The 56026-nt window shown below is 73.0% G+C and carries 52 protein-coding genes and 1 pseudogene (2 of these 53 running past the window's edge); 28 read left to right on the top strand and 25 right to left on the bottom strand.

The annotated features are described in order from the left end of the window. On the top strand, nt 1-430 hold the 3' portion of the coding sequence (locus tag ACZ5XZ_RS20850) for an esterase/lipase family protein (RefSeq protein ID WP_468980065.1). The gene continues 419 nt to the left of window position 1, outside the view; only the last 430 of its 849 coding nucleotides appear in the window; its start codon lies off the left edge, out of view; the stop codon is at nt 428-430. 68 nt (nt 431-498) lie between these two features. Here the strand turns inward: ACZ5XZ_RS20850 and ACZ5XZ_RS20845 are convergent, their stop codons facing one another. Continuing rightward, nucleotides 499-1083 (bottom strand): TetR/AcrR family transcriptional regulator, encoded by a 585-nt coding sequence (locus tag ACZ5XZ_RS20845; protein ID WP_468980064.1) that lies wholly within the window; start codon nt 1081-1083, stop codon nt 499-501. A 145-nt stretch (nt 1084-1228) separates the two neighbouring features. Here ACZ5XZ_RS20845 and ACZ5XZ_RS20840 point away from each other — a divergent pair, with 145 nt between their 5' ends. Beyond that, nucleotides 1229-1711 (top strand): SRPBCC family protein, encoded by a 483-nt coding sequence (locus ACZ5XZ_RS20840; protein WP_468980063.1) that lies wholly within the window; start codon nt 1229-1231, stop codon nt 1709-1711. Nucleotides 1712-1820: 109 nt separating this feature from the next. Here the strand turns inward: ACZ5XZ_RS20840 and ACZ5XZ_RS20835 are convergent, their stop codons facing one another. Further along, nucleotides 1821-3104: an APC family permease gene (locus ACZ5XZ_RS20835; RefSeq protein ID WP_468980062.1), complete on the bottom strand. Its 1284-nt coding sequence runs from the start codon at nt 3102-3104 to the stop codon at nt 1821-1823. 80 nt (nt 3105-3184) lie between these two features. On the opposite strand from ACZ5XZ_RS20835, the gene ACZ5XZ_RS20830 reads away from it, so the two are divergent. Then, nucleotides 3185-3640 carry an Lrp/AsnC family transcriptional regulator gene (locus tag ACZ5XZ_RS20830; RefSeq protein ID WP_384435860.1) on the top strand — a complete coding sequence of 152 codons (456 nt, stop codon included), beginning with the start codon at nt 3185-3187 and terminating at the stop codon, nt 3638-3640. 89 nt (nt 3641-3729) lie between these two features. On the opposite strand, the gene ACZ5XZ_RS20825 is transcribed toward ACZ5XZ_RS20830, so the two are convergent. Together ACZ5XZ_RS20825 and ACZ5XZ_RS20820 are read right to left on the bottom strand one after the other, a co-directional pair. Beyond that, the gene (locus ACZ5XZ_RS20825) at nt 3730-4752 is read right to left on the bottom strand and encodes a lytic polysaccharide monooxygenase auxiliary activity family 9 protein (RefSeq protein ID WP_468980059.1); all 1023 of its coding nucleotides are present in this window, start codon (nt 4750-4752) and stop codon (nt 3730-3732) included. A 331-nt stretch (nt 4753-5083) separates the two neighbouring features. Continuing rightward, a complete protein-coding gene (locus ACZ5XZ_RS20820) occupies nt 5084-6025 on the bottom strand; it encodes a GNAT family N-acetyltransferase (RefSeq protein WP_468980058.1) in 942 nt (313 codons plus the stop codon). Between the two features lie 223 nt (nt 6026-6248). Here ACZ5XZ_RS20820 and asnB point away from each other — a divergent pair, with 223 nt between their 5' ends. The 7 genes from asnB to yczE all read left to right on the top strand — a co-directional run bounded on the left by asnB (nt 6249) and on the right by yczE (nt 14179). Next, on the top strand, nt 6249-8099 hold the full coding sequence (asnB, locus tag ACZ5XZ_RS20815; RefSeq protein WP_468980057.1) for an asparagine synthase (glutamine-hydrolyzing): 1851 nt from the start codon (nt 6249-6251) through the stop codon (nt 8097-8099). Nucleotides 8100-8309: 210 nt separating this feature from the next. Then, nucleotides 8310-8705, top strand: coding sequence for a GntR family transcriptional regulator (locus tag ACZ5XZ_RS20810; protein WP_468980055.1), 396 nt, complete (start codon nt 8310-8312; stop codon nt 8703-8705). A gap of 71 nt (nt 8706-8776) precedes the next feature. Continuing rightward, complete coding sequence (ddaH, locus tag ACZ5XZ_RS20805; protein ID WP_468980054.1) at nt 8777-9553, top strand: dimethylargininase; 777 nt, start codon at nt 8777-8779, stop codon at nt 9551-9553. 70 nt (nt 9554-9623) lie between these two features. Further along, the gene (locus ACZ5XZ_RS20800) at nt 9624-10586 is read left to right on the top strand and encodes a pirin family protein (RefSeq protein WP_468980051.1); all 963 of its coding nucleotides are present in this window, start codon (nt 9624-9626) and stop codon (nt 10584-10586) included. A gap of 341 nt (nt 10587-10927) precedes the next feature. Next, nucleotides 10928-11641: a hypothetical protein gene (locus ACZ5XZ_RS20795; RefSeq protein ID WP_468980049.1), complete on the top strand. Its 714-nt coding sequence runs from the start codon at nt 10928-10930 to the stop codon at nt 11639-11641. A gap of 117 nt (nt 11642-11758) precedes the next feature. Further along, entirely contained in the window at nt 11759-13414 is a 1656-nt protein-coding gene (locus ACZ5XZ_RS20790; protein ID WP_468980047.1) for an L-aspartate oxidase, read from the top strand. A gap of 87 nt (nt 13415-13501) precedes the next feature. Continuing rightward, nucleotides 13502-14179, top strand: coding sequence for a membrane protein YczE (yczE, locus tag ACZ5XZ_RS20785; RefSeq protein ID WP_468980046.1), 678 nt, complete (start codon nt 13502-13504; stop codon nt 14177-14179). 58 nt (nt 14180-14237) lie between these two features. On the opposite strand, the gene ACZ5XZ_RS20780 is transcribed toward yczE, so the two are convergent. From ACZ5XZ_RS20780 to ACZ5XZ_RS20770, 3 genes are all read right to left on the bottom strand, one after another. Next, on the bottom strand, nt 14238-14978 hold the full coding sequence (locus ACZ5XZ_RS20780) for a helix-turn-helix domain-containing protein (protein WP_468980043.1): 741 nt from the start codon (nt 14976-14978) through the stop codon (nt 14238-14240). Nucleotides 14979-15271: 293 nt separating this feature from the next. Further along, a complete protein-coding gene (locus ACZ5XZ_RS20775) occupies nt 15272-16639 on the bottom strand; it encodes a cytochrome P450 (protein ID WP_468980041.1) in 1368 nt (455 codons plus the stop codon). Beyond that, nucleotides 16636-17442 (bottom strand): alpha/beta fold hydrolase, encoded by an 807-nt coding sequence (locus tag ACZ5XZ_RS20770; protein WP_468980038.1) that lies wholly within the window; start codon nt 17440-17442, stop codon nt 16636-16638. Before ACZ5XZ_RS20770 ends, ACZ5XZ_RS20775 begins: the two co-directional genes overlap by 4 nt. Nucleotides 17443-17612: 170 nt before the next feature. On the opposite strand from ACZ5XZ_RS20770, the gene ACZ5XZ_RS20765 reads away from it, so the two are divergent. Both ACZ5XZ_RS20765 and ACZ5XZ_RS20760 read left to right on the top strand, forming a co-directional pair. Further along, nucleotides 17613-18386 carry a DUF72 domain-containing protein gene (locus tag ACZ5XZ_RS20765; RefSeq protein WP_468980036.1) on the top strand — a complete coding sequence of 258 codons (774 nt, stop codon included), beginning with the start codon at nt 17613-17615 and terminating at the stop codon, nt 18384-18386. A gap of 60 nt (nt 18387-18446) precedes the next feature. Further along, nucleotides 18447-18731 (top strand): acylphosphatase, encoded by a 285-nt coding sequence (locus ACZ5XZ_RS20760; RefSeq protein WP_468980035.1) that lies wholly within the window; start codon nt 18447-18449, stop codon nt 18729-18731. A gap of 134 nt (nt 18732-18865) precedes the next feature. Here the strand turns inward: ACZ5XZ_RS20760 and ACZ5XZ_RS20755 are convergent, their stop codons facing one another. Continuing rightward, nucleotides 18866-19978, bottom strand: a complete 1113-nt coding sequence (locus ACZ5XZ_RS20755) for a DUF5925 domain-containing protein (protein ID WP_468980032.1) — start codon at nt 19976-19978, stop codon at nt 18866-18868. Nucleotides 19979-20106: 128 nt separating this feature from the next. Between ACZ5XZ_RS20755 and ACZ5XZ_RS20750 the strand changes: the two genes are divergently transcribed. After that, nucleotides 20107-21477 carry a xylan 1,4-beta-xylosidase gene (locus tag ACZ5XZ_RS20750; protein ID WP_468980031.1) on the top strand — a complete coding sequence of 457 codons (1371 nt, stop codon included), beginning with the start codon at nt 20107-20109 and terminating at the stop codon, nt 21475-21477. A 55-nt stretch (nt 21478-21532) separates the two neighbouring features. Here ACZ5XZ_RS20750 and ACZ5XZ_RS20745 read toward each other — a convergent pair whose 3' ends face one another. The 6 genes from ACZ5XZ_RS20745 to ACZ5XZ_RS20720 all read right to left on the bottom strand — a co-directional run bounded on the left by ACZ5XZ_RS20745 (nt 21533) and on the right by ACZ5XZ_RS20720 (nt 29768). After that, entirely contained in the window at nt 21533-25027 is a 3495-nt protein-coding gene (locus ACZ5XZ_RS20745; RefSeq protein WP_468980030.1) for a lipopolysaccharide biosynthesis protein, read from the bottom strand. Between the two features lie 51 nt (nt 25028-25078). After that, nucleotides 25079-25882 carry a polysaccharide deacetylase family protein gene (locus ACZ5XZ_RS20740; RefSeq protein WP_468980027.1) on the bottom strand — a complete coding sequence of 268 codons (804 nt, stop codon included), beginning with the start codon at nt 25880-25882 and terminating at the stop codon, nt 25079-25081. Continuing rightward, complete coding sequence (locus tag ACZ5XZ_RS20735; protein WP_468980026.1) at nt 25879-26964, bottom strand: glycosyltransferase family 2 protein; 1086 nt, start codon at nt 26962-26964, stop codon at nt 25879-25881. The genes ACZ5XZ_RS20740 and ACZ5XZ_RS20735 overlap by 4 nt, the downstream gene beginning before the upstream one ends. Next, the gene (locus ACZ5XZ_RS20730) at nt 26961-27776 is read right to left on the bottom strand and encodes a glycosyltransferase family 2 protein (protein WP_468980024.1); all 816 of its coding nucleotides are present in this window, start codon (nt 27774-27776) and stop codon (nt 26961-26963) included. The genes ACZ5XZ_RS20735 and ACZ5XZ_RS20730 overlap by 4 nt, the downstream gene beginning before the upstream one ends. Before the next feature lie 470 nt (nt 27777-28246). Next, nucleotides 28247-29341: a GNAT family N-acetyltransferase gene (locus ACZ5XZ_RS20725; RefSeq protein ID WP_468980022.1), complete on the bottom strand. Its 1095-nt coding sequence runs from the start codon at nt 29339-29341 to the stop codon at nt 28247-28249. 1 nt (nt 29342) lies between these two features. Continuing rightward, a complete protein-coding gene (locus tag ACZ5XZ_RS20720; protein WP_468980020.1) occupies nt 29343-29768 on the bottom strand; it encodes a hypothetical protein in 426 nt (141 codons plus the stop codon). A gap of 261 nt (nt 29769-30029) precedes the next feature. Here ACZ5XZ_RS20720 and ACZ5XZ_RS20715 point away from each other — a divergent pair, with 261 nt between their 5' ends. Next, complete coding sequence (locus ACZ5XZ_RS20715; RefSeq protein WP_468980018.1) at nt 30030-30734, top strand: YoaK family protein; 705 nt, start codon at nt 30030-30032, stop codon at nt 30732-30734. A 97-nt stretch (nt 30735-30831) separates the two neighbouring features. Here the strand turns inward: ACZ5XZ_RS20715 and ACZ5XZ_RS20710 are convergent, their stop codons facing one another. Then, nucleotides 30832-32073 carry a S8 family peptidase gene (locus ACZ5XZ_RS20710; protein WP_468980016.1) on the bottom strand — a complete coding sequence of 414 codons (1242 nt, stop codon included), beginning with the start codon at nt 32071-32073 and terminating at the stop codon, nt 30832-30834. Nucleotides 32074-32399: 326 nt separating this feature from the next. Between ACZ5XZ_RS20710 and ACZ5XZ_RS20705 the strand changes: the two genes are divergently transcribed. The 3 genes from ACZ5XZ_RS20705 (at nt 32400) to ACZ5XZ_RS20695 (ending at nt 34637) form a co-directional block, all read left to right on the top strand. Further along, the gene (locus ACZ5XZ_RS20705; protein WP_468980014.1) at nt 32400-33206 is read left to right on the top strand and encodes an SGNH/GDSL hydrolase family protein; all 807 of its coding nucleotides are present in this window, start codon (nt 32400-32402) and stop codon (nt 33204-33206) included. A 273-nt stretch (nt 33207-33479) separates the two neighbouring features. Beyond that, nucleotides 33480-33743, top strand: coding sequence for a hypothetical protein (locus ACZ5XZ_RS20700; protein WP_468980012.1), 264 nt, complete (start codon nt 33480-33482; stop codon nt 33741-33743). Between the two features lie 156 nt (nt 33744-33899). Then, entirely contained in the window at nt 33900-34637 is a 738-nt protein-coding gene (locus ACZ5XZ_RS20695; RefSeq protein WP_468980010.1) for a TetR/AcrR family transcriptional regulator, read from the top strand. 70 nt (nt 34638-34707) lie between these two features. Here the strand turns inward: ACZ5XZ_RS20695 and ACZ5XZ_RS20690 are convergent, their stop codons facing one another. Further along, the gene (locus ACZ5XZ_RS20690) at nt 34708-35967 is read right to left on the bottom strand and encodes a type ISP restriction/modification enzyme (RefSeq protein WP_468980007.1); all 1260 of its coding nucleotides are present in this window, start codon (nt 35965-35967) and stop codon (nt 34708-34710) included. Between the two features lie 160 nt (nt 35968-36127). Between ACZ5XZ_RS20690 and ACZ5XZ_RS20685 the strand changes: the two genes are divergently transcribed. Then, nucleotides 36128-37519 (top strand): MFS transporter, encoded by a 1392-nt coding sequence (locus tag ACZ5XZ_RS20685; RefSeq protein WP_468980006.1) that lies wholly within the window; start codon nt 36128-36130, stop codon nt 37517-37519. A gap of 12 nt (nt 37520-37531) precedes the next feature. On the opposite strand, the gene ACZ5XZ_RS20680 is transcribed toward ACZ5XZ_RS20685, so the two are convergent. Both ACZ5XZ_RS20680 and hmgA read right to left on the bottom strand, forming a co-directional pair. Then, nucleotides 37532-38281, bottom strand: a complete 750-nt coding sequence (locus ACZ5XZ_RS20680) for a GntR family transcriptional regulator (RefSeq protein ID WP_468980005.1) — start codon at nt 38279-38281, stop codon at nt 37532-37534. Between the two features lie 16 nt (nt 38282-38297). Beyond that, nucleotides 38298-39623, bottom strand: a complete 1326-nt coding sequence (gene hmgA, locus ACZ5XZ_RS20675; RefSeq protein ID WP_468980003.1) for a homogentisate 1,2-dioxygenase — start codon at nt 39621-39623, stop codon at nt 38298-38300. Nucleotides 39624-39725: 102 nt separating this feature from the next. Here hmgA and ACZ5XZ_RS20670 point away from each other — a divergent pair, with 102 nt between their 5' ends. The 7 genes and pseudogenes from ACZ5XZ_RS20670 (at nt 39726) to ACZ5XZ_RS20640 (ending at nt 47580) form a co-directional block, all read left to right on the top strand. Then, nucleotides 39726-40370, top strand: a complete 645-nt coding sequence (locus ACZ5XZ_RS20670; RefSeq protein ID WP_468980002.1) for a TetR/AcrR family transcriptional regulator — start codon at nt 39726-39728, stop codon at nt 40368-40370. 53 nt (nt 40371-40423) lie between these two features. After that, nucleotides 40424-40618, top strand: a pseudogene (locus tag ACZ5XZ_RS20665) (hypothetical protein); the annotation flags it as partial. 133 nt (nt 40619-40751) lie between these two features. Next, entirely contained in the window at nt 40752-42179 is a 1428-nt protein-coding gene (locus ACZ5XZ_RS20660) for a CitMHS family transporter (RefSeq protein ID WP_468980000.1), read from the top strand. A gap of 295 nt (nt 42180-42474) precedes the next feature. Next, entirely contained in the window at nt 42475-43374 is a 900-nt protein-coding gene (locus tag ACZ5XZ_RS20655; RefSeq protein ID WP_468979999.1) for an NAD(P)-dependent oxidoreductase, read from the top strand. A gap of 79 nt (nt 43375-43453) precedes the next feature. Then, a complete protein-coding gene (locus tag ACZ5XZ_RS20650) occupies nt 43454-44872 on the top strand; it encodes an aldehyde dehydrogenase family protein (protein WP_468979997.1) in 1419 nt (472 codons plus the stop codon). An 85-nt stretch (nt 44873-44957) separates the two neighbouring features. Continuing rightward, the gene (locus ACZ5XZ_RS20645) at nt 44958-46058 is read left to right on the top strand and encodes a zinc-binding dehydrogenase (protein ID WP_468979996.1); all 1101 of its coding nucleotides are present in this window, start codon (nt 44958-44960) and stop codon (nt 46056-46058) included. Between the two features lie 178 nt (nt 46059-46236). Next, the gene (locus ACZ5XZ_RS20640; RefSeq protein ID WP_468979994.1) at nt 46237-47580 is read left to right on the top strand and encodes an MFS transporter; all 1344 of its coding nucleotides are present in this window, start codon (nt 46237-46239) and stop codon (nt 47578-47580) included. A gap of 45 nt (nt 47581-47625) precedes the next feature. Here ACZ5XZ_RS20640 and ACZ5XZ_RS20635 read toward each other — a convergent pair whose 3' ends face one another. Then, a complete protein-coding gene (locus tag ACZ5XZ_RS20635) occupies nt 47626-48591 on the bottom strand; it encodes an urea transporter (RefSeq protein WP_468979992.1) in 966 nt (321 codons plus the stop codon). Between the two features lie 74 nt (nt 48592-48665). After that, nucleotides 48666-49319, bottom strand: a complete 654-nt coding sequence (locus tag ACZ5XZ_RS20630) for a TetR/AcrR family transcriptional regulator (RefSeq protein WP_468979990.1) — start codon at nt 49317-49319, stop codon at nt 48666-48668. Nucleotides 49320-49415: 96 nt separating this feature from the next. Between ACZ5XZ_RS20630 and ACZ5XZ_RS20625 the strand changes: the two genes are divergently transcribed. Together ACZ5XZ_RS20625 and ACZ5XZ_RS20620 are read left to right on the top strand one after the other, a co-directional pair. Next, nucleotides 49416-50567: an acyl-CoA dehydrogenase family protein gene (locus ACZ5XZ_RS20625; RefSeq protein ID WP_468979988.1), complete on the top strand. Its 1152-nt coding sequence runs from the start codon at nt 49416-49418 to the stop codon at nt 50565-50567. A gap of 152 nt (nt 50568-50719) precedes the next feature. Next, a complete protein-coding gene (locus ACZ5XZ_RS20620) occupies nt 50720-51373 on the top strand; it encodes a TetR/AcrR family transcriptional regulator (RefSeq protein ID WP_468980178.1) in 654 nt (217 codons plus the stop codon). Here ACZ5XZ_RS20620 and ACZ5XZ_RS20615 read toward each other — a convergent pair. Beyond that, nucleotides 51354-51815 carry a MaoC family dehydratase gene (locus tag ACZ5XZ_RS20615; protein WP_468979986.1) on the bottom strand — a complete coding sequence of 154 codons (462 nt, stop codon included), beginning with the start codon at nt 51813-51815 and terminating at the stop codon, nt 51354-51356. The genes ACZ5XZ_RS20620 and ACZ5XZ_RS20615 overlap by 20 nt on opposite strands. A gap of 143 nt (nt 51816-51958) precedes the next feature. Between ACZ5XZ_RS20615 and soxR the strand changes: the two genes are divergently transcribed. Further along, complete coding sequence (gene soxR / locus ACZ5XZ_RS20610; protein ID WP_468979984.1) at nt 51959-52513, top strand: redox-sensitive transcriptional activator SoxR; 555 nt, start codon at nt 51959-51961, stop codon at nt 52511-52513. Nucleotides 52514-52564: 51 nt separating this feature from the next. Here soxR and ACZ5XZ_RS20605 read toward each other — a convergent pair whose 3' ends face one another. The 4 genes from ACZ5XZ_RS20605 to ACZ5XZ_RS20590 all read right to left on the bottom strand — a co-directional run. Continuing rightward, complete coding sequence (locus ACZ5XZ_RS20605) at nt 52565-54007, bottom strand: amidase (protein WP_468979982.1); 1443 nt, start codon at nt 54005-54007, stop codon at nt 52565-52567. A gap of 93 nt (nt 54008-54100) precedes the next feature. Then, nucleotides 54101-54214 (bottom strand): MFS transporter small subunit, encoded by a 114-nt coding sequence (locus tag ACZ5XZ_RS20600; protein WP_468979980.1) that lies wholly within the window; start codon nt 54212-54214, stop codon nt 54101-54103. Beyond that, nucleotides 54211-55614 carry an OFA family MFS transporter gene (locus tag ACZ5XZ_RS20595; protein ID WP_468979979.1) on the bottom strand — a complete coding sequence of 468 codons (1404 nt, stop codon included), beginning with the start codon at nt 55612-55614 and terminating at the stop codon, nt 54211-54213. Before ACZ5XZ_RS20595 ends, ACZ5XZ_RS20600 begins: the two co-directional genes overlap by 4 nt. Before the next feature lie 274 nt (nt 55615-55888). Continuing rightward, nucleotides 55889-56026, bottom strand: the end of a protein-coding gene (locus ACZ5XZ_RS20590; RefSeq protein WP_468979976.1) for a hypothetical protein. It continues 477 nt past the right edge of the window; only the last 138 of its 615 coding nucleotides appear in the window; its start codon lies off the right edge, out of view; its stop codon occupies nt 55889-55891.

The raw sequence follows: 56026 nt of genomic DNA, 5'->3' as shown, positions 1-56026 counted from the left end.
CCACGGTGGCGCGAAGAAGGTGAACGCGCTGGTCGGACTGGCTCCCGACAACCACGGCACCGACCTGGACGGCCTGACCCGGCTGCTGGACCTGTTCCCCGGCGCCAAGGGCCACCTCGAAGGGCTGACCCCTGGTCTGACCGACCAGATCGTCGGCTCCGAGGTCCTCAACCGCCTCAACGAGGGCGGCGACACCGTCCCCGGGGTGCACTACACCGTGATCGCGACGAAGTACGACGAGGTCGTCACGCCCTACCGGAGCGGCTTCCTCGACGGCCCCGACGTGCGCAACGTCCTGCTCCAGGACCTGTGTCCGGCCGACCTCTCCGAGCATCTGGCCATCGGGCTCGGCGACCGCCTCGCCTTCCACGAGACGGCCAACGCCCTCGACCCGGCGCACGCGACCCCGACCACCTGCCTCTCCGGCTGACCGGAGCCGGCCCGGCCTGCCACCCGCGGGCCGGGCCGTCCTCTCCGGTGGCGCCGGAGGCGCCGGTCTCAGAAGTCCAGCAGCGCCTCGGCGCACTCCTCCGCCAACTCCTCGGCGTGCGGCGGCAGCGGCGTTCCGCCGCGCAGATGACGGCGTACCAGCGACAGCGGCACATCGACGACGGCGAGTGACACCCGGTCCAGACTCTCGGTGCCGTGGACGCCCAGTGCGCCCGCGAGCGCCGCCAAAGAGGCCCGCACCCGCATGTTCCCCTCGTTCGCGCGCCGCAGATGGTCGTCCGACCAGTCGTCCCGCCCGAATTCATGGGCGCCGTACAGCAGCAGCGCGGCCTCCTGCGGATGGGCGCGGCTCCAGGCCACGACGTGCCGGGCGGCCGCCCGGCCTCCGGCGCGCGGGTCGTTCGACGACTCCAGGGCCTTGAAGTACCCCTGTTGAAAGCCCTCGACGGTCCGCAGCCACACCTCGGCCAGCAGCGCCGAGCGGCCGGCGAAGCGGTGGTAGAGCGACCCGCTGGTCGCGCCGACGGCCGCCGCGACCGCGGACATGGTCACGCCCGCGGGCCCGGACTCGGCCGCCAGTCGTACGGCGGCGTCGAGCAGCTGCGGGGTCTCGAAACGAGGTGGCCTGGCCATGTTCTAGAGGGTACTCTCCACTATATTAGAGGACACTCTCTAGAAAGGTCTCTCTGAAACCTCTCGCGGCAACGCGCCGGCGCAGCGTGCCGACGCGCCCGCGGTGCCGGAACGGCGGACGGGGAGACCGGAAAGGTCTGCGCCCATGGGCGTCTACAACGTGCACGAGCGGGAGCTGCCGGTGCCCGCGGCCGAGGCCGGCCTGCTGATCGACGGCCTGTCCGGCGACGGCGACCGCCTCTGGCCGCGCGGCGACTGGCCCCCGATGCTGCTCGACGGGCCGCTGGCGCCGGGAGTGGCCGGCGGCCACGGCCCGGTCCGCTACACCGTGGCGGCGTACGAACCGGGCCGGTGGGTGCGCTTCACCTTCAGCGGGCCGCGCGGCTTCGACGGCTTCCACGAATACACCGTCCATCCGCTCGCACCGGACCGCACCCTGCTGCGCCACACCCTCGCCATGCGCGCCCACGGCCTCGCCCGGCTCACCTGGCCGCTGGCCTACCGGCACTTCCACGACGCCGTCCTGGAGGACAGCCTGGACGGCGCCGAGCGGGCCTGCACGGGCACCGTCGCCCGGCCCGCCCGCTGGAACGGCTACACCCGCCTGCTGCGCCGCCTGAGCCGGTGACCCCGACGCCGCGCGGGAACCGCTCCGCGGGCCCGTCCGGTGGGTCGCGGCCGGGCCCCGACCGCGACCCACCGGACGTCGCCTAAGGGTTGTCCGAGGGGGCCAGGGCCTAGCGCAGGCCCCGGCGCAGCGTCAGAAAACCGCAGGCGGCGCACGCGAGCACCGCCGGGATCACCAGCAGCCATCCGGAGAAGGCCAGGACCGCCGCGGTCAGCAGCGAGCTGGCCACCACGCCGCACCACAGGGGAGTGCGGCGCGGCAGCAGCACCAGCGCGGCGGCCAGTCCGGCGAGGGTCACCGCCGCCAGGCAGGTGGCGGTGGCCCTCATCAGCAGGTCCAGATCGGCGCCGCCCCATCCGGCCGCCGCCCCCACCGCCACGGCCGTCCCGCCCAGCACCGCGAGCGAGCGCCGCGGCACCTCGCCCGGCGCACCGCCCTTGGCCAGCAGGCGCGGCGCCGCGCCGTCCCGGCCCAGCGCCGCACCGAGCCGGGAGGCCCCGGCCAGGTACGAGTTGACCGCCCCGAAGGTGAGGAAGAGCGCGGCCGCGGCGGCCACCGGGCGGGCGGCGGAGCCCACGCTCCGGGCGAGCAGTTCGGTCAGCGGGGTGTCGGTGTCGGCCGCCGCCGGGCCCAGCACACCGATCGTGACCACCGCGAGCCCCAGGTAGAGCACGGTGATGACGAGCAGCGTACGGCGCGTCACCCGCGGCAGGTCGCGCCGCGGATCGGCGAACTCGCCCGACAGATGGCTGGCCGCCTCCCAGCCGGCGAACGCGAAGAACAGCACCGAGGCCGCCGCCCCGACCGACGGCCAGCCGCCGGGCAGGAACGGTGTGAAGTGCGCGGCGGACATCTGCGGCGCGGCGGTCAGTACCGTGCACAGCAGCACCGCCGCCAGCAGCCCGCCCAGCAGCAGCTGGACCCGGCCCGACATCCGCAGCCCGACCGCGTTGGAGACCAGCGACCCCGCCAGCACCGCGCCGGCGACGGCATACGCCCCCGCCTCCCCCCAACCGGCCGCGTCGGCCACGTACTTCCCGCCGATCCAGGCCGCCGAGACGACGCCGATCGGCACCGCGCCGTAGAACCACCACCCCACCACGGCCGCGGCCCGCGGCCCGATCGCCCGGTGCACATACGTGGCCACGCCCCCGCCGTCGGGGAACCGCGCCCCGAGCGCCGCGAAGGAGGCGGCCACCGGCACACACATCGCCAGCAGCACCACCCACGCCAGGATCGAGGCGGGGCCGGCCGCGGCGGCGGCCAGGGACGGCAGGGTCAGGACACCGGGGCCGAGCACCGCACCGGCACACAACGCGGTACCGCTGCCGATGCCCAGCCGCCGTATATCCGCCCGTTCAGGGGCGGCAAGGGATGTTTCTTGTACGGTCACAGTCGCAGAAGGTAACCGTCTGGTTGATCGATATGGTCTCCGGCCGAACGAAATTCGGCAGCTGGGCCACCATGGTTCCCATGGACGACATTGATTCGGCGATTGTCCGCGAACTGCAGCGCGATGCACGGCAGACCAACCGCGAGCTGGCCCGCATGCTCAACATCGCGCCCTCCACCTGCCTGGAGCGGGTCCGAGCGCTGCGCGCCCGCGGCGTGATCACCGGCTACCGCGCCAGGGTGGACCTGCGCGCCCTCAACCGCCCCGTACAGGCGCTGCTCACCATCCGCATCCGCCCCATGAACCGCGAGGTCATCGAGCGCTTCAAGACCTTTCTGACCTCGCTGCCCGAAGTGCTCAGCGTCTACGTCGTCGCGGGCGGCGACGACTTCCTGGTCCATGTCGCCGTCCCGGACGTCGACCGGCTGCACACCCTGCTGATGGACCAGGTCTTCAAGCGCCGCGAAGTCGTCGACTGCCGCAGCTCCTTCATCTACCAGCACGTCGCCAACGACATCATCGAACCGCTGCCCTGAACGGACCGCAACGGCGCGACGCCGCCCCCGGTCCACGAGGGGCGGCGTCGCTTCCCCGGAGGGGCCGGATGCCGGGGTACGGGGCCGGGTCAGCCGCGGTGGCGGGCGGCCCGGCGGCGGGAGGTGGCGAACAGCACCCCGGCGCCCGCGGCCAGCACCGCCGCGCCGCCGATGGCTATCGGGGCGGTCGAGCCGTCACCACCGGTCTCGGCCAGCCGCTGCCCGGCGAGCGGCTTGGTGCCCCCGTCGGGCCGTGCGGCGTTGCCGTCGTGCGCGGCGCCGTTGTCTCCGGCGAGTGCCGGCCGGTCGGCGCCGGCCTGGGGTGCCGCGTGGTCGTGGCCGCCCGCGCCGGCCCCCTGGTGGCTGTGCTGGCGCAGATCCGCCGACGCCTTCTCGGCGCCCGCGGCGATCTGGGTGTCCGTCGGCGCGGAGGCGGTCGGCGCGGGCGCCGCGGCGGAGCCCCCGGAGCCGGCCTTGTCCTTCCCGAAGACCACGTCGGAGCAGGTGTAGAACGCCTCGGGGCTGTCCGACCGCTGCCAGATGCTGTAGATCAGATGGCGCCCGGACCGCGCCGGCACCTTTCCGTCGAAGACGTACTCCCCGTTGGTCAGCGTCGGGTCGGTCACCTTCGCGAAGGGCTTCGCCTCCAGGTCCGACCACTTCAGCGGCTTGGTCGGGTCATAGCCGGCCTTGGTGAGGTACAGCTCGAAGGAGCCCCTGTGCGGGGCGGTGGCCTTGTAGTGGAACGTGTGCTTGCCGGCCCGCATCTTGGAGGACGGCCAGTCGGCGCGCGGCAGGTCCAGGCCCTTGAACGCGGCGTCGCCGCCGCTGCAGAGCTTGCCGTCGGGGATCTTCTCCTTCGACTTGCCGCCGGCGTTGCCGTCCCGGACCCCGTTCCAGTCGTAGAACGCCTGCGCCCCACCGGCCTGCACGGCGGCCTTGCACGCCGCGGACCGCGGGCTCTCCGGCCCCTCCGCGTAGCAGGCGAAGACCCGGCTGACCGGATCCGACATCGAACCGTGCGCGGCCGCCGGGCTCGCGGTCAGGACGGTGAGCGCGAGCGGGGCGATACCGACCAGCGCGATCCCGGTGGCCTTGCGACGAGCGGTCATCGTGGGGGTCTCCTTCATCCGTTGCGTCGAGAGGGGGCAAGGGGCGGCGATGTGGTGGGGGGTCGGGATGCGTGCGCCCGCGCCGCCCCCCGGAGTACGGCGCCGACGACCCGCAACGCCGCCTTGCGAGAAGCACGCTAGCCCCGCTGAACAGCGGATTTGAGGCCCGAAGGACGATCCTGAGGATCTTTATGGTGGGCTTAAGGCATGGCTAAGCGGGGCCACAGGAAGGCGGGGAGGAACCGGGCATCGAAGCGGTGGGCCCGCGCCGGGCTCGGGGGGCGGGATGTGCCCGACGCCCCGTCACCCGATGCCCCGTCACCCGACGGCCTCAGCCTCGCCCCACCTCCCGTACGTAGCGCCACTCCTCGGCGAACGGCCGGTAGCCGAGGCGCCGGTTGATCGTGCGCATCGGGGTGTTGGCGGCGTCGTTGCCGGTGAACGCCTCGGTGCAGCCGTGGTCGCGGGCGCGGTGGAGGGAGGCGGTCTTGGCCAGGCGGGCCAGGCCCCGGCCGCGGAAGGCGCGGCGGATGCCGGTCATGGCGGAGGCGTAGCGGCCCAGGCCGTCGGTCGCCGCCAGGCTGAAGGCGGCGAGCTCGCCGTCGACGGTCACCACCGAGGTGAGGTCCAGGTCGATATGCGGGTGCTCCCAGGTGTGCCGCAGCCAGTCCTCGTAGGCCATGGCGTCGCTCGCGACATCGCCCGGCTCGTCGGCGCCGGCCTCGGCGTCCGCCTCGGCGGCCGCCGCGTACAGGGGGCGTGGGTCGGCCTCCTGCTCCGCGCCGGTGAGCAGCCGGACACCGGCCGGCAGGGCGGACGGGAGCGGCGGCAGCCCGACCGCCGCGAGATCGAGGCGGAGGTGGCGGACCGGGCGGGTGCGGCGGTAGCCGTGGCGCCGGGCGAAGGCGTGCGCGCCGGGTTCGTCGAGCGCCCAGACGAAGAGGCGGTCGGCGCCCGCCGCCGCGAGGTGCTCCTCGGCCGCGGCCAGCAGGGCCCGGCCCGCGCCCCGGCCGCGGTGGCCGGGGTGGACGTGCAAGGCCGCCGCGGCCCGGCCCGGGACGCGACTGCCGGGCAGCAGCGCCGCGCGGACCGAGCCGACGATCCGGCCGTCCAGCTCGGCGACGAACAGCCGCAGACGCTGCGCCGCACAGGCGGTGGAGACCTCCCAGGCGACCCCCTGCGGAGTGCTGAGCCGATGGGGCACGCCGGCCCGTCGCAGGTCGGCGACGGACTTGGCGTCGGCGGGGCGGAAGTCGCGCACGGTGAGCGTCATGGAGGCGGACGGTACGCGCCGATGCTCCGTTTTGCCGCCCCTTTTCCGGTGGACGGGGCGCGGTTTGCCTCCGCTTTTCCGCACCGCGGTAAGCGGGTGGCTCATTCCGGACGGGCCCGGCCCAACATAAGTGGCCCATGCAACTATCCGGGCGTACGGTGGCCGTGCGGGCCGTCGCCGGGACGCGGCGGCCCGCCGCCCACGTATGGAGGGAGCCGCGAACATGTGCGGAATCACCGGATGGATCTCCTACGACAACGACCTGACCACCCAGCGGCCGACGCTGGAGGCGATGACCGCGACCATGGCCTGCCGCGGCCCGGACGCGGCCGGCAGCTGGCTCGCCGCCCACGCCGCGTTCGGCCACCGCCGGCTCGCCGTCATCGACATCGACGGCGGCGCACAGCCCATGACCGCCGAGCACGACGGCCGCACCCTGGTCGTCACGACGTACAGCGGCGAGGTCTACAACTACCGCGAACTGCGCGCCGAGTTGGCGGGGCTGGGCCACTCCTTCCGCACCAACAGCGACACCGAAGTGGTGCTGCACGCCTACCTCCAGTGGGGCGAGGCGTGCGCCGAGCGCCTCAACGGCATGTACGCCTTCGCGCTCTGGGACCCCCGCACCGAGGAACTGCTGCTGATCCGCGACCGGATGGGCATCAAGCCGCTCTACTACCACCCCACCCCCGACGGAGTGCTCTTCGGCTCCGAGCCCAAGGCGATCCTCGCCCACCCCGCGGTGCGGCCCACCGTCGACGCCGAGGGCCTCGCCGAGCTGATCAGCTTCACCAAGACGCCGGGGCACGCCGTCTACCAGGGCATGCACGAGGTCCGCCCCGGCCATCTCGTCCGCGTCAGCCGCGGCGGGCTGACCGTCCGGCGCTACTGGGCCCTGGAGGCCCGCGAGCACACCGACGGCCTCGACACCACCGTCGCCCACATCCGCGAGCTGCTCGACGACATCGTCGCCCGCCAGCTGATCGCCGATGTGCCGCTGTGCACCCTGCTCTCCGGCGGCCTGGACTCCTCCGTCATCACCGCGCTCGCCGCCGGCGAGCTGGCCGCCCAAGGCGGCGGCCCGGTGCGCTCGTTCGCCGTGGACTTCGCCGGCTACACCGAGCACTTCCGGCCCGACGACCTGCGCGGCACGCCCGACGGGCCGTACGCCCACGCCCTGGCCGAGCACGTCCGCTCCGACCACCGCGACATCGTCCTGGACACCGCCGCCCTGATGGACCCCGGTCACCGCGCCGCGGTGCTCGCCGCCCGCGACCTGCCCAACGGCTTCGGCGACGGCGACACCTCCCTGTACCTGCTGTTCAAGGCCGTCCGCGAGCAGTCCACGGTCGCCCTGTCCGGGGAGTCCGCGGACGAGGTCTTCGGCGGCTACCGCTGGTTCCACGACCCCGCGGCCGTGCACGCCGACACCTTCCCCTGGATCGCGGCGGGCATCGCCAGTCGCTTCGCCGGCGGCGACGCGGTGCGCGAGGCGCTGCTCGACCCCGGCCTGCTCGACAAGATCGACCTGCCCGGATACCAGGCCCGCCGCTACCACGAGGCGCTCGCCGAAGTCCCCTACCTCGACTCCGACACCGGCCTCCAGCGCCGGATGCGCGAGGTCAGCCATCTGCACCTGACCCGCTTCGTGCAGATCCTGCTCGACCGCAAGGACCGGGCCAGCATGGCCGTCGGCCTGGAGGTCCGGGTCCCGTTCTGCGACCACCGCCTCGTCGAGTACGTCTTCAACACCCCCTGGTCGATGAAGACCTTCGACGGCCGGGAGAAGTCGCTGCTGCGCGCCGCCACCCGCGACGTGCTGCCCGACCTGGTCGCCGACCGCGTCAAGAGCCCGTACCCCAGCACCCAGGACCCGCGCTACGCCGAGGCGCTGCGCGCCGAGCTGAAGGACCTGGCCGCCGACCGCGACGCCCCCGTCCGACCACTGCTGGACACCGGCGCCCTCGCCGAGGCCACCGCGGACGGCGCGACCAGCGACATCCGCCCCGCGGCCGAACTGGCCCTGGGCATGGACGCCTGGCTGCGCACGACCGGTACCACCCTGCGGCTGTAGGCCTGCCCGACGGGGCGTGGCCGGGTGCGCGGCGCCAAGGCGTGTCCACAAAGCGACAGGCTCCGGAACCTCCCGGCACGCCAGGCGCTCCTGGCGCACAATGAATGAGACAAACACGCGCACCAACGGGTACGAGCGCGCCACGCATCCGGCCTCCCCGGGACGCGGCCCCGCACCCGCCCGCCCCACCACCAGTACCAGGAGCGCCCCGTGTCCCCGCAGGTCTCGACCCTCGTCATCACCATCGACCCGGCCTTGGCCGTCGCGCCGTTCGAGCAGGTACGCACGCAGATCGCGGACCGGGCCAGGGACGGCGCCCTGCCGGTCGGCTACAAGCTCCCCACCGTCCGCGGCCTCGCCGAGGACCTGGGCCTGGCCGCCAACACCGTGGCCAAGGCCTACCGCGCCCTGGAGACCGACGGCGTGATCGAGACCCGCGGCCGCAACGGCAGCTTCATCGCGGCGGCCGGCGAGGCCGCGGACCGGGAGGCCGCCGCGGCCGCCGAGAGCTACGCCCGCCGCGCCCAGCGGCTCGGCCTGGACCACCGCGCCGCCCTCACCGCCGTCGAGAACGCGCTGCGCGCCACGTACGGCGCCGGCGCCTGACCGCCCCCGCCCCGGCCCGCCCCCCACCCACCGGCCCGGCACCCCGCCCACCCGTATCCGAACGGAGCCGTATGCCCGGCAAACAGGCCCTCGTCCGCCGCCCCGGCCCCCGCCTCGCCGACGGCCTGGTCACCCACATCGACCGGCGCCCGGTCGATCCCGCGCTCGCCCTGCGCCAGTGGGAGTCCTACGTACAGACGCTGCGCGACCACGGCTGGCGGACCACCGAGGTGGCCCCCGCCGACGACTGCCCCGACGCGGTCTTCGTCGAGGACACCATGGTCATGTTCCGCAATGTCGCCCTGCTCGCCCGCCCCGGCGCCGACCAGCGCAGATCCGAGGTACCGGACGCCCGCGCGGCGGTCGAGGCGCTGGGCTGCTCCGTCAACGAGATCCGCTCGCCCGGCACCCTGGACGGCGGCGACGTCCTGAAGGTCGGCGACACCGTCTACGTCGGCCGCGGCGGCCGCACCAACGCCGACGGCGTGCGCCAACTCCGGTCCGTCTTCGAGCCGTTGGGCGCCCGTGTGGTCGCCGTACCGGTAACCCGCGTACTGCACCTGAAATCCGCGGTGACCGCCCTCCCGGACGGCACCGTGATCGGCTACCCGCCCCTGGTCGACGACCCCTCCGTCTTCCCCCGCTTCCTTCCCGTCCCCGAGGCGTCCGGCGCCCATGTCGTGCTGCTCGGCGACGGCAGGCTGCTGATGGCGGCCGGCGCGCCCAAGAGCGAGGCGCTCCTCGCCGATCTCGGCTATCAGCCGGTCGTCGTGGACATCGGCGAGTTCGAGAAGCTGGAGGGCTGTGTCACGTGCCTGTCCGTACGCCTGCGCGAGCTGTATGAATGACGGCAGGTCAGGCCGGGGCGGCGCGTGCGCCTTTCCCGGCCGCGCACCGCGCCCCGCCTATCGTGACGCCATGAGCAACCTCGACCTCAGACCCTCGCCCAGCCTGTGCGGCGGCACCGGCCGTACGGGCCCGGTGCGCGACGTCCAGCCCGGCAAGCAGGTGCCGCTCGGAGAGTCCACCGTCGTCCGCAGACTGCTGCCCAACCTCGGCCGGCGGATGGTCGGCGCCTGGTGCTTCGTCGACCACTACGGGCCGGACGACATCGTCGACCAGCCCGGAATGCAGGTGCCGCCGCATCCGCACATGGGCCTGCAGACCGTCAGCTGGCTGCACGAGGGCGAGGTGCTGCACCGCGACAGCCTCGGCAGCCTGCAGACCGTACGCCCGCGCGAACTGGGCCTGATGACGTCCGGCCGGGCCATCGCCCACTCCGAGGAGTCCCCGCACGGCCACGGCCCCCTGCTGCACGGCGCCCAGCTCTGGGTCGCCCTGCCCGACGCGCACCGCGACACCGCGCCGCACTTCGAGCACCACACCGACCTCCCGCTGATCACCGGAGGTGGCGGCCTGACCGCCACCGTGATCCTCGGCGAACTCGCCGGCGCCACCTCGCCCGGCACCACCTACTCCCCGCTGGTCGGTGCCGACCTCGCGCTCACCGCCGGCACCGACACCCGGCTGCCCCTCGACCCCGACTTCGAGTACGCGGCCCTGACCATCTCCGGCGAGACCGAGGTCGACGGCGTCCGGCTGACCCCCGGCGCCCTGCTCTACCTCGGCTGCGGCCGCGGCGAACTCCCGCTGCGCGCCCACTCCGACAGCGGTCTGCTGCTCCTGGGCGGGGAGCCGTTCGAGGAGGAGATCGTGATGTGGTGGAACTTCGTGGGGCGGTCCCACGAGGATATCGCCCGGGCCCGCGACGACTGGGCCGTCGGCACCCGCTTCGGCGAGGTCCTGGGCTACGACGGCGACCGGCTCACCGCCCCCGAGCTTCCGCCGGGCCCCCTCAAGCCGCGGGGGCGGACGCGCTGATCCGGCGCGGGGCGGGCCGCCGAGACGGGCCCGCGCGGGAGCGGTGGCGCGCGCACGGCGCCGGTGCGGCATGACGGCCATTCGTCCAAGCTCCTTAGGGAAGAGGGCAGTGGAGAGCAACCCATGGTGGATTCCGGGAAGTTGAACTCTCCACGAATAGCGGAAGACGATGCGCCGCTTCTCCCGGCATCCAGAGGTGCAAAAATTTGCCGATTCGGCTTGGCAACAACCGGCAATTTTTTGCCGGTTGACACCGGGCAGTACCGGCGCCAATACTCTCCGGGAAGATCATTGAGGCGATATCAAGATCGAATCCCACGCTGTTAGTGGTTGGAGTTCCTTTGGATAGCGTCGGCATACCGGCGGCCCCTTCGGCACCGCAGAGCGGGCCACACGCCTTCGACGCATCGGCGGCCCTGCGCGGCAGTCCCGAATTGATGACGGCTTTTCTGCTCGTGCCGAGCGCGCCCTACGGGCCGGTCGGTTTTGCGGACACGGAGCGCAGGGTTCTCACCCGCCTCAAGGCGACCCATCAAACGGAGGAATCCATTCGGGAAAACCCGCTATGGGAGGCCTACCGGTCTTTCTATGCGGCGATGAACGTCAAACCGAGTGGTGTGTCGACCCCGCTGAAGCAGGCGCTGCGCATCATGCGCCGGGACGCCTACCGGCCGATCCATCCGGTCGTGGACGTCTGCATGGAAATCGAGTACTCGACGCTGTGCAGCTTCCAGGTCTATGACAGCGACCGGATCGGCCGCAGCGTCACCTACGGGCCGGCCGACGGCCCCGGGGCGGAGGACGGGATGCGGCAGGTGCGCGCCGGGGAGCTGGTGCTGTCCGACGAGCACGGCATCATCCACTCGCCCACCTGCGGCAACGGTGCCGGGCGGCTGGTGGGCGACGCATCGGGCTCGGCCCTGATCCGCGTACTGAGGATTCCCGGCATGGACGCGGACACCTTCACCGGAGCCGTCGACGAAGCGGCGCGGCGGCTCTCGGTCGTCGACGTCCTCGTATTGAGCGCGGATTCCCCGACCGGAAAGTGCGGTTGAGCGGGCTCCGCGGGTGACACCTGCGGAGCCCGCAGACGCACGGGTCCCCCCTCTTGCAATTCGGGCATGCAGTCCTGCCCGCGCACAGCACTCACTCTCAACGAAGGAAGACTTGGTATGGGAACGGTCATTGTAGTCGGCGCGGGTGGTTCTGGTCTCAGCGCGGCCATTGAAGCAGCCGAAAACGGCGCCGACGTCATTCTGGTGACCAAAACGCTGTACGAGAGCCAGAAATACAAGTGGGCCTCCACCGGGGGATGCACCTGGAAAACCCACGCCTTCAATGCCGCCGTCGCAGCCGGCGACAGCGTGGCGGCACATGTGCAGGACACCATCGTCGGTGGCTCGCACGCCAACAACCCCGAGCTGGTCGACACCTTATGCAGAGGCGCCCGCGACCTCGTCCACTGGCTGGAGGGTCTTGGCCTGGCCTTCGAGCGCGACACCGACGGGGAATTCGCCACCCGACCGTTCGGCGGCTGCGGAACTCCGCGCGGCGTCTATCTCGAAGACCGTCTCGGCTTCCACATCCAAAGCGTGCTCACCGCTCGCCTCGGTGAGCTGGTGGCCGACGGCCGCATTCGCATCGTCTCCGGTGTGCGCGCCACGAAGGTCCTGCGCGACGCCGACGGCCATGTGAACGGTCTCGAGGCCACGGCCGTGGACACCCTGGAACGCATGGTGATACCCGGCGCCGGGGTGATCCTCGCCGACGGCGGTGGCGCCTCGATGTACGCCCCTTCCGCCGCCTCCATGGACAAGTCCTGCGACGGCATCGCCCTGGGCCTCGCCGCCGGGGCCGGCGTCATCGACATGGAGTTCCTGCAGTTCCACCCCACGGGCCTGGCCTCCGGAGTCCTGACCTTCGACGGCAGCCTGGTCGAGGAGGCCCTCCGCTTCGACGGAGCCCTGCTGCTGAACCGCGACGGCGAGCGCTTCATGCTCGGCCACGACCCGCGCGGCGAGATGGCGACCCGCGACGTGGTGTCCCGCGGCATCTACCGGGAGATCATCGAGGGCCGGGCGTTCGACGACGGCGCCGTCCGGCTGGACATCTCCGCCTGCGCCCACCTGATCCCCACCACCTACCCCGCGCTCGACGAACGGCTCGTCCAGGCCGGCTTCGACCCCCGCAGCGTCACCTCGCTCAAGATCCGCCCCACCGCGCACTTCCTCATGGGCGGTCTGCTCATCAACTCCCGCTCCGAGACCACCGTCCCCGGCCTGTACGCGGCCGGCGAGACCGCGGGCGGCATCCACGGAGCCAACCGGCTCGGCGGCAACGGCCTCTCCGAGTGCCTGGTCTTCGGCCGCATCGCCGGTCGCAACGCCGCCGCCGAGTGCCAGGACAAGGCCGCCGGCGGCGAGATCGAGGTCATCGGCTCGCTCAACCTGCCCTCGCACAAGGGCGGCGACACCCCCGAAACGGTGCTGCAGGACCTGCGCACGGCGATGTACTGGCACGCCGGCCCGGTGCGGACCCGCCGTGGTCTGACCACCATGCTCGGCCTGCTGGAGACCTTCGAACAGCGGGCCGGGCGGCTCGCGTTCACCACCGGCTCCCGCGCCGCCGGCCAGGTGCAGACCGCCACGGACCTGTCCAACCTGCTGCTGGCCTCCCGGCTGATCGTCGAGGGGGCGCTGATGCGCGAGGAGTCGCGCGGAGCCCACTACCGAGACGACTTCCCCCAGCAGTCCGAAGACTTCATCGGCTACAGCGCGGCCCTCAAGGAGGGCCAGCTGGTCTGGGCCCCGTACATGCACACGGCCTGACCACTCGACGCTTCGTCCCCTGTTCCGCCCTTCATGTGCCGCCGCTGCGGAGGCACATGAGCATTCACCCCACCCGGAAAGCATCAGATGGCCGCGACCGGCAAGAACACACCACCCCTCGCCTATGTCCGCTTCGGGGAGAAACCGCTCAGGCGCATCCCCCAGCTGTTCATCGGTCTGGCCCTGTACGGGTTCAGCCTCTCCGTCATGGTCAGGGCCTCACTCGGGGTCAATCCCTGGAGCGTGCTGTACGAAGGCCTGGAGAACTACACACCGCTCAGCTTCGGCGCCATCAGCGCCGTGCTCGGTGTCCTTGTGCTGCTGACCTGGATACCGCTCAAGCAGAAGCCCACGTTCGGGACGATTGCCAACATCATCGTGCTGGCGTTCTCCTCCGACCTCGGTCTCTCCCTCATCCCGGAGGACCTCGGGCTTCCGGTGCGCATCATGCTGCTGATCGGCGGCATCGCCCTCAACGGGCTGTCGATCAGCATCTATGTGGGGGCGCGCTTCGGCCCCGGACCACGTGACGGCCTCATGACGGGGGCGTCGGCCAGCTCGGGCAAGTCCATCCGGCTCATCCGCACCCTCATCGAGATCACGGTCCTGATCATCGGATGGCTCCTGGGCGGCAGCGTGGGGGTCGGCACCGTGCTCTACGCGTTGTGCGTCGGCCCGGTCACCCAGTTCTGCCTCCCGTGGTTCGCCTACCGGGCCGTCGACGAACGCCGGCCCGCCGCGGAGGCGGCCCCGGCCATCGCGTAGTCGGCACGTCCTCCTCCGCGGCGTCGCGGAGGAGGGGGCGGCCGGCGCCCGTGAGGCGTCAGCCGCCCCCGCCGCCTTCGGCCCGGGTGAGGACGACGAACCGCAGATCCTGGTGGTAGGCGGGGACCAGTACGTGGGACACGACGCTGATCTGCTTCCCGCCGAAACGGGGCAGCCGGAACTCGAAACGATGGCCGTCTCCATAGGCGACGACGCGCGGCTCCTCTTCCCACAGCCGCCGGCATTGCGGAGTGCGCAGGAGTTCGTCGCGGAGTGCGCCGAGTTCCGCATTTCCGGGCATCGCCGCAAGCGCGAACCGCAGCTGTGCCAGATAGGTCGCGGCGTGCTCGTGCCAGTGAACGAACTGTTCCCGGGCTTCCTGGGAAGCCAGCGCCCAGCGCAGGAGGTTTGCTCCCGGCTCGTGCACCCAGGGAAACCACTCTTTCATCGCCTGATTACACGCGACGAGGTCCCACACGCTGTCCGTGCAATAGGCGGGGCACGGCATCTGCATATCGAGAAGGGCCTGCAGGGCACCGGTCGGAAGGGCGCCCGTCGCATGCGTCGGCGGTCTGCCTCCCGCGGCGAAACGCCGCAGCGCCATCCGCTCGTCCGGCCCCAGTACCAGCACTTCGCCCAGACGGTCCGCCGTGTCGGGCGACATACGCCCCAGCCCGCCGCGCTCGACATCGCGGTACCACCGCACGCTCACGCCCAACTCGGCCGCGACCTCGGCCTGGGTCAGGGGTTTTCCTTTGCCGAGCTTGCGTCCCGCCTGCGCCCGCCAGGCGCGCAGCAACCCTGGGAGTTCCGGTACGGCAGGGGGTTTCGGGGGAGCCGGCTCATTGCGGGTGAGAGCCGATAACCGATCAGTCATCTTCCGCATTGCCATGCATGCGATTCGCCCCCGTGCCTCATGCCAACGAATGGGCCCCAGCGTACGCCATGGCCTCGAACGACCAAGGTGAGCCATTTCTCCCCGCCGCGCCATAACCGGAGGGACGATGCGGTTATCAAGGCCCGGCCCCATCAGACATTTTACGTTGATTTAATGGAGCGCATACGCGGTCATGGCGGTCATGGCGGTCGTACCTAGGGCGTGGCGGCGGCCGCGGCGTCGACCCCAGTACCGGCCGCGCCCGCCACCCCGTCGACCCGCAGCGGCAGCGACTTCAGACCGTGGATGAAGTTCGAGACGAGCCGCCGCGGCGCGGCGGCGACCGCCAGGGCGGGCAGCAGGCCGGCCGTCTCCTCGTACAGCACCCGCAGTTGCAGGCGGGCGAGGTGCGCGCCCAGGCAGACGTGCGGGCCGTCGCCGAACGAGACATGGGGATTGGGGGTGCGGGCCAGGTCCAGCCGGTGCGGACCGGTGTAGACCCGCTCGTCGTAGTTCGCCGAGCCGTGGAAGACGACGACCTTGTCGCCGGCGCGGATCGGCCGGCCGGCCAGCTCGGTGTCCTGCGCCGCGGTCCGGCGGAACGTCAGCACCGGCGGGTGCCACCGCAGCAGCTCCTCCACGCACGTCGCCGCGCCCACCGCCCCGGTGCGCAGCGCACGGTACGCGTCGGGGTGCCGGGCGAGCGCCAGCAGGCCGCCGGGGGCCGCGCTGCGCACGGTGTCGTTGCCCGCGATGGTCAGCAGGAAGAAGAACATCTCCAGTTCGGGCGTGGCCAGTTCGCGGTCCGAGGCGAGGACGGTCAGCACGTCGTCGCCCGGGTGCCGCCGCTTGTGCGCGGCCAGCTCCCGTGCGAAGGCGAACATGTCCCGCAGCATCGCCGGGGAGCGCGGATCGGCGGGCCGGCCGTCCGGGCCGGACGCCGCGGGGCCCGCCTCGTCGGGGTCCTGGTAGCCGATCACGCGCCGGGTCCAGTCCAGGAGCAGCCCGCGCTCACCGGGCGGCACACCGAGCAGATCGGCGAGGTTGAGCAGCGCGTAGTCGTCCGTGACGGAGGCGACCAGGTCGCAGACGCCGTCCCCGGTGCGCGCCGTGTCGACCGCCGCGGCCAGCAGCCGGCGGGCCCGTTCACGTACCGCCGCCTCGAATCGGTCGATCCGGCCGCGGGTGAAGGCCCGGCTGACCAGACGGCGCAGCCGCCCGTGGTCCGGGGGATCCTGGTTGAGCATCATCCGGCGGATGAACGGCAGGTCGGCGGGGTCGGGGTCGCGGATCTGGGTGGCGCCCCGATGGGAGGAGAAGGTGCGCGCGTCCTTGAGGACCCGTACGACGTCCGCGTGCCGCGTCACCGCCCAGAAGCCGGGGCCGGCGGGCCAGCCCAGCACCTCATGCTCCTCCTGCCAGGCCACCGGGTACCGGTCGCGCAGCAGCCGGTACGCGGCGTGCGGGAGGCCGTCCGCGTAGCCGCGCGGGTCGAAGACGTCCGGCACGGCGTCCGGTTCGCCGGATATCGCGGGCGCGCCCTGAGGGGCGGCGCCCGCGTCCGGATCCGCGGGCCCGGTCATCCCGCCGCCGTCCGCCCGCCGTTGCCGTCGTCGCCGCCGTCGGCCCGCAGGAAGTCCTCCACCGCCCGGATCAGCTCCAGCGGCGTCTCGTCCATGGCGTAGTGCCCGGCCGCCGGCAGCTCGACCAGCTCGGCGCCGGCGAACCACCGCAGCCAGGTCTGCCGCATCAACTCGGCGCTCAGCGCGGGGTCCAGCGCCCCGGCCACCGCCAGCGCCGGCACCGCCGAGCCCTCGACCTCGTCGGCGAACCCCTCCCCGGCCCAGGAGTCCAGCCAGGTCCGGAACGCCTTCGCCTCGCTGCGCTCCAACGACCGCCGCACCATCCGGTCCAGCCAGGCGGCCGGGCGCCGCCCGCCGGAGGTGAGGTCGATGATCAAGCGCCGGTTCTGAGGGGTGTGCGCCGCGGCGGAGAACAGCTCCCACTGCTCCGGCGGCATCGGGAATCCGGAGGCGGGGACCGGCGAGACCCCCACGATCCGGCGTACCCGGTGCGGTGCCGCGGCCAGCACCCGCTGGGCGACGCTGCCGCCCATCGAATGGCCGACGACCGAGAACCGGTCCCAGCCCAGCCGGTCGGCGAGCGCCAGCACATCGGCCGCGCCCTCCGCCGTGGTGTACGCGCCGTCCGCGCCCCGCGCCTCGCCGTAGCCGCGCAGGTCGACCAGCGCGTACTGGAAGGCGTCCCGGTCGAGATCGGGCAGGACCGGGTCGAAGGCGGACCGGTCGGCGAACCAGCCGTGCACGGCGAAGACCTTGTGCGAGCCCGAACCGTGCAGGGCATGGGGCAGTACGAAGGAAGCCACGCTCACTCCAGACGTGTGACGGAACGCGTCGACGGCCCACGGCCACCACCGGGCGGCCACGGGCGATTCCGACCACATTGGCCGTAACCTCCCCGCCGTGCAAGACCCCGCCCCGGCGACACCGCGACGGGCTGGTACGGCCCGCCCGGCACCGGGCAGGCATCTGCGGCATGACCGTCCTCGTCGGAACCTCTGGCTGGCAGTACAAGGACTGGCGCGAGGTCCTCTACCCACCGGACCGGCCGCAGCGGCTGTGGCTGGAGGAGTACGCGCGGCAGTTCGCCACCGTCGAGAGCAACGCCGCCTTCTACCGGCTGCCCGAGGAGAGGACCTTCGCCGACTGGCGGGAGCGGACCCCCGCCGGCTTTGTGATGGCCGTCAAGGCCAGCCGCTATCTGACCCACATCAAGCGGCTGAGTGAGCCGGCGGAGCCGGTCGGCCGGCTGATGACGCGAGCCGCGGCCCTCGGCCCGCGGCTCGGCCCCGTCCTGCTCCAGCTGCCGCCCACGCTGCACGCCGACGCCGCGCTGCTGGACGACTGCCTCGGCTGCTTCCCGGCCGGCACCCGGGTGGCCGTCGAGCCGCGCCACGACTCGTGGTGGACCGAGGAGATCCGCACCGTACTGGAGAGCCGGGGCGCCGCGCTGTGCTGGGCGGACCGGGGCTCCCGGCCCGTGACACCGCTCTGGCGGACCGCCGGCTGGGGGTATCTGCGCTTCCACGAGGGCCGTGCGCAGCCCTCCCCGCGCTACGGAGGGCAGGCGCTGGCCACCTGGGTGCGGCGGATCGCCGACACCTGGCCGGACCAGGCCGAGGTCTATGCGTACTTCAACAACGACGTCGGCGCGGCGGCCGTCCTCGACGCCGTCCGCTTCGCCCGCGCCGCCGAGGCCGCGGGTCGCTCGGTGAGCCGTACGCCGTCCGGGCGTGGCGCCGCCCGTTGAGCGCGGGCCGGGGATATATCTGCGCTCGTACCGCTGGGCGAGCTGACGAGGTGGCATACGGTGATCCGCAGACGGGTGGTGGTCTCCGGAGCAGTGCAGGGCGTGTTCTTCCGCGACACCTGCCGGCGCACGGCGGACGCGCACGAAGTGGCCGGCTGGGTGCGCAACCTCCCGGACGGAACGGTGGAGGCCGTGTTCGAGGGGGAGCCCGAGCGGGTCCGGGAACTGGTGGAGTGGGCGCACCAGGGCCCTGCCACGGCGCTGGTCGACGCGGTGTCCGTACGCCAGGAGGCGCCGGAGGGCCTGCGGGGCTTCGAGATCCGGCCGACGCCCGGCGGGTTCTAGGCTCCGCCCCCGGAGGGGCCGATGGGGCAGGGTCGGAAAGGCCCTAGCGATGGGTGCGCGACGGAGCGCCAGCCGATATTCGCGCGCACCGTATGTGAGCCGACCAGGGCGTGACCAGGGCGTGCTCCGGAGTCTCAGAGGTACAGCCCCGCATCGGCTCCCGCGTCCTGGGCCGGGACCGACGCGGGACCGGTGCCGCGCCGGAGCGCGTACAGCTCGGCCAGGGTGGCGCCGTCGCGGCCGATGCCGCGGTCCGCGCCGAGCCAGTTGACCGCTTCGGGGCGGGTCAGCGGGCCGACCTCGATACGGGCCAGACAGCGGCCGGGGCGCACCACCGCCGGGTGCATCCGCTCCAGGTCCTCGTTGGTGGTGACGCCGACCAGGACGTTGCGCCCCTGGCCCAGCAGCCCGTCCGTGAGGTTGAGCAGCCGCGACAGCGCCTGGCCGGCGGCGTGCTTGGCCTCGCCGCGGATCAGCTCGTCGCAGTCCTCCAGGAGCAGCAGCCGCCAGCGGCCCTTTCCGGCGGAGTCGTCCTCGCCGATCGCGATGTCCATCAGATAGCCGACGTCGTTGAACAGCCGCTCCGGGTCCAGGACGCAGTCCACCTGGCACCAGTCGCGCCAGGAGCGGGCCAGGGTGCGCAGCGCGGAGGTCTTGCCGGTACCGGGCGGGCCGTGCAGCAGGAGCAGCCGGCCGGCGATCTCGGCGGGCACCACCTTCATCAGCCGGTCCATCGCATCGGCCACCGGCGCGGTGTAGTTGGGCCGGATCTCCTGCCAGGTCCCGGCGGAGATCTGCCGGGAGGTGCGGTGCGGCCCGCGGCGCGGGGAGAAGTACCAAAAGCCCATCGGGACGTTCTCCGGCTGCGGCTCCGGCGCGTCCTCGGCGCCGTCCGCGGCCTGCCCCAGCACCTTCTCGGCCAGCTCGTCGGTGACGGCGGTGACCGTCACGTCGGCGCCGCGGTTCCAGCGGGAGACCAGCAGGGTGTAGCCGTCGCCCTCGGCGAGGGTGGCGCTGCGGTCCTCGTCCTTGGCCGACCGCACGATCCGTGCGCCCGGTGGCAGCAGTGTCAGCCCGGACTTCACCCGGTCCACCGACCGGCTGCGGGAGTACGGCTGCTCGCCGTTGGCGAACCGTCCCAGGAAGAGCGCATCGATGACGTCGGACGGCGAATCGCTGTCGTCCAGGGTCAGGCGGAGCGGAAGGGAGTCCTCCGCGGCGGACGGCTGGACGTGATCGGCACACATGACGCCATGATCTGCCACCGCCGCCCGTCGCGTACACGAATTATCGCCTCCGGTGTTTCGCCGTACGGAACGGGACCGGTAACCCGAAAACCGGGTTTACCAGCCGGTTGGCCCGCTAATCTCCCTTTGTGCGACGTCATGGTGGGGAACGTCAGACAACGGGCTTTGTCGTCGTGGCAGGGGTGGCCGCGCTGGCGATGGCGCTGGTCACGCTGGTCATGTGCACCGCTCCGGGGCAGCGGGACCGCGACGCCAAGGGGCGTTCGCCGTCGCGGGCCGCCGGGCCGGCCGTGGGCTGGGGGTTCACCCACACCCAGTTCAGCGCGGACCAGGGCGCCGAGCCGGCCCGGGACCGGGCCGCCCGGCTGCTGGCCGACCACCCGATGCCGCAGAACCAGCACATCATGGGCTGGGGCGCACAGAACCCCGAACCGAGCCCGGGCCGCTACGACTTCGCCGACCTGGACCGCCGGATCGCGCTGATCCGGCACACCGGCGGCACCCCCGTGGTGACCCTGTGCTGCGCGCCGGACTGGATGAAGGGCGGCACGGCGGGCGGGACCGACTGGGACGCCCTGGAGAAGGCCCCCGACCCGGCGCACTACGCGGACTTCGCGGCCCTCGCCGGAAAGATCGCCCGGCGCTATCCGGACGTCCGCCACTTCGTCGTCTGGAACGAGTTCAAGGGCTTCTTCGACGACGCGAAGGGACGCTGGGACTACGAGGGGTACACCCGCCTGTACAACCTCGTCCACAAGGAGCTGAAGGAGGCCGACGGCAGGAACCAGGTGGGCGGGCCCTATCTGGTGATGGACAGCCATGTGCCGGGTGACGACACCTACGCCTCCCGCCTCAAAGGCCCGTGGGGCAGCATCGACCAGCGCACGCTCGACGCCTTCGACTACTGGAACCGGCACCGGGCCGGCGCGGACTTCGTGGTCGTCGACGGCTCCAGCTACAGCAAGGACGACCGCTACGCGCCGGGTCCGTTCACCGCCGCCCGGAAGTTCGCCGATGTGGGGCGGTGGCTGCGCGAGGAGACCGGGCTGCCGCTGTGGTGGGCCGAGTGGTACGTCGAGATCACGGACGACGGCGCGCGCGCCGGCGGGGGAGAGCGGGCCGGCTGGAGCGAGCGGCGCCGCGTCGCCGCGCAGGCCACGGCGCTGGTCGAGATGGCGGCGGGCGGCGCCACCAGCGGCTTCTACTGGAACCCGGAGACCGAGGGCGAAAACTGCCCCGGCTGCCTGTGGTCCAGCACCGAACAGGACGACGGGGGGCGGGAGTTGCCGATGATGACGCTGCTGTCCCGCTTCTCCCGCGCCTTCCCGCCCACGGCCCGGCCGCGGGAACTGGACACCGGCGATACCAGGATCCTGGGGCTGGCCGACGACCGCACCGCACTGCTGGTGAACACCGCCGACCGCCGCGGCACGGCGACGGTCGACGGGGAGGCCCTCACCCTGGGCGGTTTCGAGGTGCGCTGGGTGGACCGCTCCTGAAGGCGGGGCGCGAGGAGGGCCGGCTGCCCGCCCCGGCCCCCGGCTCTCCGCGTCCCTACGACAGCGTCATGAACCGCTGCACCAGCGACGCCAGGAACACCAGCAGCAACGGCATCGCGAACCAGAACATCCCCTGGATCCAGTGCCGTTGACGCGCGCTCGGCGACGTCGCCACCCGGAGCACCTCGCGGGCCGCCAGCACCGCGACCAGCGCCCCCAGCGCCAGCGCGCCGAACACCGTCCACGGCGTCCAGGTCACCTTCGGGCCGGCCGGACCGGGACGGGGCGGGGCCACCTCGCCCGCCGGCCGCCGCGCCGGCTCGTACACCGCCGCATGCTCGTTGGACAGCACCCGCCGCAGGTCGTCACGCCGGTCCAGGGCGGTGCGCAGCCGCCGCTCCCAGTCCGCCGGATACCCCGAGTCCAGCCGCAGCGCCTCCGACTGGCCGTGGTTGACGATCAGATACGACTGCGGTCCGGCGTCCCGCAGGGCGGTGACGAGGGGGCCGACCCGGGCCGGGTCGCGCGGCGCCGGGATCGGTTCGTACTGCACCCGCTCCATGTCCCTGGCGCCCCAGGGCATCGCCGGGGTGACGCTGTCGACGGGGTCGTGGCTCGGCCACAGCAGCCGCACCGTCGGACGGTCGTGCGCGTAGACGTGGTCCATCGCCGCGACCTCGCCCGGCCGGATCCGCTCGAAGGGCTCGTTGCCCCAGCGGGCGACGAGGAAGCCGCCGGCCAGGAGCAGCCCCGTCAGCAGCGCGGCGAGCGGCCCGAGCCCCCGTCGGGCGTCCGTACCGCGCGGGAACAGCGCCAGCGCCGCCAGCACACAGGCGCCGGGCAGCGCGAACAGAAAGACCCGCAGCGCCATTTCGCCGCCGTAGGACTGCATCCCGAACGCGAGGAAGGGCACGAACGCCAGGGTCAGCAGCGAGCGTTCGGTGAACCCCGCCGCCCGCCGCCGCAGCGCCCCGAGGCAGGCCAGCGCCAGCACCCCGCCCGCCAGCGCCACCCGGGCGTACCGCACCAGCTTGTGGGTGGGGTCGCCGCCGCCGATCCGGTCGGTCACCGACGAGGAGACATTGCCGCCGATGCCCCCGAGCCCGCCGAACAGCTCGTCGAAGTGGCCCGACCAGTACGGCTCGGCCAGAAACCCCACCCACGCCGCGACCAGGACGCCCAGCAGCAGCGGCAGACCGCGCAGGGAGGAGCGGCGGACGAGCACCAGCACGGTCAGCACGCCGAGCATCACGAACGGGGTGAGCTGGTGGGCCGCCACCGCCGCCGCGAACAGCACGATCAGCGTGCTGAGCAGCACCGCGAGCTGGGCGCGGCCCGCCGGGTGCGGCTCCGCCTCGCCCGGCCGCCGCCCGGACCCCGCCGCCACGGCCATCGGCCGGGTACGGAACCACACCAGCACGATCGCCACGAACACCAGGTAGAGGAGGTAGGTGAACCCCTGCGGGGAGAAGTAGTCCTGGCCGACCCAGCCGCACAGCGCGAACAGCCAGGCCGCGCACCACTTCGCCCGCCAGCTCGCCCGTACCGCCTTCAGGAGCAGGAACAGCGGGGCCAGGTACAGCAGCTGGAGGGTAAGCGGCCACCAGCGCAGGACCTCGGTGAAGTCGGTGACGCCGCACGCCTCGGCGAGGAACTGCACCCCGGCGAAGAAGCCGGGCCAGCTCCAGCGGGCGTCCAGGTCCGGTACCGCGGTGCCGGTCCTGCCGAGGTGGTCGAGGAAGCCCAGATGCTGCCAGGCGGTGGGGAAGCGCGGCTCGGTCTCCAGCACGGCCGGGAGCGCGTGCAGGGACACCACCGTCAGCACCAGTACGGCGGTGAGCAGGGTGCGGCGCGGGGTGGGCAGCCAGAGCGCCCAGGCGTACGCCGCCACCAGCAGGACGACGCCGGCCAGTGTCGCCGCGGGCAGCACCGAGATCAGGCCCAGCCCCGTCATGCGGTCCAGGTCGGCGTCGCCCATGCCGCGCAGCGGCAGCCAGAACAGCGCCGGCGCGGCGGCGAGCAGCGCCCATCCGACCGCGGCGGGACGCCTGCCCGAGCCGGGGGAGCGTGCGCCGCCGCCGGGAGCCTTGGTGGCCGGGGCCGGGGCCGGGGCCGGGCCTGCGCCGGAGGCCTGGTCGTACGCCCTGACGCCGTCGCCGAGATCCCCGTACACCGCCAGATCCGCCAGGTCGCCGTCCGGAGGCAGACCGTCCGCGGGGATCCGGGCCGGCGGTGCGGTCACCACCCGCCCGCTCAGCACCCGGCGCAGCCGTCCGCTCGCGATCGCGACGATCACCGCCAGGCTGGCGATCTCGGCGACGCCGGCCCCGGTCAGCCCCATCCGCGGCAGCAGCACCAGCGTCAGCCCGAGCACCAGCACACACAGCAGGCCCTGCAGGGCGGCCAGTCCGGACGTCCGGCTCTGGGCGCGCAGCACCGCGAAGTGGACCTCCATCACCACGCGCAGCGCGGCGCCCACCGCGAACCAGCGCAGCAGCGGCGTGGCCGCCTCCGCGTACCCCGGCCCGAAGAAGCCGAGGAGGTAGGGCGCGCAGACGAACAGCGCGAGGCAGACCGGGACCATGATGCGGGCCATCCGCCGCAGCGCGGCCCGGGTGTTGGCGGCGAGCTGCGGCGGATCGTGCGCGCCCTCCACGGTCAGCGAGGCGCCCATGTTGAGGGCCAGCAGATTGACCGTGCCGCCGATGGCGGTGGCGATGTAGAAGTACGCGTTGTCCGCCGCGTCGACCTGGGAGGCCACCAGGACCGGGACGAGGTAGACCACGGCGAGGGAGAACAGCGAGCCGGTGTAGTCGCCGGCCAGGAAGCGGCCCGCCTCCCGCAGCGACGGGGGGCGGGCGGTGCGCCGCGTGGTCCGTACGTGCCGGGGGATCAGCCGCCGGAACACCAGCCAGGCGAGCGGGACGACGGAGACCGCGATCGCCGCGACCCAGGAGACGAACACCCCGGCGGTCGGGATCGCGGCGGCGAAGGCCACCAGCAGCCCCAGCTTCACCGCGGAGAAGGCGAGATTGCCCACCGGCACCCACAGCGCGCTGCGCAGCCCGGTCAGCACCCCGTCCTGGAGGGTGAGCAGCGACCAGGCGACCACGGCCAGGACGAATCCCAGGCCGTTGAGGGTGCCGTGCAGAAAGCGGTAGGAGAGGCCCCACAGGTCGAGGGTGAGCAGGAAGCCGGTCGCGGCGATCGCCACCACGACCGAACTGCCCCCGTACGTCCGCAGCACCAGCCGCCGGGTGGTGCGGCCGGAGACCGGGATGAAGCGGGCCAGCGCGCCGGTCAGGGTGACCGCGGTCAGCCCCGCCAGCAGCTTCATCGCGGCGATCGCCGCCGAGCCCTGGCCGACCGCGGACTCCGTGTAGAAACGGGCCGCGACCAGCCAGAACCCCAGACCGAGCAGCCCGGAGACGCCGGTGTTGAGCATCAGCGCATAGGCGTTGCGGAACAGCGGACTGCCGCCGTCCCGCCCGCCCGGCCGCGGTGGCCCTTCCTCCGTGCGCTGCTCGGCCCTGGTGGTGGTGTCGGACACCGGCTCAACTGCCCCTTCTTCCGCCGCGGGGATGCCGCGGCGGGCTCGGCGTCAGCGGCCCGGCGTGCACAGCCGGACCGCCTGTCGTGATCTGCGGACGACCGCGTACCCCTTGGTGAGCACCCGGTCCCGGGCGAAGGCGCGGACGAGCCCGCGGCCCTCGACGAGCCGGGCGAACTCCTCGGTGTCGGTGTCGCGCCGCACCGTCAACCGCGCCAGCGCGTACGGCCCCTGACGACGGGCCGCCGGCGTATTGCCCACCGCGAGCGCCTGCCGGAACCCCAGCCCGCGCACGGTCCGCCGCACCCTACGGTCGCAGTGGCCGTAGGGGTAGGCGAAGGACTCGGGCGCCGTCCCGACCTCATCGGCGATGATCTCCTTGCAGCGCAGCACCTCGTGCCGCAGCCGCTCGTCGCCGAGGTCGTCCAGAGGGGGATGGCGGTGGCTGTGCCCGCCGATCTCCACCCCGGCTCCGGCCAGCTTCCGCACCTGGTCCCAGTCGAGCATGGTGTCCAGCGCGCCCCCGGTGCCGTACGGGCCGCGCAGCCAGCCCGTGGTGACGAAGAGGGTGGCCGGGAAGCCGTGCCGGGCCAGGGCCGGCAGCGCGTGCCGGTACACGCCCTCGTAGCCGTCGTCGAAGGTGATCAGCACCGGTCTGTCCGGCAGCGGGCCGCCGCCCCGCCAGGCCGCCGCGAGCGCGGCCACGGTCAGCGGGGTGAAGCCGCCGTCGGCCAGGACCGCCAACTGCTCCTCGAACGCGGTGGGCGTCACCGACAGCTCCCGTACGGCGGGTGTCGGGGCCACGGTCACCGCGTGGTACATCAGGATCGGCACCGGCCCCGGTCTGCCGCTCATACCGCCGCCCCTTCGTGCGCCGCGGCCGTCGCCGCCCCGTCGCCGCCGGGCCCGTCGACCCGGGTGCCGGGAAGGGGAGTTCGCCTCCGGCGTGCCTGCAGCGTGCCCCAGGCGTAGCCGGCCGCCGCGGCCGCCGTGCCGGCCACGATCGCGCCCGCCCGGCCGGCCCCGCCGGGCCGGCCCAGCAGCGCGTCCCGTACCCCGCGCAGCACCCCGGCGGGCAGCACCCGGGCGGTGTGGCGGCGTTCGGACGCCAGCCCGTCCCGCGTGCCGACACTCCGCGCCACCAGCGCCTTGGACAGCCCCTCGGCGTACGCCCGGCTGCGGAAGTAGCCGAACCGCTGCCGCTCGGCCGGCACCCGGTGGTGGATCACCGACCGGTCGTCGATCAGCAGCACCGCGTCCGGTATCAGCCGCGAGATCCGGATGCACAGCTCGGTCTCCTCGCCCCCCAGGGGCCGCCGGTCGCCGTCCCGGCCGATCCCGGTCGCGAAGCCGCCGGCGAGGTCGAACGCCACCCTGCGGAAGGAGGCGTTGCCGCCCAGCACATTGCGCACCCGCACCTTCCCCGGCGGCAGACCGCGGTAGGTGCAGCCGACCACCCAGTCGAACTCCTCGGGGAACCACACCGGGCGGCGGCCGGACTCCCAGGCCGGTTCGGTGCGTCCGCCCACCGCCATCACCGCAGGGTCGGCGTACGCCGCGGCGAAGTGGCGCAGCCAGTCCCGCTCGGCCACCGCGTCGTCGTCCAGGAAGGCGATGACCTCGCCGTCGGCGGCGGCGATACCGGTGTTGCGCCCCGCGGAGAGTCCGCGGGGTCCCGAATTGGCCATGATCAGCAGGGGAGTTGACGGCGCGCCCGGCGCGTTCGCGCCCCTGTGGGCGCCGCCGAAACGCCCCCTGAGCCGGTCGAGCAACCGCTGGTGGTGGTCCACCACCAGCAGCAGCTCATGGGCGGGATGGGACTGTGCGCGGACGGATTCCACCGCGGCCAGGATGTCGTCCCACCGGTCCTCGGTGTGGACGCAGATGACGACGGAGATCCGCAGCGCCGGGCCGACCGCCGGTCTCCGCGGGTTCACAGGGCGTCCCCGGTGATCAGCGCCGGCCGGGCGACCCGCTTGCGCCGGGTGCCCCGCTCGCGCAGGATCACCCGCAGCACCCGCAGGCCGTCGCGCACCGCCCGCAGGTTGCTGACGCCGTGGATGCGGTGGTACTCGTGGCTGGGGATCTCCTGCACCCGCAGCCCGGCCTTGACCACCCGGATGTTCATCAGCGTCTCGACCTCGAACCCCGCGCAGTCCAGGGCGATCTCGTCCAGGCAGTGCCGCCAGAAGGCGTTGTAGCCGTAGCAGAGATCGGTGTAGCGGGCGCCGAACTTGGCGTTGACGACGGCGGTCAGCACGCGGTTGCCGAGCTTGCGGACCGGGGTCATGTCGTCCGTGCCGCCGCCGTTGGCGAACCGCGAGCCCTTGGCGAAGTCGGCCCCGGACACCAGCGCCGAGACATAGCTGACGATCTCGCCGCCGTCGGCCGAGCCGTCCGCGTCGACCATCACGATGATCTCGCCGGTGCAGGCCGCGAAACCGCTGATGAGCGCGTCGCCCTTGCCCTTTCCGCGCTGCGGTACGACGGTGACGTCCGGCCGCAGTTTCCGGGCGACGCGGACCGTGTCGTCGGTGGAGTTCCCGTCGACCAGGATCACTTCATGAATCCAGTCCGGCAGGGTTTTGAAGACGTACGGGAGGTTCTCCGCCTCGTTCATCGCCGGAATGACGACGCTGACGGCCGGTGCGATGGCCAGATGTGAGGAAACAGGACGGTAGACGGCCTGGTCCGGCAGCAGCGTCAGCGGCGGTTCATCCGCGTCGGCCGGGCGAAGGAACGAGCTCATGGGTTGATTTCCCTCTCGTCCGGTGGGCCGCCCTCCCCCGGGCGGCCCGTGCTGGATATCCGGGTCGAAAGGGGGGTTCACACCCCGCTCCGCACGGCGGTGGCGCCGTGCGGGCAGGGCGAGCTGGCATGCGTGTTCCGGACGCGCGGCTCGTGCTTCGGACCCGGCAAGCCGTGATCGGCAAACCGGGACCGAGCGCACGGGACCCCCCCAACCGCGCACCGCACCGGGCGCTCCATCGTGTCGCCGAGCCCTCCCCTAGAGCCGCCTTGCGATGATCGTCCGATGCGGGTGGATGTGCGACGGTATTGATGATTGGGACTGTAAGGCAAGAAGTTCCACGCCAAATACCCTTTGGCGCAATTGGCCGGTACGCACTGATGTACGCCAATATTCATGCACCGGCGTACGCCTCTCCTGCGCCGTCTCGTATAAGGCGGAATTTCCGGGCGCGCGGGGTCCGACCGAATTCACCGCCCCGACCGGAGCCGCCCCACCCGCTTGAGCAGGCGGTCCGCCGGCTCGAACAGCTCCGGCCGGGCGAGCACCGCGTTGCGCAGCGCACGCACCGGCGCACGGCGGGCCCGGTGCCCCAGGGCCACCGGATGGCGCCGCATCACCCACCCCTCGGACACCAGGAGTTCACGGGTCTTGAGGGAGTCCTTGTAGTCCTTCGCCCCGCGCCCCAGATCGAGATAGGCCGGCGAGTCCGCGGCCGCCGCCTGCGCCATCCGCAGGTGCAGCACCAGGCCCGGCGAGTACTTCGCGAACTGCGGGTCGTAGGCCGGGAACCAGCAGGCGAGCACGGACGGCGAGCGCAGCCCGAAGTGCGCCGCGACCGGCCGCTCACCGGCGTACAGCACCGACAGCAGACCCGCGAAGGAGTCCGTACGGCTGTGGAACAGCTGCTGCACGAGCCGGACGATCCAGGGGTGCGCGAAGCGGTCGCCGCGCCCCGTCCTGCGGTACTGGGCCGACTTCCAGCGCATCAGCGTGCGCAGCGCCGCCGGGTCGCGCTCGTCGTGGACGTAGCGCACCGGTCCGACGTCCCGGCCGAGCCGGCGCTCCTTGGCGAGGGTGGTCCGGGTGAACTTCGGCGACCGCGCCCGCAGCCCGGCCAGATACGCCTCGAAGCCCTGGTCCACGTCGATGACGGGCGAGGCGTGCCGCCCGAACGAGGGCGTCTCGAAGGTGCGCTGGCCCGCCACCAGGTGATCGAACTCCAGCACCGACAGTCCGCAGGCCCGCAGCAGCTCCTGGGCGCCGCACCGGAATCCGGGCCGGTGCACCAGCCCCTGCGCGTCGGAGACGCCCAGCCCGATCGCCCGCCCGACACCGAGCGCCGAGCGCTGGAAGGGCAGGAACGCCGCCGGGGCGCCGTCCTGGTGGACCACGGCGATGCGTACCCCGCCCCGGGAGCGACCCACGGCCAGCGCGAACTCGGGGGCCAGGAACGGGTTCGCCAACTGCGGCGCCCCCAGGGACCGCGCCTCGGCCTGCAGGGCGGTCCAGGCGCCGCGCTCGGCCTCGGCCAGCCGGCCGGGGCGGTACACCGCGACATCCACCTCAGCCCGCCCGCCGTCGGGGCGCGCGTCCGGACCGGTGCCGCAGCGCGCTCCACAGCAGCACCGCGCCGCTGAACGCCGTCACCGCGAGCACCCCGCCGCGAACCGACCACAGATGCAGCGCGAGCATGGCCTGCGCCACCAGCAGATCGACGGCGAGCGCACCGGCGCCGGCGACCACCGCGCGGCCCAGGGGATCGGTCCGGCCCAGTGCGGAGGCGATCGCCGCGGCCGGCGCCATCAGCAGGAAGAAGAAGGTGAACGGCGCGCGCAGCGGCGAGCCGATGTCGGCGAGCGCGAGTACGGCCCCCACCCCGCCGATTCCGACCGCCACTCCCGCGAGCAGCGAGACGGCGGCGCCCGCCGGCCGCTCTTCGGGTGGTGGCGACTCGTACGAGTCCTTGCCGTCGATGGTGTCGGTGCGCATTGGCAGCTTCGCCCCCCGTACCGCCGGATGCCGGGCCTCAATGTCGCGCAACGCCCAGAGCACCGTCAAGACACGAAGAAGGCCGGAAACCTACGCAACCCGACAGGGTGTGCGGACACCTGCGGGCCGCCCACAGACGGCGCAATGGCGGGCCGGCGGACCGGCCGTCCGGAGACTGGGGGAGCAAGCGCTGGGGCCGATCCGACCCTGATCCACCGGACACGCCCCCAGGTCAGAAGCCCGGTGGAAGGAGTCGCGTCGGTGGAGCCGCCGAGTGGGGCCGCGCTCACGGTGATCATGGTGGGGCTGACCGTGGCCACCGGTGTGCTCGACGCCGTCAGCTTTCTGACGCTCGGTCAGGTCTTCACCGCCACCCAGACCGGCAATCTGCTCTTCCTCGGCTTCGGCATCGCCGGGCAGGGCGGGCTGCCGGTGGCCGCCACGGCGGTCTCGATCGGCGCCTTCCTGCTGGGCGCGGCGCTCGGGGCCCGGATGGAGTCGACGCTGGCCGCGGAGCAGCGCCCGTGGTTCCCGGCCGCGCTCGTCGCGGAGGCGGCGCTGCTGTTCGCGGCGGCGGTGGCGGCCTGGGAGGACGGGCCCTGGCCGGTGCTCGGCCGGCGCCATGTCGTCGTCGGACTGATGGCGGTGGCGATGGGCATGCGCAATGTCACCAGCATGCGGGCCGCCGCCCCGGACCTCACGACCACCGTGGAGACCCGGGCGATGGCGGCCCTGGTCAGCGGGTCGCCGCTGGGGCACGACAGGAAGCTGGGGTACGGCTCGCACGCCGGGGCCCGCCGGCTGTCCTCCGTGACCGCGATGTTCGCCGGCGGCCTCCTGGGCGCCGGCCTGCTCGGCCTGGGGACGCGGCCGACGCTGGTGATCCTGCTGGTGGCGGTGTTCGTCGCGGCCACCGCCTTCCTGATGTACGGCCTCATCCACGGCCCTCGCTCCAACGAGGGCTGACGCCGCGCCACCCGCGCCCGTCGTCCGGAGCCGTGCCGGGCCCCGGACGGCGCACCGCCGCCCGGGGCCCTTATGGGCACGAGGGGTCACCTCGCCCCTACGGGACGATCTTCAGCAGCTTGTTGGGCGAGCCGCTGCCCGGGTTGGTCACCACCCCCGAGGTGGCGCCGTTGGTCAGGGCCGTGGCGACCTGCGCCGGGGTGGCGGTCGGGTGACCGGCCAGGTAGACCGCGGCCGCACCGGTCACATGCGGGGTGGCCATCGAGGTGCCGGAGATGGTGTTGGTGGCCGAGTCGCCGGTGTTCCAGGCGCTGGTGATGGAGCTGCCGGGCGCGAAGAGGTCCACTCGCGAGCCGTAGTTGGAGAAGGACGAGCGGGCGTCGGTGGAGGTGGTCGAACCGACCGTGAGGGCCGCCGGGACCCGGGCGGGGGAGTAGTTCTGGGCGTTGGCCCCCGAATTGCCGGCGGCGACGGCGTACGTCACCCCGCTGTCGATGGACTTCTGCACGGCGGTGTCCAGGGCCGCGTCCGGGCCGCCGCCCAGCGACATGTTCGCCACCGACGGGCCGCTGTGGTTCCTGGTGACCCAGTCGATGCCCGCGACGACCTGGGCGGTGGTCCCGGAGCCGGAGTTGTTCAGCACCCGCACCGCCACGACCTTCGCCTTCTTGGCGACGCCGTACGCCGTGCCGGCCGCGTTCGCCGCGACATGGGTGCCGTGGCCGTTGCCGTCCTGCGCCACGTTGTCGTTGTCGACCGCGTCGTAGCCGTTCACCGCCCGGCCGCCGAAGTCCTGGTGCGTGACGCGTACGCCGGTGTCGATGACGTAGACGGTGGCGCCGGCGCCCGCGCTGTCGGGGTAGCTGTACTTCTTGTCGAGCGGCAGCTTGGCCTGGTCGATCCGGTCCAGGCCCCAGGACGGCGGGTCGGTCTGGGTGCCCAGGGCGTGCACGGTGCGGTCCTGGAAGACCTTGTCGACCGCCGGGTCGGCGGCCAGCGCTCTGGCCGCCTGCGCGGAGAGCCTGGCGGAGTAGCCGTTGAGTGCGGCGGTGTAGGTCCGCCGCACCGTTCCGCCGTACTCGGATATCAGGCCTCTGCCGTCGGCCGAGGCGGCCTTGAGACCGGCCGAGCGCTTCAGCGTGACGATATAGCTGCCGGGCACCGCGTCCGGGGCGCCGGCTCCCACGACGGTGCCCTCGGCGGGCGCCGCGTGGGCGGGGAAGGCGAGGGTGCCCAGGGCGGCGGCCGCGGTGGTCGCGACCAGCGCGGTGGCGATCCGCAGCGTGGTCGAACGCCGCGGGGTGGTGGTACGGGATGTGGTGGAACGCATCACTGCCATCGCGAGGGAGTCCTCCTCATCGGTGGCGCGCCGTGGTGCGCGCGCAGGGGGTTGCGTACGGGTTCGTACGCACCTTGGGGCGGCGGGGGAGTCCGTTGAACCGTTGACCGCCCGTCAAAGAGATTCGCGGGCTTCGAGCACGGGCGGCAAGGGTTCTGTCGGGATGTCATATGCACGTCACGGCAAAGCAATGACATGGCAGGGAACATCCGCCCCAATCAGGAGATTTGCCGTGAACTGCGAAATGACTTTTGACATGAACGCTTCCGACAGTCCGCGAACCTTGCTACGACGGATATGGCAGAGACCCTGCTAAGGGAGGTTCCATGAGACTGTCCCGATTCGCGGCCCTGACGTCCGCCTTCTTCGTCACCACGGCGCTCGCGCTCACCGGCGCGAGCGCCGCCGCGTCCGCCCAACTCCCCACCGCAACCGGCTATGTGGCCCTCGGAGACTCGTACTCCTCGGGCGTCGGGGCCGGCAGCTATGACAGCGCCAGCGGCTCCTGCAAGCGCAGCACCAAGGCCTATCCGGCCCTCTGGAACGCCGCGCACTCCCCCTCCTCGTTCGCCTTCACCGCCTGTTCCGGAGCCCGAACGGGTGATGTGGTGAACGGTCAGCTCGGCCCGCTCAACGCCTCCACCGGTCTGGTCAGCATCACCATCGGCGGCAACGACGCCGGTTTCGCCGACACCATGACGACCTGCGCGCTCCAGGGCGAGAGCGCCTGCCTGGCCCGCGTCGCGCAGGCCAGGACCTATATCGACAACACCCTGCCCGGCAGGCTCGACACCGTGTACGACGCGATCGACCAGAAGGCCCCGAACGCCCGCGTGGTGGTCCTGGGCTATCCGCGCTTCTACAAACTCGGTGGAAGCTGCGTGGGCGGCCTCTCCGAGAAGTCCCGGTCCGCGATCAACGCCGCCGCCGACGCCATCAACGGCGTGACCGCCAAGCGCGCCGCCGACCACGGTTTCGCCTTCGGCGACGTCAACGCCACCTTCGCCGGCCATGAGCTGTGCTCGGGCAGCGCCTGGCTGCGCAGCGTGACCTTTCCCGTCGACGAGTCCTACCACCCCACCGCCGCCGGTCAGTCCGGCGGGTATCAGCCGGTGTTCGCCGCCACCGCGTGACGACCCGCACACCGGGCGCCGGGGAGGGGTCGTGAGATCCCGGTCTCTCCCCGGGCGTTCCGGCGCCCCGTCGACGGCGGTCGAAGACCCCCGCCGACGCCCGACGGTCCCTCAACTCGCCCTGGTACGCGCCTTGTACGTGACATTCCGTATGGTGTTCGTCAACGTCAAGGCGAGGCAGGTGAATCCGTTGACCGGTCTGCACGCGTGTCCGCCAAGAGAGATAGGGTTACCCTGCCCGGGCCGGGTGCCCTCGTAAGGGTGGGGAGATTCATGGAACAGATAACAGTGCGTAGCAGGGCGAGAGTCCCTGCCGTCAATTGTGGGAGCAGTGCGTCCAGCGCACGTCTCGACCGCCATCTCGCGGTGCTGGGTGGACCCGCCATCCCGCAGCGTGAGGCGGAGGGCGCGACCTCGCTGATGCAGGAGCTCACCGCGCGCGATCACGCGCGTTCGAGGAACGGCCGCGGCGCCAGGGTGTCGCTGTTCGCGCCGCTGCGCAGGCTGCGGCGTTCGCTGTTCGGGGGGCATGGCTGACCCGCTTCACCAGCGGCTTACCGGGCGGCCGGCCCGCCCCCGCCCGACCGGTCCGCCCAGCACCACCCGTCACGTCGTGACGGGTGGTTTTTTCGTGCCCGGACCCACTACTGCGTACGTTGTACGTAACTAGGATGGTGGTGAGGTGATCGATCCATGGCAGCAAGCGGCCGCGCGGCCGGACCCGAGGTGATCTGGGCGCGACCCGAGCGGGCGGGCCGCGGCCCCCGGCCCGCCTTCACCCGAGACGAGATCGCCGAGGCGGCGGTGCGGATCGCCGACGAGTCCGGGCTCGCGGCGGTCTCCATGCGCCGGGTGGCGACCGCGGTCGGCTGCGCCACGATGTCGCTCTACAACTACGTGCCGAGCAAGGGCGATCTGGTCGACCTGATGGTCGATCTGGTCGGCGGTGAGTACCGCCTGCCCGACCGGCCCTCCGGCGACTGGCGCGCCGATCTGCTGGAACTCGCCCATCAGGAACGGGAGATGATACGGCGCCACCCCTGGCTGCCGGGCGCCGTACTGTCGCACAGCTTCCTGGGTCCCAACGCCCTGCGCTACATGGAGTACTGCCTCGCCGCGCTGGAGGGCTCAGGGCTCGACGACGGGCTCAAACTGGAGCTGGTCTCGATGGTCAACGGCACGGTGCTGTCCATGGCGTCGGCCGAGCAGGCGGCCGCCGAACGGGCCAAGGAGTCCGGCCACAGCCCCGAGGCGCGGCGCGCGGCACAGACCGGCTATCTGCGCACGGTGGTCGGCACCGGGCGGTATCCGCTGGTGGCCCGCGCCCTGGCGAAGGGCGCACCGGCCGGCGATCCGGACGAGATCTTCGCGCGGATGATCGGGCGGGTGCTCGACGCGTACAAGGCGTCCGCGGCTTCCGGCACCGGCTGACCGGCCGGCGGCGTCGCACCCCGCGCGAGACCTCCCGCGGGGGCGCACCCACTGGCGCACAGCAGCCGGCTCACAGCAGCGCGAACTGGCCCTCCGGGCCCTCCTCGTGGTGGTCGAGGACGGACGCCGGACGGTACGCGGAGACCGGCGCGGGCAGCACGCCGTCCGCCCGCAGCCCGTCCGCCGTCAGCCGCGGCCCGTCCGCCGTGTGCCGGTTCAGCTCCTCGCGCCGCGGCTGGAGCTCGGCCAGCAGCGCCAGAACGGTGATCAGCTCCAGCAGCTCCGAGGTCCACTCCTGGCGCCAGTCGGCGGGGCGCAGCGCGGCCAGCGAACCGGCCTCGGGCGGCGGTGCCCCGTCCGCCGCCGCGCCGGTGCGCTGGGCGAACCACGCCTCCAGGACGCGTACCCCGCCCGCGTGGAACTCCCACGCCCCCTTCGGCACCGGCGAGATACGGCCGCCGCCGAGCAGGAGCGCCTCCCCCTCCGGGTCGTATCCGAGGGACTCGGGCAGCCCGCGGGCGGGGAGCGGCGAGCGCACGTACGGGCGGCGGCCGCCCGGCATCCGCGGCCGCTCACCGGAGTCGGCCGGCCCGCCCCCGGGCGCGTGGCCGCCCCGGGTGAACAGCCACAACAGCCGGGTGCCGAGCGCGACTCCGCGGTCCCAGACCTCCGGGTCCGCGGTCAGCGGCACCACCGTGCCGTCGGGGGAGTGGCGGGCGGCGGCGAGGATCCAGGCGAGCAGGTCCACCGGGCCCGCCGGGCGGTCCAGGCGGCGGCCGAGCAGGGCGAGCAGGCCCGGTGGCAGGTTCGGCTCCTGCCCGCCGGGGCGGCGGTAGAGCGGATGGATCCGCCCGGGGCGGCCGGCCGGTGCGCAGCCGTCGGGCAGCAGCGCCGAGCACACCACCGCGGGGCCGGCCGGCTCCGGCGCCGCCCCCGATCCGACCGCGTACAGCTGCCGTTCGTCCGCCACCCGCCACAGCTCCGGCCGGGCCGCGTCGATCAGCCGGTGGTCGGGCAGCAGCCACTGCTGGTCGAACGGGCCGTGCAGGATCCGCACCGGCTCGGGGCACGGCCCGCTCGCCCGGTACAGCCGCCCGGTCCCGGTGGCCTGACCCGGCAGTTGACCGACGGCGGTGTGCAGGGTGCGGGCGCGCGACGGCCCGAAGAGCCGCTCGCGGGCCGCCGCGTCCTCGGCGTCGACCAGCGCCGCCCAACGGGCGCGCAGGGTGGCCGGATCCGGCGCCCGCACCCAGGAACGGCCGAGCCGCAGCGGCGGCACGGACCACGGCATGAGATCCGACAGCCGTGGCGCGTCCTGCTTCGCCGTCACGCGGAGCCCCTCCCGGACCGTTCGGTTGACCCCGGCATGGTATCCACGGGCCCCGCGGCTCCGCCCGCCGTCCGGGGGCCGCCGATGCGGTCTTCCGCTTGCTGATCTTGGAGGAGTACGGTCCTGAGCCGTACGCCCGGCATGCTCAGGGAGGGCCGTTGTGACGGACACCGCCTCACCCACGCCCGAACGGCGCGGGGGACCCCCCGTCGGCCACCGGGTCGCCGCCCGGCTGGACCGGCTGCCGCCGTCCCGCTGGCACCGCCGGATCACCCTCGTCGTCGGCATCGGCGCCTTCTTCGACCTCTACGAGCTCTTCCTCGGCGGGGTGCTGGCCGCGGTCCTCGCCGAGCAGTGGGACCTGGGGCACACCGCGAAGTCCGCGGTGATCGCCGCCGGGTTCCTCGGCATGTTCGTCGGCGCGAACGTGCTCTCGGTGCTGGCCGACCGGTGGGGGCGGCGCCGGATGTTCCTGGCCAACCTGGGGCTCTACGCGGCGTTCTCGCTCGGGTGCGCCTTCGCCCCGGATCTGCGGTGGCTGCTGGTCGGGCGGTTCCTGGCCGGCCTGGGGCTGGGCGCGGAGCTGGTGCTGGTGGACACCTATCTCGCGGAGCTGCTGCCGCGGGCGGTGCGCGGCCGCTACCTCGCCTGGGCGTACACCCTGGGCTTCGTCGGCGTCCCGGTCGCCGCGCTGCTCGGTGCCCGGCTGGTGGCGGCCCACCAGGTGCTGGGAATCGAGGGCTGGCGCTGGCTGCTGGCCGCCGGTGCGCTGGGGGCCGCGTTCCTGCAGCTGATGCGGCGCCGGCTCCCGGAGTCGCCGCGGTGGCTGGCGGTCCACGGGCGCGGCGCGGAGGCCGAGCGGATCGTGGCCGGCGTCGAGGAGCGGGTGGCGCGGGAGACCGGCGCCAGCCTGCCGTCGGTACCGGAGGCGGAGACCGTGCCCGAGCGGAGGGTGCCGCTGGGCGAGATGTTCCGGGGCGACCAGCGGCGTCGGACGGTGATGTGGTGGATCTTCCAGGTGCTGCAGACCGTCGGCTACTACGGCTTCGGATCGCTGGCGCCGGTGGTGCTCACCGCCAAGGGCCACACCGTCACCGAGTCGCTGCTCTACGCGGCCCTGAGCTTCTGCGGCTATCCGATCGGCTCCGCGCTGTCGCTCCCGCTCATCGACCGGATCGAGCGCCGCTCGCTGATCATCGCCTCGGCGCTCGGTATCGCCGGCTGCGGTCTGGCGTTCGGCTTCGCCTCCGCCACCTGGGCCGTCGTCGGCTTCGGCTTCGCCCTGACGGTGTGCAGCAACGTCTTCTCCAACGCCTTCCACGTCTACCAGACCGAGATCTTCCCGACCGGACTGCGCAGCAGCGCGATCGGGATCGCCTACTCGCTGTCCCGGCTCACCTCGGTCGTGCTGCCGTTCGTCGCGCTCGGCGCGCTGACCGCCCTCGGCCCGGCCGTGGTGTTCACCGGCTCGGCCGGGCTGATGCTGCTGCTGTGCCTGGACGTGGCGCTGCTCGGCCCGCGCAGTACGGGGCGGAGCCTGGAGCGGATCTGAGCGGGGGCCGGATCAGTGCGCGTCCAGCGTGACCGTGAAGGAGAAGCGGTCGCCGCGGTAGTGGATCAGGGCGACGTCGACCACGCGGCCGGCCTCGTCGTAGGTGACGCCCGTGTAGTGCAGGATCGGGCTGAGCAGCGGGACCTGCAGGAGGCGGGCGGTCTCCGGGTCCGCCAGCCGCGCCTCGACGGTGTCGGTGATACGGCTGATGCGCACCCCCACCACGTCCCGCAGCACCTTCGTCATCGGCCAGCGCACCAGGTCCGCCGGATCGATCCGGGCGGCGATGTCGGGCCGTACGTAGTTGCGCGCGTGGTTGGTCGGCTCGCCGGTCTCCTCGTCGCCGCGCAGCCGGCCGTAGCCGGTCACCTCGGTCGACTCCGGGAAGTACTCGGTCAGTTCGGAGGGGACCGGGACCGGCCCGTGCTCGGTCAGTTCGGTGCTCATCCCGGACTGCTGGGCCACGATCGTGTCCACCGAGCCGAGCAGCCGCACCGGCGCCCCGCGCCGTGCGCTCGGCTCGATGAAGGTGCCGCGGCGCCGGTGCCGGCTGATCAGGCCCTCCGCCTCCAGCTCCTTGAGGGCCTGGCGCATGGTCAGCACGCTCACGCCGTAGTGCGCGGCGAGCGCGTCCTCGGTGGGCAGTCGCAGCGGGGCCTCGGGGGAGCGGCCCAGTATGGAGGCGCGCAGCGACTGCGAGACCTGGTACCACAGCGGCAGCTTGCGGTTCAGGTCCAGCGAGTCGGGAGCGAAGGTGGTCACGAGGGTTCCCCGGGTGTCACGGGCGGAAGTGGCGCTGGAGACCCTGCCACACGTCGTCGTAGCCGCGCTGCAGATGGCCGGCGTCCCGGGCCTGCGCGGTGAGCGTCAGCGGCCAGCGGGTCTCGAACATGAACGCCAGCCCGTCGTCGATCTTCTGCGGCGCCAGTTCGGCGGCGCTCGCCCGGTCGAAGGTCTCCCGGTCGGGCCCGTGCGCCGACAGCATGTTGTGCAGCGACCCGCCACCCGGTACGAAGCCCTCCGCTTTCGCGTCGTAGGCGCCCTCGATCAGACCCATGTACTCGGTCATCACATTGCGGTGGAAGTACGGCGGCCGGAAGGTGTCCTCGCCGACCAGCCAGCGCGGCGCGAACACCACGAAGTCCACGCCCGCCAGGCCCGGGGTGTCGGACGGGGAGGTGAGCACGGTGAAGATCGACGGGTCGGGGTGGTCGTAGCTGATCGAGCCGATGACGTTGAAGCGGTGCAGGTCGTAGACGTACGGGACGTGGTTGCCGTGCCAGGCGACGACGTCCAGCGGCGAGTGGTCGTAGGTCGCCGTCCAGAGGTTGCCGCAGAACTTGTTGACGACCTCGACGGGGCCCTCGACGTCCTCGTAGGCGGCGACCGGCGCGCGGAAGTCCCGGGCGTTCGCCAGGCCGTTGGCGCCGATCGGGCCGAGGTCGGGGAGCTGGAAGGGCCGGCCGTAGTTCTCGCAGACATAGCCCCGGGCGGTGGCGTCCAGCAGCTCGACACGGAAGCGCACACCGCGCGGGATCAGCGCCACCTCGCCCGGTTCGGCCCGCAGCAGGCCGAGTTCGGTGCGCAGCAGCAGCCCGCCGCGCTCGGGCACGATCAGCAGCTCGCCGTCCGCGTCGCTGAACACCCGGCGGTCCATGGCGGTGTTGGCGTGGTACAGGTGGACGGCCATGCCGGTGCGCTGGGTCGCGTCGCCGTTGCCGCCCAGCGTCCACAGGCCGTCGAGGAAGTCCGTCGGGCCCTCGGGTGCGGGCTGCGGGTTCCAGCGCAGCCGGTTGGGGTCGGGGGCGCAGTCGGTGAACGGCGCCGAGCGCAGGACGCGCTGCTCGGCGCGGACGAACGGCGGGTGCGCGGCCGAGGGGCGGATGCGGTAGAGCCAGGAGCGGTGGTTGTGGTCGCGCGGTTCGGTGAACGCCGACCCGCTGAGCTGCTCGGCGTAGAGGCCGAGCGGTGCCCGCTGGGGGGAGTTGCGGCCCACCGGCAGCGCGCCGGGGACGGCCTCCGAGCTGTGCTCGTTGCCGAAGCCGGTGGCGTACACCAGCCCCTCGGCCGTCTTCCTCGCCTGCTCGTTGCCCGTGCCTGCCATCGCGTGCTCCCGCCGCTCAAGGAATCCTATGCAAGACCTTAGGATTGCCGGAGGGGGTCGTCAACGGAGACTCTCGGCCTGGATGGCGGGCAGGATGGTCGGGTGCAGCAGCCGACGCCCCGTCCCGCCCCGCCGCCCGCCCCCCTGCGCCGCGCCCCCGTCCAGCGGCGCAGCGCCCAGCGCCTGGCCAGAATCCTCGACGCCTGCGCCGAAGTGCTGGAGGAGACCGGATACGAGGAGCTGAGCACCCGGGCCGTGGCCGGCCGCGCCGGTGTGCCGATCGGCTCGGTATACCGGTTCTTCCCCAACAAGCGGGCCATGGCCGAGGCGCTCGCCCGGCGCAACCTCGACGCCTACGCGGACCGCATCACCGCCCGGCTGACCGCGCCGGCCGGCGTCCCGCTGGAGTGGCGGCGCGCGATGGACGTGGTGGTCGACGAGTACCTCGCCATGAAGCGGACGGTGCCGGGCTTCGCCCTGGTGGAGTTCACCGTCCCCGCCCCCACCGAGTCCCGGCAGGCCAACTACCTGGTCGCCGACCGGCTGCTGGTGCTCTTCGCCGGCCCGCTCGGCCTGGACGCCGCCGACGAGCGGCTGCGGACCGCGTTCCTGGTCGGCGTCGAGACGGCCGATGCGCTGCTGCAGCTCGCCTTCCGTACGGACCCGGCCGGCGACCCCGCCATCGTCACCGAGGCCAAGCTGCTGCTGCGGTCGTATCTGGCGCGGTATCTGGACGCGGGGGAGTGAGACGGGCGGCCCCGGGGGCGTGAATGCGGCCGGTCGGCCGGCGGATTTCCGTCGGGGTGCTGCTCATCGGCCGGCGCCATCTGCGCTCCAGCAACAGCTGGCTGCACAACGTCCCGGCCCTCGTGGGCGGCAGCAACCGCTGCAGGGTCGTGAGCGTCAACCAGCTCACCGCGGGCCGGCTGCTGGACCCGCTCTCGGGCACCGCGGTGCTCAACGGACTGCCCGTTGTGCTCACGCCCGTCCACTGAGATCCCTATTGACCTGGGGTTTTGCGCTTATTGCTCGCGCGTCAAGGCCTTGTTAACAAAACTTTGCGGCACCTAACGTCACCTCGACCGCCACCCCCGGCCGAAGTTCAAGGGCGAACGTGAGGTACCCCTAATGCTGACAATCCTCGGATTCGTCATGATCGCCACCTTCCTGGTGCTGATCATGATGAAGAAGATGTCACCGATGGCAGCGCTCGTGCTCATTCCCGCGCTGTTCTGCGTCCTGGTCGGACAGGGCGCGAGCCTGGGCGACTACGTCCTCAAGGGCATCGGTGACCTGGCCCCCACGGCCGCCATGCTGATGTTCGCCATCATCTACTTCGGGGTGATGATCGACGTCGGCCTCTTCGACCCGATCGTCCGCGGCATCCTGAGGTTCTGCAAGGCGGACCCGGTACGGGTGGTGGTCGGCACCGCGCTGCTCGCCGCGATCGTCTCGCTCGACGGCGACGGCTCCACCACCTTCATGATCACCGTCTCGGCGCTCTACCCGCTCTACAAGCGGCTGAAGATGAGCCTGGTCGTCATGACCGGGGTCGCCGCCACCGCCAACGGCGTGATGAACACCCTCCCGTGGGGCGGCCCGACCGCCCGCGCCGCCACCGCGCTCAAGCTCGACGCCGGCGACATCTTCATCCCGATGATCCCCGCCCTGGCCGTCGGCCTGGTCGCCGTCTTCGCCCTCGCGTACGTCCTGGGCCGGCGCGAGCGCAAGCGGCTGGGCGTACTGACCCTGGGCGAGACCCGGATCGTCTCCGAGACCGCGGACGAGAAGGAGGCCGAGCAGGTACTGGTCGGGGCGGGCACCGGCGCCAAGGGCGGCGCACCCGCCACCGGCGGGCACTCCGCGGGCGACACCACGCCGACCGGCGGCGACGGCGACCCGAGCGACCTGGACCTCCAGGGCCTGGACCCGCGGCGCGCCACCCTGCGCCCCAAGCTCTACTGGTTCAACGCCGCGCTCACCGTCGCGCTGCTCACCCTGCTCATCCTGCAGACGCTGCCCATCCCGGTCCTCTTCCTGATCGGCGCGGCCCTCGCCCTGACCGTCAACTTCCCGCAGATGAAGGATCAGAAGGCCCGCATCGCCGCACACGCCGAGAACGTCCTCAACGTCTCCGGCATGGTCTTCGCCGCGGCCGTCTTCACCGGCGTGCTCACCGGAACCGGCATGGTCGAGCACATGGCCCGCTGGCTGGTCTCCGGCATCCCGGACGCGCTCGGTCCGCACATGGGCATCGTCACCGGCGTCCTCAGCATCCCGCTGACGTACTTCATGTCCAACGACGGCTTCTACTTCGGCATCGTGCCGATCCTCGCCGAGGCCGGCGCCGCCCACGGCGTGGCCCCCATCGAGATCGCCCGCGCCTCCCTCGTCGGACAGGCCCTGCACATGTCCAGCCCGCTGGTGCCCGCCGTGTACGTACTCGTCGGCATGGCCAAGGTCGAGTTCGGCGACCACACGAAGTTCACCGTCAAATGGGCCGCCCTCACCTCCCTCGTGGTCCTGGGAGCCGGACTGCTCTTCGGCATCATCTAGATGACCGCGGCCGACACCCGAGGGCCCGGCAGGAGCCGGCTGCTCGGCTGGTCCTCACCTTCTCCTTCGCGTAGGGAGCGGTGAGCACGGCCGGGCCGGCCGTCTCCCACCGGGCCCTGGCCCTGGGCGACGGGGGTCTCCCCTGCCGGTCTGCCGGCCGGCGGGGGCCGACGGCTCGCCCGAAGACACCGTAAGCAGACCCGAAGAAAACCGTAAGCGCAGGTCGGCAGGGTGGTGTGCACAGCGGGACCGGCAGTGGGCCGGGCCCCGGCGCGAACGACGCGGAGCACTTTCGATGAGCACCTCGCAGCAGTACACCCCCACCCCCGTGACCGTCCTCGGGCTCGGCGCCATGGGCCGCGCGCTGGCCGACGCCTTCCTCCGGGCCGGGCACCCCACGACGGTCTGGAACCGCACGCCGGGCAGGGCCGACGAGCTGGTCGAGCGGGGCGCGGTCCGCGCGGACACGGTGGCCGCGGCGGTGACGGCCGCCCCGCTGGTGATCGTGTGCGTGGTCGACTACGGCGCGTCCGGGGCGATCCTGGAGCCGGTCGGCGCGCAGCTGTCCGGCCGGGTGCTGGTCAACCTCACCTCCGACACCCCGGAGCGCTCGCGGGCCGCGGCCGCATGGGCCGCCGGGCACGGCATCGACTACCTCGACGGCTCGATCATGGTGCCGACGCCGGTCATCGGGCAGGACGAGGCGACCATCCTCTACAGCGGTGCGCGGGAGGCCTTCACGACGTACCAGGCGGCCCTCAAGGCGCTCGGCGGGCGGGCCGTGTACCTGGGGGAGGACGCCGGTACGGCGGCGGTCTACGACCTCTCCCTGCTCGGCTTCTTCTACTCGGCGATGGCCGGGCTGGTGCACTCCTTCGCGCTGTCCGGGACCGAGGGCATACCGGCCGGGGAGTTCGCGCCGTTCACCGAGGCGATCGTGGGCATCCTGCCGGCGATCGCGGCGGACATGGCCGAGGACCTGGACCGCGGGGTGTACTCCGGCGACCAGGACAACATCGTCATGGAGGCGGCGGGCCTGGCCCACATCATCGAGGCGGCCGAGCACCGCGGCGTCAACACCGAGGTGCTCACCGCCGTCAAGGGCCTGGCCGACCGGACCATCGCCGCGGGCCACGGCGGTGCGGGATTCGTCAGCGTGATGGCGGAGATGCACAAGCGAACTCCCCAGGACTGAGGGGATCCGGCCTGGCGGCACAAAACTACCGGCGCTAGTTTGGGGCGACGACCACCAGCCGGCTCGGGAGGACGACGAAGTGAAGCACCACGACGCGATGTTCATCGACGGCACCTGGCGGCCCGCCGCGGGGGCCGGGACGATCGAGGTGGTCAACCCGGCCGACGAGCGGGTCATCGCGACCGTCCCGGCCGGCACGGCCGAGGACGTGGACGCCGCCGTGCGCGCCGCCCGCGCCGCGCTGCCCGGGTGGGCCGCCACCGCCCCGGCCGAGCGCGCCGCCCGGCTGTCCGCGCTGCGCGACCAGCTCGCCGCCCGTACGGAGGAGATCGCCCGGACCATCACCGCCGAGCTGGGCGCCACGCTCGGCTTCAGCCGGCGGGTGCAGGCCGCGCTGCCGGTCGTGATCACCGGCACGTACGCCGAACTGGCCGCCTCCTACTCCTTCGAGGAGCGCATCGGCAACTCCACCGTCTACCACGAGCCGGTCGGCGTGGTCGCCGCGATCACGCCCTGGAACTACCCGCTGCACCAGGTCGTCAACAAGGTCGCTCCGGCGCTCGCCGCGGGCTGCACCCTCGTCCTCAAGCCCGCCGAGGACACCCCGCTCACCGCCCAGCTCTTCGCCGAGTGCGTGGACGCGGCGGGCGTACCGGCCGGTGTCTTCAACCTCGTCACCGGGCTGGGTCATGTCGCGGGCCAGGCGCTGGCCGAGCACCCGGACGTGGACCTGGTGTCCTTCACCGGATCGACCGCGGTCGGCAGGAAGATCGGCGCGATCGCCGGCGGTGGCGTCAAGCGGGTCGCCCTCGAACTGGGCGGCAAGTCCGCCAACGTCATCCTTCCTGGCGCCGATCTGGCCAAGGCGGTGCAGGTCAACGTCGCCGATGTGATGCGCAACTCCGGGCAGTCCTGCAACGCCCTGACCCGGATGCTGGTGCACCGCGACCAGTACGAGGAGGCGGTGGCGCTGGCCGCGGAGGCCGTGGGCGGCTACCTCGCGGGCGACCCGCAGGACGACGAGAGCCGGCTGGGCCCGGTCGTCAACGCCAAGCAGCGCGACCGGGTGCGCGGCTACATCGAGCGCGGTGTGCAGGAGGGCGCGCGCCTGGTGGTCGGCGGACCGGACGCCCCCGAGGGCCGGGAGCGGGGCTACTACGTACGCCCCACCGTCTTCGCCGACGTCACGACGGACATGACGATCGCGCAGGAGGAGATCTTCGGCCCGGTCGTGTCCATACTGAAGTACGAGAGCGAGGAGGAGGCGCTGCGCATCGCCAACGACTCCGCCTACGGGCTGGGCGGGGCGGTGTGGGCGGGCGACCGGGAGACGGCGGTCGCCTTCGCCCGGCGCCTGGACACCGGGCAGGTCGACATCAACGGCGGCCGTTTCAACCCCCTCGCCCCGTTCGGCGGTTACAAGCAGTCCGGCGTCGGCCGGGAACTGGGCCCGCACGGCCTGGCCGAGTACCTCCAGACCAAGTCGCTCCAGTTCTGACCGGGCCGCGCGGCGGGGGGGCGGATGCCGCCTCCCGGCCGTGCGGCACTACTCTGTCCCGCCGTCCCGCGTACGAGGAGAACCAGTGGTCCGCGCCGCCGTACTGCCCGCCGTCAACGCCCCGCTCCAGGTCACCGAGATCGATCTGCCCGAGCCCGGCCCCGGGCAGGTCCGTATCCGACTCGCCGCCGCCGGCGTCTGCCACTCCGACCTCTCCCTGTCCAACGGCACCCTGCGCCAGCCCGCCCCGGCCGTCCTCGGGCACGAGGGAGCGGGCACCGTCACCGCGGTCGGCCCCGGCGTGACCACGGTGGCACCCAACGACCCGGTCGTCCTCAACTGGGCGCCGTCCTGCGGGGACTGCCACTTCTGCGGGCTCGCCGAGCCCTGGCTGTGCGCCCACTCCGGCCTCGCCGCGAACGCCCCGTACGCCCGGCTCGCCGCCGACGCCACCGAGCTCTACCCGGGCCTGGGCACCGCCGCCTTCGCCGAGGAGACCGTGGTGCCCGCGCACGCCGCGCTGCCGCTGCCGGCCGGGGTGCCGCTCGCCGACGCCGCGCTGCTCGGCTGCGCGGTGCTCACCGGCTGGGGCGCGGTGCACCACAGCGCTCGGGTGCGCGCGGGGGAGTCGGTGGTGGTCTTCGGCGTCGGCGGGGTGGGGCTGGCCACGCTGCAGGCGGCACGGATCGCCGGGGCGGGCCCGATCGTGGCCGTGGACGTCTCCCCGGACAAGGAGGAGCTGGCCCGCTCGGCCGGCGCCACCGAGTTCGTGCTGGCCGACGGCGCCGCGTTCTTCGAGAAGGAGGGGGCCAAGCGGATCCGCGGGCTCACCGGGGGCGTGGGCGCCGATGTCGCCATCGAGTGCGTGGGCCGCGCCGACACCATCCGTACGGCCTGGACGTCCACCCGGCGCGGCGGCCGGACGACGGTCGTCGGCATCGGCGGCCAGGACCAGCGGGTGACCTTCTCCGCCCTGGAGATCTTCTACTTCGGCCGGACCCTCTCCGGCTGCGTCTACGGCAACAGCGACCCCGCCCGCGACCTCCCCGTCATCGCCGAGCACGTCCGCTCCGGTGCCCTGGACCTCTCCGGCCTGGTCACCGACCGGATCGGCCTCGACGGCATCCCGGCCGCCTTCGAGGCGATGCTGGCCGGCAAGGGCGGCCGAGCGCTGGTGGTCTTCTAGCGAAGATGCCCCTGGGGGCAGGGGCGGCACGCCTGGGCGGGGCCGGGAGCGCGGAAGGCGTCCCGGCCCCGTGTGCGTGGACCGCCGGAACTCGCGCTGCGCGCTCCGTTGACGCCGTACCGGCTGGTCGGTACGTTCACGGCGCCGCCCCCTCCCCCCGTCCCCAGGAGCGTGCAGCATGGACTCGGCCCCCTCCACGCCACACGGCAGCACCGCCGCGCCCCCTTCCGCCCGCAGCCGCCGCAGGGTCGCCACCGCCGCGGCCCTCGCCTCCGCCGTCGAGTGGTACGACTACTTCGTCTTCGGCATCGCCGCCGCGCTCGTCCTCGGCGACGCCTTCTTCCCCTCCGGCAGCCGCGCCGCCGGCGTGCTCGCCGCGTTCGCGACCTTCGCGGTGGGCTTCCTCGCCCGCCCCGTCGGCGGGGTGATCGCCGGTCACCTCGGCGACCGGCGCGGACGCAAACCCATGCTGGTGCTCGCGCTGACGGTGATGGGACTGGCCACCACCGCGATCGGCCTGCTGCCCTCCTACGACACGATCGGGCTGGCCGCGCCGGTCCTGCTGGTCGTCCTGCGGCTGCTGCAGGGCCTCGCGGTCGGCGCCCAGTGGGGCGGCGCGATGCTGATGGCCACCGAGTACGCCCCCGAGGGCAGGCGCGGGCTGTACGGCTCGCTGGTGCAACTCGGCGTGCCCATCGGGGTGGTGACCGCCAACTCCGTCTTCCTGCTGGCCGGGGCCCTCACCGGTGAGGGCGCGTTCGGGACCTGGGGGTGGCGGATCCCGTTCGTCGTCGGCGTGCTGGTGCTGGTCCTCGCCCGCCATATCCACGTCCGTGTCGAGGAGACGCCCGAGTTCCGGGCCGCGGAGGCGGAGCTGGCGGCCGCGGAGCAGGCGGACGAGGCGCGGCGCTCACCGCTGCGGACCATCCTGCGCCACCACCTCGGCACGGTCCTGCTGGCCGGCGGCTCGTTCGCGGTGAACACCGCCACCTTCTACATCCTGATCACCGGTGTGCTGGACTACGCCACCCGCGAGCTGGAGATGCGGCGCACCTCGGTACTGGCCGTCTCGCTGCTGGTCAGCCTCACCCAGCTCGCTCTGATCCCGGCCGCCGCGGCGCTCTCCGACCGCATCGGCCGGCTGAGGGTCTACGCCGCGGGCGCGGTCGGCCTGCTGCTCTGGGCGGTGCCGATGTTCCTGCTCATCGACACCGCGTCGCTGGTGTGGCTGGGCCTCGGCACCTTCGTCGGCAGTTGCTTCCTGAGCGTCATGTACGGCCCGCAGGCCGCGCTGTTCGCCGAGCTGTTCCCGCCCGCGATGCGCTATACGGGTGCCTCGCTCGGTTACCAGATCAGCGCGATCCTCGGCGGCGGACTCGCGCCGTTCCTGATGGTGCTGCTGCTGGAGGTGAGCGGCACCTCGATGGCGGTGTCCGCCTACATCATGGCGCTGTCCGCGGTCGCGCTGGTCTCCATCTGGCTGCTGGTCCGCCGGGCGAGGGGGGCCGCCCCGCACCCTTGAGCGGCAGCCATGGGGCCTTTCCGACCCTGACCCCGCGGACAGGCCTTACACCCTGCGCAGCCGGGGAAAGGCCGGCGCCGCCGTCAGGAAGGCCAGCGAGACCAGGACGAACGGCCAGGTGAAGGCGTGGCCGCCGGACGGTGCGAAGACGGCGGCCAGGGCCGGGGTGAGCACCGTCGCGGCGGCGGCGCCGGCCACCGCGTAGGCCAGGCTCCAGCCGTCCGCGGAGAGGAAGACCCCGCACAGCGCCATCGCGACCAGCACGGCGTTGTAGCCCAGCGCCCCCTCGGCCACCTGCTCGGCGGGGGCACCCAGGGCCCATGCGGTGCAGATGCCGACGACGCTGCCGACGCAGGCCAGTGCGCCCGCCCGCCGGCAGGCGACGAAGATGCCGGCCAGGAAGATCAGGCCGACGTACCACTGCGGCATGAAGAAGATCTGCCCGACGTTGGCGAAGAAGGCGTGCCAGAGGTCGGAGAAGGTGAGGGCGGCGGGCCCGACGGCCGGGCGGGGGAGCGCGGCCGGGCCCGCGTCCTGGTGCCAGACCCGCTGGAATCCCGGCGCGGCGATGGTCAGCGCGCTGGCCGTCAGGCAGAACGGCAGGGTGAAGGCCGGCAGGTCCCAGGTGGCCAGTATCCGCGCGGCGGCACCGGTCAGTACGGTGACCACCGCACTGCCGGCCAGGGCGAGCAGGGCGGTGGAGAGCCGGTCGGCGCCGAGGAAGACCGCGCAGCCGACCGCCACCAGGCAGGCGTTGAACCCTTCGAGCCCCGCGGTGATCCGGCCCCGGTCCACGCCCAGGAAGCGGGCGGTGGCGGTGCCGACGGCCGTGCCTATCAGGCCGTAGAGCCCGTATCCCCAGCCCGCCGCGAACAGGCCGATCGAGAACACCGCACCGGTCAGCGCGTTCGGTAGGAAGTCGACCTGCGCCTGGCCGCGCAGCACCTCGATGACGAACCGTCCGCCACGCGTCCGGAAGGGGCCGTTGATGGCCGTGCCCCACTCGCCCACGCCGCCTCCTGTTTCCCGCACCCGCCCCTGTCCGCCAGAGGCGGGTGCACTTTACAGCCGGCGGGAGGCGTTCATCAGCGGGTGGGGCCGGGTGGCGGTGCGAGCTCGGGGTGCTGCAGGGCCAGGCCGTCCACCAGGGCGCGCAGGCCGGTCTCGAACGCGCCCTCGTCCACCTGCCGCTGATGCTCCGCGAGGAGGTGCGCCTGGCCCAGGTGCGGGTAGTCGGCGGGGTCGTACGCGCTCGGGTCGTCGACGAAGCCGCGGGCGAACGAGCCCAGTGCGGAGCCGGCCACGAAGTACCGGACCATCGCGCAGACCCGGGTGGCCTGTGCGGGCGGCCAGCCCGCCCCGACCATGCCGCCGAACGCCGCGTCGGCCATCTTCAGCCCGGCCGGGCGCCGGCCCGGCCCCTGGGCGAGGAACGGCACGATGTGCGGATGGGCGGCGAGCGCCGCGCGGTAGGAGCGGGCCCAGTCCAGCAGGCCGGCGCGCCAGTCCGCGCCCTTCTCGAAGGTCGACACGTCGACCTTGGCGATGACGGTGTCGGCGACCGCGTCGAGGATCTCGTCCTTGGTCGTGAAGTGGTTGTACAGGGACGGGCCGCTCACGCCCAGCTCCGCCGCCAGCCGCCGGGTCGACAGTGCCGGCAGCCCTTCGGAGTCGATCAGCGCAAGCGCCGTGGAGACGATGCGCTCGCGGCTCAGCAGGGGCTTGCGGGGTCGGGCCATGGCGCACATAGTAGAGGCGCCCAACAAAAACTAGCAGTGCTAATTAATGGTGTGCGACAGGGCGCGCGGCACTGCTCTTGGCCAGGAGGGGGCCGGATGGATCTGGAGCTCAGCGCGGAGCAGGCCGCGGCGCGGCAGCTCGCCAGGGACTTCGTCGACCGCGAGGTCGTGCCGTACGCCGCCGCCTGGGACCGCGCGGAGAAGGTCGACCGCGGCATCGTCCGAAAGCTCGGCGACCTCGGCTTCCTCGGTCTCACCGTTCCGGAGGAGTACGGCGGTTCCGGCGGCGACCACCTCTCCTACGTCCTGGTGACCGAGGAGCTGGGCCGCGGCGACTCCGCGGTGCGCGGCATCGTCTCCGTCTCGCTCGGCCTGGTGGCCAAGACCATCGCCTCCTGGGGCGAGGAGCGGCACAAACGGGAGTGGCTGCCGCGGCTGACCTCGGGCGAGGCGGTCGGCTGCTTCGGCCTGACCGAGCCCGGCACCGGTTCCGACGCGGCGCAACTGGCCACCCGGGCGGTCCGCGACGGGGACGACTACATCGTCGACGGCGCCAAGATGTTCATCACCAACGGCACCTGGGCCGATGTGGTGCTGCTCTTCGCCCGCACCGGCGACGCCCCGGGCCATCAGGGCATCAGCGCCTTCCTCGTGCCGACCGACAGCCCCGGCCTGACGCGCCGCGAGATCCACGGCAAGCTGGGGCTGCGCGGCCAGGCCACCGCGGAGCTGGTGCTGGACGGCGTACGGGTGCCGGCCGCGGCGATGCTGGGCCCCGAGGGCAAGGGCTTCTCGGTGGCGATGTCCGCGCTGGCCAAGGGGCGGATGTCGGTCGCCGCCGGCTGTGTGGGCATCGCCCAGGCCGCGCTGGACGCCGCGATCGGCTACGCGGGCCAGCGCGAGCAGTTCGGCAAGCCGATCGCCCGGCATCAGCTGGTGCAGGAGCTGATCAGCGATATCGCGGTGGACGTGGCCGCGGCGCGGCTGCTGACCTGGCGGGTGGCCGATCTCATCGAGCGCGGTGAGCCGTTCGACACCGCCGCCTCCCAGGCCAAGCTGTTCGCCTCCGAAGCGGCGGTGCGCGCCGCCAACAACGCGCTCCAGGTCTTCGGGGGCTATGGCTATATCGACGAATACCCCGTCGGCAAGCTGCTGCGCGACGCCCGGGTGATGACGCTCTACGAGGGCACCAGCCAGATACAGAAGCTGGTCATCGGCCGTGCGCTGACGGGGGTCTCCGCGTTCTGACCCCGGTGTGCGGGCGCCTTGCCGCCCGCCGCCCTCCCCGGGCCTGTCCGGTCCTGCCACCGGACAGGCCCTAAGCGCTTGCTCAGTAGCGCGGTATGGTGTTCGATCCGTCCAAGGAACGTCCCTGGCGGATCGAGGAGCGGGGTGCGGCGATGGGTGCGGCGGCGGAGCAGGCTGCGGAGGAGAACCAGGAGTGGGCCGGGGTGACCCCGGACGCCGCGCGGCGGCTGGTCGGCGCCGCCGTCGAGGCGTTCGCCGAGCGCGGCTACCACGCCACCACCACCCGTGACATCGCCGGCCGGGCCGGTATGAGCCCGGCGGCCCTCTACATCCACTACAAGACCAAGGAAGAGCTGCTCTACCGCATCAGCGGCATCGGCCACGAAAAGGCCCTGCGCATCATGGGCGCCGCCGCCGAGGCCGAGGGCGGCGCCACCGAGCGGCTGCGCGACGCCGTGCGGACCTTCGCCCGCTGGCACGCCGAGCACCACACCACCGCCCGGGTCATCCAGTACGAACTCCAGGCGCTGAGCCCCGAGCACTACACCGAGATCGCCGGTCTGCGCCGCCGGACGGACCGCCTGCTGCGGCAGATCATCCAGGACGGCGCGGACAGCGGGGAGTTCCGGGCCGACGACGTACCGGGCACCACCCTGGCGGTGCTGTCGCTGTGCGTGGACGTCGCCCGCTGGTTCTCGGCGGACGGCCCGCGCACCCCCGACGAGGTCGGCGCGCTCTACGCCGACCTCGTGCTGCGGATGGTGGGCGCCGACCCGGCGGGCCCCGCTACAGGTAGAAACGGCTGACCGACTCCGCGACGCACACCGGCTTGTCGCCGCCCTCGCGCTCGATCGTCACCACCGTGGTGAGCTGCACGCCGCCCGTCACCTCGGCGACGTCGGCGATCTTCGCCGTGGCGCGCAGCCGCGAGCCGACCGGCACGGTGGCCGGGAAGCGCACCTTGTTCGTGCCGTAGTTGATCCCCATCTTCACGTTGTCGACCCGCATCAGCTGCGGTACGAAGGCGGGCAGCAGCGACAGCGTCAGATAGCCGTGCGCGATGGTGGTGCCGAACGGGCCGGCCGCGGCCCGCTCCTGGTCCACGTGGATCCACTGGTGGTCGCCGGTGGCGTCCGCGAAGAGATCGATCCGCTTCTGGTCGATCTCCAGCCAGTCGCTGGTGCCCAGCTCCTCGCCGACCGCGGCCCGCAGCTCGTCGAGCGATCCAAACACTCGGGGCTCTGCCATCTCCGTCTGCCTCCTTGGGATCCACCTACGCCGTCGTGCACCGGGTGCGGCCGTCGTACGCCGGGCCGCCGCTTACTAAGCGCTTGCTCAGCATGCGGAGTGCGAGTACCCGCTGTCAACGCCTGCGCGGCTAGGGTGGAAACGTGCCCCAGCTTCCGTTCAAGGTTCATGAGCTCTCCGTCGGCCAGCTGTCCGCGCGCAGCGGCGCGGCGGTGTCCGCGCTGCACTTCTACGAGTCCAAGGGGCTGATCAGCAGCACCCGGACGGCGGGCAACCAGCGCCGCTACTCCCGGGACGCGCTGCGCCGGGTCGCCTTCGTCCGGGCGGCGCAGCGGGTCGGGATCCCGCTCGCGGTGATCCGGGACGCGCTGGCGGAGCTGCCGGACGAGCGCACTCCCAACCGCGACGACTGGGCCCGGCTCTCCCAGGTGTGGCGCTCCGAGCTGGACGAGCGGATCAGCCAACTCGTCGAGCTGCGCGACCGGCTGACCGACTGCATCGGCTGCGGCTGCCTCTCGCTGGAGAAGTGCGCGCTGTCCAACCCCTACGACAACCTCGGCGAGCAGGGGCCCGGCGCCCGGCGGCTGCGGGTCGACCGGGGCGCCAAGGACCCGGAGTCCGCACCGTCCCGCCCCCAGGCGGCCTCGCCGCGCCGGGAGGCCGTGCCGTCGTCGTGCCGGGAGGGCACGCAGGGATGAGCGCGGCCGCGCCCGCCCCACGGCCGGGACGGCGCGGCGGTCAGCCTGCGCTCACCACAGGGCCGGCTTGCGGGCCGCCCACGGGCGGGCCTGCTCCAGCTGGGCGGACAGCGCGATCAGCGTCGCCTCGTCGCCGTACCGGCCGGCCAGCATCACACCGATCGGCAGCCCCTCGGCGTTCCAGTGCAGCGGGACGTTGACCGCGGGCTGGCCGGTGGCGTTGCAGAGCGCGGTGAACGGGGTGAAGGACCCCAGGGCGGCGAACTCGGCCTGCGGGTCGGCGTCGTTGCGCAGCTCGCCGACGGCCACCGGCGGCGTCGCCAAGGTCGGTGAGAGGATCACGTCGTAGCCGGTGCCCGGCGGCATCAGGCCGTCGGCGAGGGACTGGGCGAGCATGCGGAAGGCGTACATCGAGCGCGCGAAGTCCGCGCCGGAGACCTGGCCGCCGCGCTCGCGCAGATAGCGGGTGAGCGGCATCAGCAGCTCCTCGCCCTCCGGCGGGACCGGCTGGTTGGCGGCCATCACCGACCAGACCCGGGTGAAGGCCTCGCGGATCGAGTCGTCCGACGGCAGCGACAGCCGCTCGACCTCGTGGCCGAGCCCGGTCAGCAGCGCGGCGGTGTCGTCGGCGGCCGTGCGGCAGTCGGGGTGGATCTCGACGCCCGGGATGGGCGCTCCGGTCAGGTAGGCGATCCGCAGCCGGCCGGGGTCGCGCAGCGCGTAGGAGGCGAAGGTCTCGCCGGGCGGCAGCGACGGCGCCGCGTACGGGTCGCCGGGCATCGTGCCCGCCATGACGTCCAGCAGGGTGGCCGCGTCGGCGACCGTACGGGCCAGCGGGCCGGAGGTCGCAAGGCCGGTGATGTCGTGCATCAGCGGGCCGCTGCTGATCCGGCCGCGGCTGGGCTTGATGCCGTACAGCCCGCAGGCCGACGCCGGAATGCGGATCGAGCCGCCGCCGTCGCTGCCGTGCGCGACGGGGGCCAGCCCGCCGGCGACCGCCGCGGCCGCGCCGCCGCTGGAGCCGCCCGCCGAGCGCGCCAGGTCCCAGGGGGTGCGGGCGGGCGGGGCGAAGCCGTTCTCGGTGTAGCAGGGCAGCCCGAATTCGGGGGTGTTGGTCTTGCCGAGCAGGATGGTGCCACCCGCCCGCAGCTTGCCCGCGACATGGGCGTCGACCTCCGGCACATGCTCGGCGAGCGCCCGCGAACCCATCGTGCAGCGCACCCCGGCGACCTGGTGGAGGTCCTTCATGGGGACCGGGACGCCGTGCAGCGGCGGCAGTTCGCGGCCCTCGCGGCGGGCCGCGGCGGCCTCGCTCTCGGCCTCCGCGGCCTGCTTGCGGGCGATCTCCGGGGTGCGGGTGATGAAGGCGCCCAGTGTGTCGTCGAGCCGATCGATCCGCGCCAGGTAGTGCTCGGTCAGCTCCACGGGGGAGAGCTCACCGGACCGGATCCCCTCGGCCTGTTCGAGCGCGGACAGATCATGTAGCTCGGCCATGGACGTCTCCCTCCTAGGGGTGCCCGCGCGGCCCTGGTGCCGTACGGGCGCAAGGGCCGGTGCCCGCGCCGGGTGCGCTGTCGGTGCGGGTGGTCAGCCCGTGAACAGTTGTTTCAGCTTGAGGGTGAGTTCGTAAAGGCCGTACAGGAAGGGGACGGCCACCCACAGCCAGACGAGGACGAGGAGGAGGGCGCGGCGGGCGGTCACTGCTCGGCTCCCTTCGTGTCGGCGGGCGCGGGCCCGGACGCGGCGCGCCCGCCGGAGGCCGACTGGGCTCCGGGCGCGGGGGGTTGGTGGTGCCGGGGGTGCACGGGACGGATGAGTTCGTTGGCGACGAAGCCCACGGCCAGCAGGCCGATCATGATGAAGAAGGAGGTGGCGTAGAGGTCGGGGCCGCTGCGGCCGGCCGACTTCCCGCTGTCGGCGACGGCGTTGACGATCAGCGGGCCCAGCACGCCCGCGGTGGACCAGGCCGTCAGCAGCCGGCCGTGGATCGCACCCACCTGATACGTGCCGAACAGGTCCTTCACATACGCCGGGAGGGTGGCGAACCCGCCGCCGTAGAAGGACAGGATCACCGCCGCGCAGGCGATGAACAACGGCTTGGAAGCATCGCCGGCCAGCGCGATCAGCAGATACATCAGGGCGCCGGCGCCCAGGTAGAGGCGGTAGGCGTGCTTGCGGCCGGCCAGGTCGGAGGCCGAGGACCAGACGATCCGGCCGAGCATGTTGGCCAGCGAGAGCAGGCCCACGAAGCCGGCCGCGGCCGATGCGCTCACCGGTGCCGCGGTGCGGGCGAAGAAGTCGGAGACCATCGGGGCGGCCTTCTCCAGGATGCCGATGCCCGCCGTGACGTTCATGCACAGGATGACCCACAGGCACCAGAACTGCGGGGTGCGCAGCGCGCCGCGCGCCGAGACCTGGGCCGTGGTGACCAGCGGACGGGCCGCCGAGGCGGCCGCGGCCGGCCGGCCCGGCGGCCGCCGGTCGTCGGCGGGGACCCGCACCAGCACCACGCCCAGGGACATGAACACGGCGTAGGACAGGCCCATGACCAGGAAGGTCCGCGCGATTCCGGACGCGTCGGAACCCAGGGCGGCGAGCAGTTGGACGGACCAGGGCGAGGCGATCAGCGCGCCGCCGCCGAAGCCCATGATGGCGATGCCGGTGGCCATTCCGGGGCGGTCGGGGAACCACTTGATGAGGGTGGAGACGGGGGAGATGTAGCCGATGCCCAGGCCGATGCCGCCGATGAAGCCGTAGCCGAGGACGATCAGCCAGTACCGGCCGGTGGCCGCGCCGAGGGCGGCGACGAGTAAGCCGCTGCAGAAGCAGAGGGCCGACACGCACATCGCCCAGCGCGGGCCGTTGCGTTCGACGAGCGTGCCCCCGAACGCCGCAGACAGCCCGAGCATCACGATGGCCAGCTGGAAGGGGAGCGCGGAGGCCGTCCCGGACAGCTTCAGGGCGGACTCCAGGGGCGGTTTGAACACGCTCCAGGCGTAGGCCTGCCCGATGGCGAGATGGATGGACAGGGCGGCGGGCGGCACCAGCCACCGGCTCCACCCCGAAGGCGCGACGATGCGGGCACGGGCGGGCGCGATCATGTGCCGGAACGTACCTCGCCGGTCCCCCTCCGGGAAGGCCGCACGCCGAAGTCGCCGCGGCGGGCACCAACGCGGCGTCGCCGTCGGCCGGGTGCCGTCGGGCATCAGGAGGGTGTCCTCGATGCCTTGGGGCACCTCCCATGCCCTACGGCATGGGAGGGTGTCCAGGCCCAGTTCGGCGGCGGGCCGCCGCACCGGCCACACGCGGACGTCCACCACCGCCCGGAGGGCCTCCGGGGCGGGGCCGACCACGCGCGTGAAAAGGAGTCCGGGCTCAGGCCGCGGCGAACGCCCCGGCGCCCTGGGCGCGGATCGCCGAGGTCAGCGCCTCACGGGTGAGCACCGACGCCGGGGCCAGCACCCCGCACTGCCGGCAGGCGGGCCCGGGCGCCGGGACGTCGGCGGTCTCCGG

Source organism: Streptomyces sp. NPDC033270 (genome assembly GCF_055576575.1).
Note: the sequence above shows the minus strand (reverse complement) of the source record. Positions and strands in the feature narration are given on the sequence as shown.

Coding starts and splice junctions, on each gene's coding strand:
- ACZ5XZ_RS20845 (WP_468980064.1), bottom strand. CDS start 1,083: ATGGCCAGGCCACCTCGTTTCGAGACCCCGCAGCTGCTCGACGCCGCC.
- ACZ5XZ_RS20840 (WP_468980063.1), top strand. CDS start 1,229: ATGGGCGTCTACAACGTGCACGAGCGGGAGCTGCCGGTGCCCGCGGCC.
- ACZ5XZ_RS20830 (WP_384435860.1), top strand. CDS start 3,185: ATGGACGACATTGATTCGGCGATTGTCCGCGAACTGCAGCGCGATGCA.
- ACZ5XZ_RS20825 (WP_468980059.1), bottom strand. CDS start 4,752: ATGACCGCTCGTCGCAAGGCCACCGGGATCGCGCTGGTCGGTATCGCC.
- ACZ5XZ_RS20820 (WP_468980058.1), bottom strand. CDS start 6,025: ATGACGCTCACCGTGCGCGACTTCCGCCCCGCCGACGCCAAGTCCGTC.
- asnB (WP_468980057.1), top strand. CDS start 6,249: ATGTGCGGAATCACCGGATGGATCTCCTACGACAACGACCTGACCACC.
- ddaH (WP_468980054.1), top strand. CDS start 8,777: ATGCCCGGCAAACAGGCCCTCGTCCGCCGCCCCGGCCCCCGCCTCGCC.
- ACZ5XZ_RS20800 (WP_468980051.1), top strand. CDS start 9,624: ATGAGCAACCTCGACCTCAGACCCTCGCCCAGCCTGTGCGGCGGCACC.
- ACZ5XZ_RS20790 (WP_468980047.1), top strand. CDS start 11,759: ATGGGAACGGTCATTGTAGTCGGCGCGGGTGGTTCTGGTCTCAGCGCG.
- yczE (WP_468980046.1), top strand. CDS start 13,502: ATGGCCGCGACCGGCAAGAACACACCACCCCTCGCCTATGTCCGCTTC.
- ACZ5XZ_RS20775 (WP_468980041.1), bottom strand. CDS start 16,639: ATGACCGGGCCCGCGGATCCGGACGCGGGCGCCGCCCCTCAGGGCGCG.
- ACZ5XZ_RS20765 (WP_468980036.1), top strand. CDS start 17,613: ATGACCGTCCTCGTCGGAACCTCTGGCTGGCAGTACAAGGACTGGCGC.
- ACZ5XZ_RS20755 (WP_468980032.1), bottom strand. CDS start 19,978: ATGTGTGCCGATCACGTCCAGCCGTCCGCCGCGGAGGACTCCCTTCCG.
- ACZ5XZ_RS20740 (WP_468980027.1), bottom strand. CDS start 25,882: ATGAGCGGCAGACCGGGGCCGGTGCCGATCCTGATGTACCACGCGGTG.
- ACZ5XZ_RS20730 (WP_468980024.1), bottom strand. CDS start 27,776: ATGAGCTCGTTCCTTCGCCCGGCCGACGCGGATGAACCGCCGCTGACG.
- ACZ5XZ_RS20720 (WP_468980020.1), bottom strand. CDS start 29,768: ATGCGCACCGACACCATCGACGGCAAGGACTCGTACGAGTCGCCACCA.
- ACZ5XZ_RS20710 (WP_468980016.1), bottom strand. CDS start 32,073: ATGGCAGTGATGCGTTCCACCACATCCCGTACCACCACCCCGCGGCGT.
- ACZ5XZ_RS20705 (WP_468980014.1), top strand. CDS start 32,400: ATGAGACTGTCCCGATTCGCGGCCCTGACGTCCGCCTTCTTCGTCACC.
- ACZ5XZ_RS20700 (WP_468980012.1), top strand. CDS start 33,480: ATGGAACAGATAACAGTGCGTAGCAGGGCGAGAGTCCCTGCCGTCAAT.
- ACZ5XZ_RS20695 (WP_468980010.1), top strand. CDS start 33,900: ATGGCAGCAAGCGGCCGCGCGGCCGGACCCGAGGTGATCTGGGCGCGA.
- hmgA (WP_468980003.1), bottom strand. CDS start 39,623: ATGGCAGGCACGGGCAACGAGCAGGCGAGGAAGACGGCCGAGGGGCTG.
- ACZ5XZ_RS20660 (WP_468980000.1), top strand. CDS start 40,752: ATGCTGACAATCCTCGGATTCGTCATGATCGCCACCTTCCTGGTGCTG.
- ACZ5XZ_RS20655 (WP_468979999.1), top strand. CDS start 42,475: ATGAGCACCTCGCAGCAGTACACCCCCACCCCCGTGACCGTCCTCGGG.
- ACZ5XZ_RS20640 (WP_468979994.1), top strand. CDS start 46,237: ATGGACTCGGCCCCCTCCACGCCACACGGCAGCACCGCCGCGCCCCCT.
- ACZ5XZ_RS20630 (WP_468979990.1), bottom strand. CDS start 49,319: ATGGCCCGACCCCGCAAGCCCCTGCTGAGCCGCGAGCGCATCGTCTCC.
- ACZ5XZ_RS20625 (WP_468979988.1), top strand. CDS start 49,416: ATGGATCTGGAGCTCAGCGCGGAGCAGGCCGCGGCGCGGCAGCTCGCC.
- ACZ5XZ_RS20620 (WP_468980178.1), top strand. CDS start 50,720: ATGGGTGCGGCGGCGGAGCAGGCTGCGGAGGAGAACCAGGAGTGGGCC.
- ACZ5XZ_RS20615 (WP_468979986.1), bottom strand. CDS start 51,815: ATGGCAGAGCCCCGAGTGTTTGGATCGCTCGACGAGCTGCGGGCCGCG.
- ACZ5XZ_RS20605 (WP_468979982.1), bottom strand. CDS start 54,007: ATGGCCGAGCTACATGATCTGTCCGCGCTCGAACAGGCCGAGGGGATC.
- ACZ5XZ_RS20595 (WP_468979979.1), bottom strand. CDS start 55,614: ATGATCGCGCCCGCCCGTGCCCGCATCGTCGCGCCTTCGGGGTGGAGC.